This is a genomic window from Chitinophaga sp. 05T412, assembly GCF_056396465.1.
The window spans coordinates 230,686-288,356 of record NZ_JBFTLN010000016.1 but is presented as its reverse complement, the minus strand read 5'-3'; the positions used below and the strand labels follow the sequence as shown (position 1 = coordinate 288,356).

40 protein-coding genes (2 of these 40 only partly in view) are annotated in these 57,671 nt (G+C 45.8%); 11 read left to right on the top strand and 29 right to left on the bottom strand.

Annotation, left to right across the window (positions count from 1 at the left end; genetic code table 11):
- The 3 genes from AC1DFM_RS28830 to AC1DFM_RS28820 form a co-directional block, all read right to left on the bottom strand.
- A protein-coding gene (locus tag AC1DFM_RS28830) for a lactate utilization protein B (protein ID WP_477080242.1) crosses the window boundary here: on the bottom strand, positions 1-1,291 show its 5' portion. 89 nt of this gene lie to the left of the window's left edge; 1,291 of the gene's 1,380 nt are visible here — the first part of the coding sequence; it begins with the start codon at positions 1,289-1,291; the stop codon falls past the left edge of the window.
- On the bottom strand, positions 1,272-2,027 hold the full coding sequence (locus AC1DFM_RS28825; protein ID WP_477080241.1) for a (Fe-S)-binding protein: 756 nt from the start codon (positions 2,025-2,027) through the stop codon (positions 1,272-1,274). The genes AC1DFM_RS28830 and AC1DFM_RS28825 overlap by 20 nt, the downstream gene beginning before the upstream one ends.
- Before the next feature lie 491 nt (positions 2,028-2,518).
- Positions 2,519-4,762 carry a helix-turn-helix domain-containing protein gene (locus tag AC1DFM_RS28820; protein WP_477080240.1) on the bottom strand — a complete coding sequence of 748 codons (2,244 nt, stop codon included), beginning with the start codon at positions 4,760-4,762 and terminating at the stop codon, positions 2,519-2,521.
- A 114-nt stretch (positions 4,763-4,876) separates the two neighbouring features.
- Here AC1DFM_RS28820 and AC1DFM_RS28815 point away from each other — a divergent pair, with 114 nt between their 5' ends.
- Positions 4,877-5,830, top strand: coding sequence for a nitrilase family protein (locus tag AC1DFM_RS28815; RefSeq protein WP_477080239.1), 954 nt, complete (start codon positions 4,877-4,879; stop codon positions 5,828-5,830).
- Between the two features lie 203 nt (positions 5,831-6,033).
- Complete coding sequence (locus AC1DFM_RS28810) at positions 6,034-6,459, top strand: hypothetical protein (protein WP_477080238.1); 426 nt, start codon at positions 6,034-6,036, stop codon at positions 6,457-6,459.
- 133 nt (positions 6,460-6,592) lie between these two features.
- Here the strand turns inward: AC1DFM_RS28810 and AC1DFM_RS28805 are convergent, their stop codons facing one another.
- A complete protein-coding gene (locus AC1DFM_RS28805) occupies positions 6,593-6,784 on the bottom strand; it encodes a cold-shock protein (protein WP_477080237.1) in 192 nt (63 codons plus the stop codon).
- A 259-nt stretch (positions 6,785-7,043) separates the two neighbouring features.
- Between AC1DFM_RS28805 and AC1DFM_RS28800 the strand changes: the two genes are divergently transcribed.
- Positions 7,044-8,327 carry an MFS transporter gene (locus AC1DFM_RS28800; RefSeq protein ID WP_477080236.1) on the top strand — a complete coding sequence of 428 codons (1,284 nt, stop codon included), beginning with the start codon at positions 7,044-7,046 and terminating at the stop codon, positions 8,325-8,327.
- On the opposite strand, the gene rpiA is transcribed toward AC1DFM_RS28800, so the two are convergent.
- The 5 genes from rpiA to AC1DFM_RS28775 all read right to left on the bottom strand — a co-directional run bounded on the left by rpiA (position 8,293) and on the right by AC1DFM_RS28775 (position 14,017).
- A complete protein-coding gene (gene rpiA, locus AC1DFM_RS28795; protein ID WP_477080235.1) occupies positions 8,293-8,997 on the bottom strand; it encodes a ribose-5-phosphate isomerase RpiA in 705 nt (234 codons plus the stop codon). The two genes, AC1DFM_RS28800 and rpiA, sit on opposite strands and share 35 nt — an antisense overlap.
- A 137-nt stretch (positions 8,998-9,134) precedes the next feature.
- Positions 9,135-10,379: an NAD(P)/FAD-dependent oxidoreductase gene (locus tag AC1DFM_RS28790; RefSeq protein ID WP_477080234.1), complete on the bottom strand. Its 1,245-nt coding sequence runs from the start codon at positions 10,377-10,379 to the stop codon at positions 9,135-9,137.
- A 116-nt stretch (positions 10,380-10,495) separates the two neighbouring features.
- Positions 10,496-11,497, bottom strand: coding sequence for a 4-hydroxyproline epimerase (locus AC1DFM_RS28785; protein ID WP_477080233.1), 1,002 nt, complete (start codon positions 11,495-11,497; stop codon positions 10,496-10,498).
- Positions 11,498-11,507: 10 nt separating this feature from the next.
- Positions 11,508-13,097 carry an aldehyde dehydrogenase (NADP(+)) gene (locus AC1DFM_RS28780; RefSeq protein ID WP_477080232.1) on the bottom strand — a complete coding sequence of 530 codons (1,590 nt, stop codon included), beginning with the start codon at positions 13,095-13,097 and terminating at the stop codon, positions 11,508-11,510.
- Positions 13,094-14,017, bottom strand: coding sequence for a dihydrodipicolinate synthase family protein (locus tag AC1DFM_RS28775; protein ID WP_477080231.1), 924 nt, complete (start codon positions 14,015-14,017; stop codon positions 13,094-13,096). Before AC1DFM_RS28775 ends, AC1DFM_RS28780 begins: the two co-directional genes overlap by 4 nt.
- Positions 14,018-14,216: 199 nt before the next feature.
- On the opposite strand from AC1DFM_RS28775, the gene AC1DFM_RS28770 reads away from it, so the two are divergent.
- The 3 genes from AC1DFM_RS28770 to AC1DFM_RS28760 all read left to right on the top strand — a co-directional run bounded on the left by AC1DFM_RS28770 (position 14,217) and on the right by AC1DFM_RS28760 (position 19,051).
- On the top strand, positions 14,217-16,583 hold the full coding sequence (locus AC1DFM_RS28770) for a T9SS type B sorting domain-containing protein (RefSeq protein ID WP_477080230.1): 2,367 nt from the start codon (positions 14,217-14,219) through the stop codon (positions 16,581-16,583).
- Between the two features lie 86 nt (positions 16,584-16,669).
- Complete coding sequence (locus AC1DFM_RS28765; protein ID WP_477080229.1) at positions 16,670-18,265, top strand: M28 family metallopeptidase; 1,596 nt, start codon at positions 16,670-16,672, stop codon at positions 18,263-18,265.
- Between the two features lie 6 nt (positions 18,266-18,271).
- Complete coding sequence (locus AC1DFM_RS28760; RefSeq protein ID WP_477080228.1) at positions 18,272-19,051, top strand: M90 family metallopeptidase; 780 nt, start codon at positions 18,272-18,274, stop codon at positions 19,049-19,051.
- A 67-nt stretch (positions 19,052-19,118) separates the two neighbouring features.
- Here the strand turns inward: AC1DFM_RS28760 and AC1DFM_RS28755 are convergent, their stop codons facing one another.
- From AC1DFM_RS28755 to AC1DFM_RS28700, 12 genes are all read right to left on the bottom strand, one after another.
- Positions 19,119-19,580, bottom strand: coding sequence for a hypothetical protein (locus AC1DFM_RS28755; RefSeq protein WP_477080227.1), 462 nt, complete (start codon positions 19,578-19,580; stop codon positions 19,119-19,121).
- Between the two features lie 161 nt (positions 19,581-19,741).
- Positions 19,742-20,029, bottom strand: coding sequence for a DUF1493 family protein (locus tag AC1DFM_RS28750; RefSeq protein WP_477080226.1), 288 nt, complete (start codon positions 20,027-20,029; stop codon positions 19,742-19,744).
- A gap of 223 nt (positions 20,030-20,252) precedes the next feature.
- The gene (locus tag AC1DFM_RS28745) at positions 20,253-20,789 is read right to left on the bottom strand and encodes a hypothetical protein (protein WP_477080225.1); all 537 of its coding nucleotides are present in this window, start codon (positions 20,787-20,789) and stop codon (positions 20,253-20,255) included.
- A gap of 9 nt (positions 20,790-20,798) precedes the next feature.
- The gene (locus AC1DFM_RS28740; protein ID WP_477080224.1) at positions 20,799-21,377 is read right to left on the bottom strand and encodes a hypothetical protein; all 579 of its coding nucleotides are present in this window, start codon (positions 21,375-21,377) and stop codon (positions 20,799-20,801) included.
- Positions 21,349-21,750 (bottom strand): RHS repeat domain-containing protein, encoded by a 402-nt coding sequence (locus AC1DFM_RS28735; protein ID WP_477080317.1) that lies wholly within the window; start codon positions 21,748-21,750, stop codon positions 21,349-21,351. Before AC1DFM_RS28735 ends, AC1DFM_RS28740 begins: the two co-directional genes overlap by 29 nt.
- A gap of 15 nt (positions 21,751-21,765) precedes the next feature.
- Positions 21,766-22,443: a hypothetical protein gene (locus AC1DFM_RS28730; RefSeq protein ID WP_477080223.1), complete on the bottom strand. Its 678-nt coding sequence runs from the start codon at positions 22,441-22,443 to the stop codon at positions 21,766-21,768.
- A 225-nt stretch (positions 22,444-22,668) separates the two neighbouring features.
- On the bottom strand, positions 22,669-22,926 hold the full coding sequence (locus AC1DFM_RS28725) for a hypothetical protein (protein ID WP_477080222.1): 258 nt from the start codon (positions 22,924-22,926) through the stop codon (positions 22,669-22,671).
- A gap of 683 nt (positions 22,927-23,609) precedes the next feature.
- Positions 23,610-23,894, bottom strand: coding sequence for a hypothetical protein (locus AC1DFM_RS28720; RefSeq protein ID WP_477080221.1), 285 nt, complete (start codon positions 23,892-23,894; stop codon positions 23,610-23,612).
- Between the two features lie 5 nt (positions 23,895-23,899).
- Positions 23,900-28,288, bottom strand: coding sequence for a DUF6443 domain-containing protein (locus AC1DFM_RS28715; protein ID WP_477080220.1), 4,389 nt, complete (start codon positions 28,286-28,288; stop codon positions 23,900-23,902).
- Between the two features lie 23 nt (positions 28,289-28,311).
- Complete coding sequence (locus AC1DFM_RS28710; RefSeq protein ID WP_477080219.1) at positions 28,312-31,524, bottom strand: hypothetical protein; 3,213 nt, start codon at positions 31,522-31,524, stop codon at positions 28,312-28,314.
- A gap of 62 nt (positions 31,525-31,586) precedes the next feature.
- Positions 31,587-33,029 (bottom strand): hypothetical protein, encoded by a 1,443-nt coding sequence (locus tag AC1DFM_RS28705; protein ID WP_477080218.1) that lies wholly within the window; start codon positions 33,027-33,029, stop codon positions 31,587-31,589.
- A gap of 11 nt (positions 33,030-33,040) precedes the next feature.
- Complete coding sequence (locus AC1DFM_RS28700) at positions 33,041-34,096, bottom strand: hypothetical protein (RefSeq protein WP_477080217.1); 1,056 nt, start codon at positions 34,094-34,096, stop codon at positions 33,041-33,043.
- A 274-nt stretch (positions 34,097-34,370) separates the two neighbouring features.
- Between AC1DFM_RS28700 and AC1DFM_RS28695 the strand changes: the two genes are divergently transcribed.
- Entirely contained in the window at positions 34,371-34,715 is a 345-nt protein-coding gene (locus tag AC1DFM_RS28695) for a VOC family protein (RefSeq protein ID WP_477080216.1), read from the top strand.
- A 58-nt stretch (positions 34,716-34,773) separates the two neighbouring features.
- On the opposite strand, the gene AC1DFM_RS28690 is transcribed toward AC1DFM_RS28695, so the two are convergent.
- The 7 genes from AC1DFM_RS28690 to AC1DFM_RS28660 all read right to left on the bottom strand — a co-directional run bounded on the left by AC1DFM_RS28690 (position 34,774) and on the right by AC1DFM_RS28660 (position 47,574).
- A complete protein-coding gene (locus AC1DFM_RS28690; protein ID WP_477080215.1) occupies positions 34,774-38,127 on the bottom strand; it encodes a 3-keto-alpha-glucoside-1,2-lyase-like domain-containing protein in 3,354 nt (1,117 codons plus the stop codon).
- Between the two features lie 35 nt (positions 38,128-38,162).
- Entirely contained in the window at positions 38,163-39,440 is a 1,278-nt protein-coding gene (locus AC1DFM_RS28685) for a Gfo/Idh/MocA family oxidoreductase (protein ID WP_477080214.1), read from the bottom strand.
- A gap of 175 nt (positions 39,441-39,615) precedes the next feature.
- Positions 39,616-41,211: a RagB/SusD family nutrient uptake outer membrane protein gene (locus AC1DFM_RS28680; RefSeq protein WP_477080213.1), complete on the bottom strand. Its 1,596-nt coding sequence runs from the start codon at positions 41,209-41,211 to the stop codon at positions 39,616-39,618.
- Positions 41,212-41,228: 17 nt separating this feature from the next.
- Positions 41,229-44,504 carry a TonB-dependent receptor gene (locus AC1DFM_RS28675; RefSeq protein ID WP_477080212.1) on the bottom strand — a complete coding sequence of 1,092 codons (3,276 nt, stop codon included), beginning with the start codon at positions 44,502-44,504 and terminating at the stop codon, positions 41,229-41,231.
- A gap of 125 nt (positions 44,505-44,629) precedes the next feature.
- Complete coding sequence (locus tag AC1DFM_RS28670) at positions 44,630-45,748, bottom strand: FecR family protein (RefSeq protein WP_477080211.1); 1,119 nt, start codon at positions 45,746-45,748, stop codon at positions 44,630-44,632.
- A gap of 67 nt (positions 45,749-45,815) precedes the next feature.
- Entirely contained in the window at positions 45,816-46,430 is a 615-nt protein-coding gene (locus AC1DFM_RS28665; protein WP_477080210.1) for an RNA polymerase sigma factor, read from the bottom strand.
- Positions 46,431-46,707: 277 nt separating this feature from the next.
- Complete coding sequence (locus AC1DFM_RS28660; protein ID WP_477080209.1) at positions 46,708-47,574, bottom strand: ROK family protein; 867 nt, start codon at positions 47,572-47,574, stop codon at positions 46,708-46,710.
- A gap of 427 nt (positions 47,575-48,001) precedes the next feature.
- On the opposite strand from AC1DFM_RS28660, the gene AC1DFM_RS28655 reads away from it, so the two are divergent.
- Positions 48,002-49,912 carry an SPFH domain-containing protein gene (locus AC1DFM_RS28655; protein ID WP_477080208.1) on the top strand — a complete coding sequence of 637 codons (1,911 nt, stop codon included), beginning with the start codon at positions 48,002-48,004 and terminating at the stop codon, positions 49,910-49,912.
- Between the two features lie 529 nt (positions 49,913-50,441).
- Positions 50,442-50,852 carry a winged helix-turn-helix transcriptional regulator gene (locus AC1DFM_RS28650; RefSeq protein WP_477080207.1) on the top strand — a complete coding sequence of 137 codons (411 nt, stop codon included), beginning with the start codon at positions 50,442-50,444 and terminating at the stop codon, positions 50,850-50,852.
- A gap of 8 nt (positions 50,853-50,860) precedes the next feature.
- Here AC1DFM_RS28650 and AC1DFM_RS28645 read toward each other — a convergent pair whose 3' ends face one another.
- On the bottom strand, positions 50,861-51,748 hold the full coding sequence (locus AC1DFM_RS28645) for an NAD(P)-dependent oxidoreductase (protein ID WP_477080206.1): 888 nt from the start codon (positions 51,746-51,748) through the stop codon (positions 50,861-50,863).
- 115 nt (positions 51,749-51,863) lie between these two features.
- Here AC1DFM_RS28645 and AC1DFM_RS28640 point away from each other — a divergent pair, with 115 nt between their 5' ends.
- Positions 51,864-57,587, top strand: a complete 5,724-nt coding sequence (locus AC1DFM_RS28640; protein WP_477080205.1) for a carboxypeptidase-like regulatory domain-containing protein — start codon at positions 51,864-51,866, stop codon at positions 57,585-57,587.
- A 49-nt stretch (positions 57,588-57,636) separates the two neighbouring features.
- Positions 57,637-57,671, top strand: the start of a protein-coding gene (locus AC1DFM_RS28635) for an Mpo1 family 2-hydroxy fatty acid dioxygenase (RefSeq protein WP_477080204.1). 427 nt of this gene lie beyond the right edge of the window; 35 of the gene's 462 nt are visible here — the first part of the coding sequence; the start codon lies at positions 57,637-57,639; its stop codon lies beyond the right edge, outside the window.

Here is a 57,671-nt window from a genome sequence, read left to right as displayed (position 1 = left end):
TGCGGTTGTTCACCATCCCGGGAAATGCACGCATGACCCAACGCCCCATTTTTCCCGCCGCCTTATACGTGCGGGGAGCTGATAGTACGCCCGTCATGATTTTCATGCTGGCCGTTTTAGCAGGAGAAGTATATCCCTCCTTTACCAATACCTGCCGCCATTTATATAACTGCTGATGGATATCGATTTTCACCGGGCATACATTGGAACAGGAGCCACATAAAGTAGAAGCAAACGGCAAATCCTTATAGTCCTTCATATCCAGGTTAGGCGCGAGAATAGCGCCAATAGGCCCCGCAACAGCAGTATGATAACTGTGTCCGCCACTACGCCGGTATACCGGACAGGTGTTCATACAGGCGCCACAACGGATACATTTCAGTGAGTTACGGAAATCTTCCCGTCCCAGCTGTCTGCTGCGTCCATTATCTACCAGCACAATATGCAATTCCTGGCCTTTTCTGGGCGCCCGGAAATGACTGGAATAGGTAGTGATAGGCTGACCAGTAGCACTGCGCGCCAGCAGGCGCAGAAAAATGCCCAGGTGCTTACGCTCCGGAATAATTTTTTCAATGCCCATACAGGCAATATGCACATCTGCCAGGTGTGCGCCCATATCGGCATTTCCTTCGTTGGTACATACTACCATTTCACCGGTTTCTGCTACGGCAAAATTCACCCCGGTAATGGCCGCATTGGCCTGCAGAAACTCTTTGCGCAGGTGCAACCTGGCGGCAGCCGTCAGGAATTGAGGATCAGCATTACCGGCAGGCGTTCCCAGGTGCTCGTGAAAAAGCTCCCCTATTTCTTCTTTCTTTTTATGAATGCATGGTAATACGATATGACTGGGCGGCTCCTTTGCCAATTGCACAATTCTTTCTCCCAGGTCCGTATCAATTACGTCGATGCCGTTGGCTTCGAGATGTGGATTCAGGTGACATTCCTCTGTGAGCATGGACTTACTCTTCACCATCCGTTTTACACCATGCTTTTTCAGGATATCTGTTACAATGCGGTTATGCTCGGCGGCATCGGCGGCCCAATGTACAATAGCACCGTTTTGCTGTGCCTGTTGCTCAAATTGCAGGAGGTAATCATGCAAATTGCCCAAAGCATTGAATTTTATCTGAGAGGCGGTTTCCCTCAACAGTTCCCATTCGGGAATAGTCCATGCAATGCGGTCACGTTTGGCCCGCACCCACCATAACGTTTCATCGTGCCAGTTAACCCTGGCTTCATTTTCGTTAAACTTGTCCGCCAGCGTTGCGTGATCAGCTGTTTGCCTGTTCATGGATATTTTGATTGAGAATTTCAGCAATATGCATCACTTTTACGCCGGCGTGTTGGCGGCGTAAAATGCCTTCCATGTGCATCAGACAGCTCACATCTGTTCCAGTGATGACTTCCGCGCCATGTTTAACGTGGTCGGCTACACGGTCTTTGCCCATCTTTACGGATACCGCTTCTTCTGCCACGCAGAACGTACCCCCAAACCCACAGCATTCATCCTGCCGGTCAAGTGGTATCAGCTCCACCCCTTCTACCATGCGCAACAGCTTTTCCGGTTTGGAAAACGGCGCCGCCACCAGCTCACTCATCTGTGCCAGCGCCAGCCCTCGCTGACCATGGCAGCTCTGGTGCAGCCCCACCTTACAAGGGAAGCGGGCGGGCAACGACTCCACCTTCAGAATATCCGTCAGGAATTCCGTTAGTTCGTATATACGTTGACGTATATGCGTCGCCTTATCTTCCTTCTCCGGATCATGTAGATGGTCTTTGATATGCAGCACACAACTCCCGGAAGGGCCTACAATATAGTCGTAGTCCGCAAAGTTTTTAATAAACAGTGTATTACACTGGTGCGTCAGGTGTTCATAGCCCGAATTGGCCATAGGCTGCCCACAGCAGGTTTGCCCCTGCGGGAACTCCACTTCACAACCCAGTTTTTGCAGCAATTGCAGGGTAGCAATGCCTACCTGCGGGTAGAACTGGTCAATATAACATGGTATAAATAATCCTACTTTCACGGGTAAAGTAATTTAGTAGCTTTTAGCTGTTAGCAGAGAGACGGCGAAAAAAAGGCAGCAATCCCACCACTGCTTTGCCGAAGCTTATTGGTAATATGCAAATTTAGCTGGCAAGGCCACAGTAATCCTACCTCTTTTTTACCGGTTACTGACTTATTTTTCACTGACTCAAAATAAATAAACAGGAGAATATTTGCAACCCGCACTATCCTGCCGGGGAGCGTAAAGCAGAAGGCAGAAAGCAAAAAGCTATTGAAGTGTATGACCAGAGCGGATTTTGTCTTTGTCCAGGATTAAACTGATTACCCTGATTTTACTTTTTTTGATGAAAAAAGAGAAGGGAAGATAGATGAGCATGTGGTTCATCTATCTTCCCTTCTCTTTTCTATCTTTCAACATCTTAAAAACAAAAATCAGGGTAATCAGTTTAATCCTGGACAAAGACAAAATCCGCTCTGGTCATACACTTCAATAGCCTTCTGCCTTCTGCTTTACGCTCCATTCATKATCTGCTCCTCCTGCTTCTTCTTCAGGTACCATTGCACCACGCGGATTTCCGCGAAACTGGCAGCATCGCCTACCCTTTCTTTAATGGGGCCGGCGGCAGTAGCGCCCAATTCACCGATATGTTTGAGTATGAGGCGCATGGTTCTTTCCGTAACAAAGCGATGGATATCCATTTCGCCGGCTTCCACGCATTGCGCCAGATGGCTTTCTATGGTGCCAATGGCCAGTTGGCGGGCAGTGGCGATATCTGCAATTGATTTACCTGCGAGGAATAGCTCCAGGGTTCCCCTGCGGCTGGCGCCTTTTTCTACTTTTCCTTTTGCCGCTTTTTCTTTGGCAGCTGTGGCAGGAATAGCTGCAGCGGCGGCATCTGCATCCCTCAATTTGGTATAATCTTTCAGGCCGGTGGTAAAGTTCAGTTCTGCGTAAGACACTTCCCATACATGGCGTAGCTTATTCCAGCAGTCGGATTCCAGCGCCATGAGTTGCAGCAGGTATTTCTTTGATTTAGCCTTCTTTACTTCGGCAATATGCGCCTGTAAAGGCAGAATCAGGTCGTCGTGGATACTTTGGGTGAAATAGCCGATGGCTTTGTTGACGCGCTGTTCCAATTGCTCCATTTCACCGGTTTGCACGGCGGTATCCAGTAACTGGTGTAGCTGTACAATGAATTTAGCCGCTACCTCCTGCTGTTGCTCTACCTTGGCCGACAAGCTGCGACTCAATTTGATAGCCGCGTCAAAATCGGGTACTTTTTTATCCTGTATCCAAACGGCATGGCTACGAATAGTGGCCTGCATACGGTACCAGTCGAACAACTGCAACAGGGATGTGGCCTGGAATTTCTTCCGTTCCATTTCCAACAATACCACCAGTTCGTTGGCTTCATTTTCTTTTTCGGCAAATTCGATCACCTGCCGGTCTGTTTTGATACTGCCATGCCCTATGCGGGAATGCAGTACCAGTCCTTCGAGCGACGTACAGCGGCTGAGGGCCACATATACCTGACCGGGTGCAAACGCGTAGCCGGCGTCAATAATAGCACGTTCAAAGGTAAGCCCCTGGCTTTTATGAATGGTGATGGCCCAGGCGAGGCGGATGGGAAACTGGGTAAAGCTGCCTATTTCTTCTTCCTCAATACTATTTTCTTCCTGGTTATAGGAGTAGCGGATATTGCGCCAGGTTTCCTTGCCCAGCTTCAGCTCTTCGTGAGAGCCTGCCAGCACCAACACAATTTCCTCGTCGTTTATTTCCTTAACGGTGGCGAGTTTACCATTGTAGTACCGCCTGGGCTGTGCCAGGTCGTTTTTCAGGAACATCACCTGGGCGCCTATTTTCAGCTGCAACAGCAGCTCTGTAGGCAGGGCTTTATCGCTGAAATCGCCGTCTATCTTGCCTTCGAAACGATATACTTTTCCTGGCATGTCGGCCAGGCGCCGGGCATTAATTTCATCCGCTTTTCTGTTATGGGTAGTGAGTACGATATATTCTTCATCTTCTCCCTTAAAATTCGGCTGATAATGCTCATTCAGCAGCACGAGGTCGTCATGAAGTACATCGTTATTACGTACGCGGTTGAGTATATCTATAAAGTGTTGTTCATTTTGCCGGTAAATTTTCTTCAGCTCGATATAGAGCGGCGGCGCCTGTTCTATTACTTTAGCGGCGAAGAAGAATGTACTGGTATAGTATTCAGAAAGCATTTGCCATTCTGCATCCGGCACTACGGGCGGGAGCTGGTACAGATCACCGATAAACAATAACTGTACACCTCCGAAAGGCAGCAGCGGTTTATTACGGAAGTGGCGCAGAATCACGTCAATGGCGTCCAGCATATCACAGCGCACCATACTGACCTCATCGATGATGAGTAATTCCATTTCCTGCAACAGCACCTTTTTATCGTTTGTAAAACGAATATTGCGAAACAGGCCATGCTTATCTGTACCACTGATTTCATCCATTCCAAAGCCTCTTTTAGTGCCTGGGATAAAGGGTCCGAAAGGCAGCTGAARAAAAGAGTGCATGGTGACACCACCTGCGTTGATGGCAGCTACTCCTGTAGGCGCTACCACTACTGTATTTTTCTTTGTATGTTCTTTGATGTATTTCAGGAACGTAGTTTTCCCTGTACCGGCTTTACCGGTAAGGAAGATATGGCGGTGTGTGTGGTTTATGAAATCTGCCGCCAGGTGAAAGATGGTATTCGTATTATCCGGTTGGGGCATTGAGTTATAAATTGAAACTGCAAATATAAGAAAACGCATGCAGACATTCTTAACATCCTCATAACTAAATCACCTGTATATTCGTTTTAGTTTTTGCCAACAAAATTATTTTAAATGGAAACCATCAAAATAGCGACTGCCCAGTTTGAAAACAGGAGCAATGATAAGGCCTATAATCTCAGCGTTATCCGTAAATTATCTGCACAGGCTGCGGCAGACGGCGCGCAGGCGGTAGCATTTCACGAGTGTTCTGTAACAGGCTATACTTTTGCGCGGCATTTATCGAAAGAACAGATGCTGGCGTTATCTGAATTTATTCCGGATGGCCCGTCCATCAAAGCATTACAGGAAATTGCGGCTGAAAATAATATTGCTGTACTGGCGGGATTGTTTGAAAAAGATGCAGCTGATAACTTGTTTAAAGCTTATGTATGTGTAGATAAAAACGGGCTGGTAGCCAAATACCGGAAGCTGCATCCGTTTATCAACCCACATCTTACACCGGGTAATGAATATGTTGTATTTGATTTGCTGGGATGGAAATGTGGTATGCTGATCTGTTATGATAATAATGTCATAGAAAATGTACGTGCTACCGCCTTGCTGGGTGCTGAAATTATTTTCATGCCACATGTTACCATGTGCACTCCTTCTACCCGGCCAGGCGCAGGTTTCGTAGATCCAAAGTTATGGGAACTGCGCCATGCAGACCCTACTTCGCTGCGACTGGAATTTGATGGCATGAAAGGTCGTTCCTGGCTGATGAAGTGGTTACCGGCGCGTGCATACGACAATGCCGTCTATGCTGTTTTCTCCAACCCGATTGGTATGGATGACGATCAGTTAAAAAATGGTTGTTCTATGATCGTGGACCCATTCGGTGATGTAATCGCAGAATGCCGGAAACTGGATAATGATGTGGTAACGGCAACGCTTACACGAAATAAATTAACGGAAGCCGGAGGACATCGCTATCGCCTGGCACGCAGACCGGATTTATATGGAGAAGTGATTGCGGCGCCGCATACTTCTGTGCAGAAAGTGGTATGGCTACAAGATAAAGCATAGAGACTTGATAATTTATCGGCCTTGATCCGTTTTTGCTCAAACAGGCTACAGCAAAGGTTTATATGCTTATCTTCCAAAATAAATTAAAAAATATATTATGTATAAATGGTGCTTATATATTTGCATCGTCTGTCACCGACATTATCTGTCTCACTAGAAAAGCAGACGTTGTTTTTTAATCATCATTTATACCTATGACAAAAATGAAATTTTTGGCTGCTGTGGCATGCCTGGCTGTAACCTTTTCTGCCTGTAAGAAAAAAGACAAAAACGATGAGAGCGCGAACAATAAAGCAGCCCTCGTTGGCAAATGGAACATGATAGAGACCTATGCTCTTATCAACGGAGAGAAAACACCCGGTGAGGAGTATAAATTGGGCGAATATGAGCGCTTCACCGCTACTGACACCCTCTATAACGGCGATAAGACCACCGTACCCGGACATGAATTGTTTGTTTTTTACAAAGTAGTAGGTAGTAATGTTTATCTCTACAACGAAAAAAGCATGAATGATCGATCAGAAATCTGGCACATTGACGCTATCAACAACACAGACCTGACCATGTCAATAGAAGGAGAAGAAAATGGCGTAAAAGCGAAAATAGTAGTAAAGGCAAAAAAACAATAGCTACTTTAATTTATTATAATAAAAGCGCTCCGCAAGGGGCGTTTTTATTTTACTGTTATTGACGCAATACCACATAAAAAAAACCGCCCCTGCAAAGTAGGCGCGGTTTGTAACAAAACTATTATAAAATAAATTATGCCAGTCTTACGTTAACAGCGTTCGGACCTTTTCTGCCTTCTTCGATGTCGAATACTACGCGGTCATTTTCGCCGATGCTTTCTTTGATTCCAGAAACGTGAACAAAAATTTCTTGTCCTGAACCTTCGATTTTAATGAATCCAAAACCTTTAGCTTCATTAAAAAATTTTACTACACCTGTTTGCATTATATTTAATATTTAATTGTGAACGTGTTCTCGCCATTTATTTTACAGCAGGCGGCTACCTGGGCGACTAAAAGAGAAAGTGTAAGTAAAAGCTGAATGTGAGAGGTGATCTACCAACAGAATTGCAATACATTATCTTAAGAAGCGGTACGAAGATAGGGGATTTCCGGAATACAACCCTAATTTTTTTTAAAGTTTTTCTGGCGTCAGGGCTGGGTTAGCTCATAATTCCATATTAAAATATATTTTCGCATTATATATGAAACAGCCTGATGCCTGGCGAATAAAAGCCATATTAACCGGATCTGCGGGTAACCTGGTAGAATGGTACGACTGGTACATTTACGCCACTTTCTCCCTATATTTTGCGCCGGTATTTTTCCCGAAGGGCAATTATACGGCCCAATTACTCAATACAGCGGCCATTTTCGCGGTAGGCTTCCTGATGCGCCCCATTGGGGGCTGGCTATTTGGCCGGATAGCAGATAAGCAGGGCCGGAAAGCGTCTATGACGCTATCGGTGCTGCTGATGTCGCTGGGTTCGTTGCTGATTGCCTTTACACCTTCTTATGAACAGATTGGCGTTATCGCCCCTGCCCTGCTCCTGCTGGCCCGGCTGTTGCAAGGCCTGAGCGTGGGCGGTGAATACGGTACCTCTGCCACCTATCTAAGCGAAGTGGCGACGCCTGAATTGCGTGGTTTTTACTCCAGCTTTCAGTATGTAACGCTGATTGGCGGCCAACTGACCGCACTGGGCGTACAAATGCTGCTGCAGAAAGTGTTTCTGACCCAGCCCCAGCTACACGAGTGGGGTTGGCGTATTCCGTTTGTGATTGGCGCTGCCCTGGCGCTTTTCGCGCTGTACTTGCGCAGACATATGCAGGAAACGACTTCTTTCGAGCAAATAAAGAATGAAAAAGAGAAGGGATCGCTGAAATTGCTGTTCCGCCAGCATCCGAAAGCGGTGCTGACCGTTATAGGATTGACCATGGGCGGCACCCTGGCCTTTTATACCTATACCACCTACATGCAGAAATTCCTGGTGAATACGGTACACCTGAGCATTGAACATGCCACTACCATCACCTTTTTCCTGATGCTGATCTTTGCCTGTTTACAGCCACTATTTGGCTGGATCTCGGACATATATGGTCGTAAACCGCTGCTGATTGGGTTCGGCGTACTAGGTACCCTGTTTACCGTGCCCATTCTCACCGGTATCAGTCAAACCAGTTCAGAATGGACTGCCTTCTGGCTGATATTACTGGCCCTGCTCATTGTAAGCGGCTATACTTCCATCAATGCAGTAGTAAAAGCGGAAATGTTTCCCGCGGAAGTACGGGCATTGGGCGTTGGATTCCCTTATGCCATTACCGTGGCCATTTTTGGAGGAACAGCGGAGCCCATTGCCCTGTATTTTAAAAAGACAGGGCATGAACCGATGTATTACTGGTACGTGACCATCTGCATTTTTATCTCTTTGCTGGTGTATCTCGGCTCCCGCGATACTAAAAAGACGTCTTTGCTGGATAAGGATGCGTGATTTCCCGAACGGTGCCATCGTGGTGCCCAATGATCAATCTGCTGGCGTAGTCGAGAAACAGGCCATTTTCTACTACGCCGGGAATGTTGTTGAGTTGCGTATGTAGCGCCGGCGCATTGTGTATTTTCTGGTAATGGCAATCCAGTATATAATTTCCGTTATCTGTTATAAAACGGTTGTTGTCTTTCATCCGCAACACCGGATGCGCACCTAACGTCACCAGCTGTTTGAAGGTAAGCTCCCAGCCGAAGGTGGCTATTTCCACCGGCAACGGAAATTTGCCCAGGTGCTTCACCAGCTTCTGTTCATCAATAACTACCAGCATTTCTCTGGAGGCAGCAGCAATAATTTTTTCGCGCAATAGCGCTCCTCCGCCGCCTTTAATCAGCTGTAGATGCATATCTGCTTCGTCTGCACCATCAATGTCGATATCTATCTTTTCTATCTGATCAAAACCCACCAACGGAATGGCCTGTTCCACCGCGAGTTGGGCCGACTGCTGTGAAGTGGCTACAGCTTTAATTTCCAGGCCGGCCTTTACCATTTCGCCGATACGCATAATAGTATAATACGCCGTGCTGCCAGTACCTAACCCTACTGTCATTCCTGATTTAATATAGCTGGCCGCTTTTTCTCCGGCGGCTTTTTTTCCGATATCTGTTTGTTGCATGAATCAAATATAACGAAAAGCGGAAAGCAAAAAGCGGAAAGCAAAAAGCTATTGTAGCGAGTGATCAGTGCGTATAACATATCCGCTTGAGTCCATCCGCTACAATAGCTTTTTGCTTTTTGCTTTCCGCTTTCTGCTTATCTAAATCTTGCTGGCGAAAAAGCGTTTATATCGATGCTTGTCTTCTGCTGATTGGCCAGTTCTGTCAACAGCTTACCGGTAGCGGGTCCCAGGCTAAGGCCCATCATGGCATGACCGCCGCCGAGTAAAAAGTTCTGGAAGCCTGGCAGGTAACCGATGTATGGCAAACCATCTGGTGAACAGGGTCTGCATCCACTCCATACGGCTGTTTTTTCAGGCATTTTTATCGGGAGATTGGTAAAATAATGTTGTATAGAATCTACGATTCCTGCCACACGGTTCATATTCACGTTTTCGTTTACCGGTGCTACTTCCATGGTGCCACCATAGCGTAAGCGGTTGCCCATAGGCGTCATGGCTACTCTGGCTTCGCATAAAATAGCCGGGATATTCAGGTTTACGGCAGGTGATTCCAGCGTCACGGAATATCCTTTTCCTGGCATCATGGGTACGGATGCTCCCGCCAAACGTGCTACTGCAGGCGTCCAGGAGCCGGTGGCCAATACAAATAAATCGGCGGTATGTGTTTCGCTGCCGGTAACTACGGCAGTTACTTTTTGCCCATTGGTTTTGACCGCTGTTACTTCTTTATTCGGGAGAAATTGTACTTGTTTTCGTTGTAAATAAGCGATCAGTTGTCCCATGAGGTCATTGGGATAGAGGTGACCATCGCAACGATAATGTACGCCTCCCAGCACATCCATTTCCAACTGTGGTTCCAGCTGCTGCAAAGCGGTTTTATCCAGCACCACTGCATCCAGGCCCATATCGTTTGCCTGGTGTGCCATGTGCGCTTCTTCCTCTCCCACCGCGGCAGTTTTATAGTACATGATGATGCCTTTGCGTTCAAGGCCAAAGTGAAACCCTTCCTGCTGCGCAAGATCCGTATACAACGAGCGGCTAAAGAGGTTGATATCCCGCAGGGGTAATGCCGATGCCGCCACATGTTGTGCGTTGGCACTTTTCACAAATTTCAGTCCCCAGCTGATCAGCTGTTTGCTGAGCGCAGGTTTTACATAAAAAGGGCTCTTGCTGTTAAACATCCAGCGTATGCCCTGTGATACAATACCTGGCGCCGCCAATGGTACAAAGTGGCTGGGCACAATCATGCCCAGGTTGCCATAGGAACAGTTGTTGCTGAAATCTCCTTTATCAATAACGGTGACTTCCCAACCGCTTTCCTGCAGGTAGTAAGCACTGCTAAGGCCAATAATACCACCGCCTATGACGATTGCTTTCATATCTTCTATTAATTTGATCCCCCGGCGCTTTTATTCGCCGGGTTCCTTGTTCCCGATAATGTTTAACCGTAACCATCATCTAACGGCGCTGTATAAACGATATTTGGCTGCCGATGCTACAGGACCTGAAATCCATGTACATACGGATCATCGTCGTCCAGGATAATGGTGTTGTAGCCTGTGACCATGGCCCAGCCTTCAACGCCGGGTACAATTGCTGGTTTACCGGCCACCGTGGTTTCGGCTTCAATAGTACCAATGAATTGTGAGCCGATGATACTTTCATGGATGAAGCGATCGCCCTGTTTCAATTTTCCTTTGGCATGCCACTGCGCCATCCTTGCGGACGTGCCGGTACCACAGGGAGAACGGTCGATGGCTTTGTCGCCGTAAAACACGGCATTGCGTGCGGTTGCCTCCGGGTTGATGGTGGCGCCCGTCCACAGTAAATGACTCAGTCCTTTGATATGCTCATTTTCCGGATGTACGAAGGTATATTTTTCGTTGAGTCGTTTACGTAATTCACGGCTCCAGGAAATAAGCTGATCTGCTGTATAGTTTTCCAGTCCGGGAAAGTTCTCCTGCGGGTCCACGATGGCATAGAAGTTACCGCCATAGGCTACATCTACGCGCAAGGTACCCAGATCAGGACATTCCACTTCCAGATTTTCCGCTGCCAGGAAAGATTTTACGTTGGTGAGCTTTACAGATTTCACCTTCTTCCCTTCCTGTACATAATCTACCAATACCAGTCCTGCCGGTGTTTCCAACCGGAGTTTGCCTGGTACTTTAGGGGTTACCAGTCCCTGTTCTATAGCGATCGTCACAGTACCAATGGTACCATGACCGCACATAGGGAGACAGCCACTGGTTTCAATATACAATACGCCGATATCATTGGCTTCGTCTGTTGGTGGATACAGGATGCTGCCACTCATCATATCATGTCCTCTCGGTTCAAACATCAATCCTTTGCGAATCCAGTCGAACTCCCGCAGAAAATGCAGGCGTTTTTCCATCATGTTATTTCCGGTAAGAATAGGACCACCGCCTGCTACCAGTCTTACCGGGTTACCGCAGGTATGGGCATCTATGCAAAAAAAAGTTTTAGCAGCCATAGCATTCAAATTATTTTCTAACGGCGTCTTTTGTCAGCTGACCGTCTACACGGCGCCAGATGCCTAAGGGATTTTCATCTTTCAATGCTGCCGGGAGCAGGTCTGATGGCCAGTCCTGGTAGCATAGCGGTCTTACGAAACGTACAATCGCCGAAGCGCCTACGGAAGTGCTTCGTATATCCGTGGTAGCCGGGAAGGGTCCACCATGTTGCATCGCGTAGCACACTTCCACACCAGTAGGCACATTGTTCAGAATAATACGGCCCACTTTTTCAGATAATGCAGCAATAGCCGCCGAAAAGTGTGTCAGATCCGCTTCTTCCGCCATTACGGTACCGGTTAGCTGTCCGTGTAACTGTGCAATAACCGCCTGTAACTCGGCTTCATGCTCGCATACCACCAGCAGTGAGGTGGGACCAAATACTTCCTGTTGCAGTTCTGCGCTGGCCATAAAATGCTGACCGCTCACGCGATAAAGTGCGGGAGAACCTTTGGTGGCCGCCTTTTCCAGGTTGCCGGCAAACAGTGTTTCCACCCCTTTTCTGCGTGATAGCTGCTCCCTGTTTTCGTAATAGTGGTAGCAGATACCGGGATTGAGCATGGTGCCCGCCTGGATAGCAGACAACTCCTGTTGCAGGGTGTTGGCAAATTGCGTAGTGGCTTCGTCAGCCAGCGCGATGAGCAGACCGGGATTGGTGCAGAACTGACCAGTGCCCAGGGTGATGGACTGTGCATATTGTTTCGCCACAACCTCTGCCGACGCTGCCAGCTTAGCCGGCAACAGCAGTACAGGGTTGATACTACTCATTTCCGCATATACAGGAATGGGTTCCGGACGTTGGCCTACTGCATCAAAGATAGCAGTACCCACTTTAAACGAACCAGTAAAACCGATGGCTTTAATGCCGTGGTGTTTTACGAGTTGTTGCCCAATAGCAGCGCCTGCGCCGGAAAGACTGGAAAACACCCCATCCGGCAAACCACATTGCTGTGCGGCCTTTTGGATGGCCTGCGCCACCAGTTCATTGGTGCCGGGATGCGATTCATGTGCTTTCACAATGACCGGGTTGCCTGCGGCGAGGGCCGATGCCGTATCGCCACCCGCAGTGGAGAAGGCGAGCGGGAAATTACTGGCGGGGAATACGAGTACCGGCCCCAGAGGCACCAACATTTTTCGTATATCCGCTCTCGGTAGCGGTGTACGATCCGGTTGTGCGGGATCAATCACTGCTTCCACCCAGGAACCTTCCCGTAATACGTCCGCGAAGAGTTTCAGTTGAGAAATAGTACGTCCGCGTTCTCCGGTAATACGGCCCAAAGGCAGGCCGGATTCGGCGACTGCTCTTTCCAGCAATATATCACCCAGTGCCAGTATTTCAGCGGCGATGGTTTCCAGGAAAACCGCTCTTTCTTCCGGAGAAGAAAGGCGGTATACCTGAAAAGCAGCAGTCGCTTTATCCACCGCGAGATTTATCTCTGCGGTAGTAGCGATGGCAAATGTTTCCGGCAACGCGGCATTGCTAACGGGGTTGTATGCACGAAGTACATCTGTTCCCTCCGCAGTGTTGGCGAAGCCTATTATATTTTTTCCAGTAATCATCCAGGGAGATTTAAATATTCCGGCAGCACAGGGCGGGTGGCCAGGGCTTCCGCAATTACTTTTTCAGCATGTGCACGTTCTGCGCCGGTAGGCAACAGACGTGGTGCGCGCAGGTTGGTATTGCCGATGCCGGTAGCAGTAGCGGCCATTTTAATGTATTGTACCAGTTTAGGAACGATATCCAGTTCCAGCAATGGCATGAACCAGCGATAAATGGCGAGAGCTTCCGGAATGCGGCCAGCTTTTACCAGGCGGTAAATAGCAACGGTTTCACGGGGGAAAGCATCTACCAGTCCGGCTACCCATCCATTGGCACCCAGTACCAGGCATTCTAACGCCAAAGTATCTACGCCACCCAGTATACTGAAGCGGTCACCGAAGCGATTGATCATACGGGTTACATTGGTGGTATCGCGGGTGGATTCTTTTACCGCCTGGATGTTGGGGGCTTTGGCCAGCTCCGCAAACATGTCCATGGTCACGACAATTTTATAATCTATTGGGTTGTTATAGATCATAATGGGCAATGGCGTGCTGTTGGCTACCGCCAGGAAATAGGCCACCGTTTCTGCATCATCTGCTTTATAGCGCATAGGAGGCAACAGCATCAAACCAGCTGCACCCGCTTCTTCTGCTGCTTTTGCACAGCCGATAGCCGCGGTAGTGGTTTGCTCCGCAATATTCATCACAACGGGGATCTTACCACCCAGGAAAGCTACTGCATGTTTTACCAACGCATACTTTTCTTCATTCTGTAAACTACTGGCTTCGCCCAGTGAGCCGCCCAGAATAATACCATTAACGCCTGCATCTACCTGCGCCTGCAGATTTTTGTCGAACATCTCATAATCAATATGATCGTCGGCGGTGAAAGGGGTGAGCAAAGCGGGAAATACGCCTTGCCAGTTAATTTGTGCCATTTTCCTATCTTTTTTTATGCCAACAAAAATAGCTGGAGACCCGCTATGGCATGCTGCTGTAATTAATCAATTATACGCATATTTTAACCGAAAACAAGGCGCTTTACGTAGGAAACAAAAAATATCTGCATAGAATTTAATGTCCAGGTATGGGAAATTTTCTTTAATTTAAAAGATTCCCCCGTCAACCAGGTATCCCATGCTTCAGCTAAGATATTTCGTCTATTTGTTAACGTTACTGCTTTGTACGCAAACAGGCAGAAGCCAGTCCTGTACAGGAATTGGTCAAACGCCTTCCTCTGCATTTCCGGTGTGCGGCACCCAGGTTTTCAAGCAGGCTTCTGTGCCTGTTTGTGGCGCCACACCCATCCCCGGCCCCGGCTGTAGTAACGACGAAACGCATACCAACAAAAATCCTTACTGGTATAAATTTACCTGCTTTCAAACAGGAACACTTGGCTTTACTATTCAGCCGCATATATTGCAGGAGGACTATGACTGGCAACTATTTGACATTACCGGACGGAATCCCAATGATGTATTTACAGATGGCAGTTTGTTCGTTTGTATGAACTGGTCAGGAGAATTCGGTAATACCGGCGCTTCCGCTGCGGGCACTTCCAATGCAGTGTGTGGTGGCCCCGGACAACCGCTTTTCAACAAAATGCCCACGCTGCAGCAGGGGCATGAATACCTGTTGCTCATCAGCCATTTTTCAGATTCCCAGAGTGGATATGACTTGTCTTTTAGTGGAGGCACTGCTGTGATAACAGATCCGGGCGTCCCTCATTTGAAACAGTCCGCCTACAACTGTGGTCCTTTTTCTGCCGGCATTAAACTCAGCAAAAAAATACATTGCAACAGCATCTCCGGAGATGGCAGCGAATTTACCTTTAACGGCCCCGGCACCCCCGGCGTTAAACTGATCGGCATCACCGGAGCGGGCTGCAGTAGTGGGTTTGATACCGATTCTCTGCTACTGCAATTTGACAAACAATTGCCCGTAGGTACTTATAGTGTTATTTCGAAAAACGGTACGGATCACAACACCTTCCTGGATGCCTGTGGCAACCAGCTGCCGGTTGGCGAGTCTGTCAGCTTCCGGGTATTCCCTACCCTTCCGGTACCTATGGGTACCCTTAAAACACCTCCCTGCGGACCAGATGAACTGCAACTGACATTTGAGGCGGGCATCCGGTGTCAGTCGATTTCCCCGGATGGAAAAGATTTTGTGCTCAGCGGCCCCGACGCGGCTAAGATTATTGGCGCATCCGGCAATTGCAGCAGTGATGGACTCACCACTACCATCTCCCTAAAACTGGATAAAAGAATATTACAGGCAGGCAATTATACAGTAACCCTGGTAAAAGGGCCTGATGGCAATACCATTGAGAGCGAATGCCATGTACAAACACCGGCAGGCGGCACCCAATCCTTTACGATGGCGCCGCAACCCGCAGTGCTGCTGGCTACTATTACCGCCCCCGCCGTTTGTAGTCCAACGACCGTGAGAATAGGCGTGTCTACTCCCGTGCGCTGCAGCTCTATTGCGCCGGATGGCAGCGACTTTCATATCAATGGTCCAAGGCCTGTCAATATTGTAAAAGCCAGTGGTATCTGTAACAGCAACCAGCTGGCCGATAGTATTGATCTGCAACTATCCGCCCCTATTCAAACTGGCGGCGATTACCTCATCACAGTCCGCAATGGTACGGATGGTAATACCTTACTCAGCGAATGCTGGCAATCCGCAGCCATTAACCAACAAGCAGTTTTTCGTACAGCCGATACCGTTAATGCATCCTTTACCTACACCGTCGAACAGGTATGCAAGGTCAGCACCTTCCATTTGCAGCACTCAGGAAAAAACCAGGTGGACCAGTGGAAATGGAGCTTCGACGATGGAGAAACTTTTGACATACAAAATCCTGTAAAAGTGTATTCCACCATAGGGATGAAACACTTGCAGCTAACCGTTTCCAACGGCGTATGTTCAGATACCAAAAGTAAAGACACTCTCCTCAGAAATGAGGTAACAGCCCTGTTTGATGTAGATCCCGGTCCTTATTGCCCGCTGGACCTGGTTGTGCCACAGAATAAAAGTCTCGGCACCATTGTCTCCTGGATCTGGGACTATGGCAACGGCGCCCGCACCACCGGCGCTACCCCTGTCCGCATGCAATACATCCCCACCCAAAAAGAACAACAATATCTCATCCGGCTCATCGTGAAAAATGATACGAACTGCCAGGATACCGCAGATCATTACATTACTGCCGTATCCAGCTGTTATATAGATGTACCCACCGCCTTCTCTCCCAACAACGATGGGCAAAACGATTTTCTCTATCCGCTGAATGCCTATAAAGCAGTGGAGCTGCATTTCTCCGTCTACAACCGGAACGGCAACCTGTTATTTGAAACCACCGACTGGCGCCACAAATGGGATGGCACCGTAAATGGAAAACCGGCGGACATCGGCACCTATGTCTGGATGCTGGAATACACCGAAAAAGAAAGCGGCAAAAGAATATTCCGTAAAGGCACCACGGTGCTGCTCCGGTAATCCATTTTTTGGAATTCTACCGGAAGTCCCCTAATTTTTGCGCGGAATAAATTGTACATACATTGAAAGTACCCATTATATTAGCTATGGCAGCCACTTTAACGGGCAGCCAGGCCATTGCACAAGACTCCACCGCCATCAAAGCCATTAACGCAGGCAGTCTGGCGCAACATATCAGCGTACTCGCCTCCGACGCGTTTGAAGGCCGCAAACCCTTCACCCGCGGAGAAGACAGCACCATTCAATACCTGGCCGCACAGTTTAAACAACTGGGACTACAACCCGGGAATGGCAACAGCTATTTCCAGGAGGTACCTATGGTATCTATCTACTCCAAGCCCGCCAGCGATCTCGTCATCAAAGGTGACGGTGGCAGCGTATCCTTGTCGTATCTGGAAGACTTTGTCGCCGCCACCCGCCGCGTACAGGATCAGGTCAGCATCCGCAATACCCCGCTGGTATTCGCCGGCTACGGCATCGTGGCGCCGGAATACCAATGGAACGATTACAAAGGGCTGGATGTAAAAGGAAAAACGGTGATAGTGCTCATCAATGATCCCGGATTCGCCGACAGCACGCTGTTCAAAGGACGCACCATGACCTACTACGGCCGCTGGACGTATAAATTTGAAGAAGCCGCCAGACAAGGCGCTACGGGCGTAATCATCATCCATGAAACTGCCGCCGCCAGCTATCCATGGAAAGTAGTACGCAGCGGATGGTCCAACTCTAAACTCTATCTGCAAACGGCTGATAACAATCAACACCGCGCCGCACTGGAAGGCTGGATATCACAGGAAGCTGCCCGGAAAATATTCCAGCTGGCAGGCATCTCACCTGATATCATGCAAAAGGCCAGGACAAAAGATTTCAGGCCGGTAGACCTCCATTTACAAACATCTCTCGAAATAAATAATAGGATAAAAAAGTCAACCTCCCATAATGTGCTGGCCGTACTACCCGGCGCCAAACGGCCGCAGGAATGTGTTGTATATTCCGCCCACTGGGATCATTTTGGTATAGGCGAACCCGTTAAAGGCGACTCTATTTACAACGGCGCCGTTGACAATGCCACCGGCACCGCCGGCTTACTGGCACTGGCTACCGCCTTTACCCGTTTGCCGCAACAGCCCGCGCGTTCCGTGCTCTTCCTCTCCGTTACCGGCGAAGAACAAGGGCTGCTGGGTTCAGAATACTATGCCTCACATCCCACCTTTGCGATGAACAAAATAGTGGCCGATATTAACCTGGATGTACTCAATACTTTTGGTCGCACCAAAGATATTACCGTCATTGGTTACGGGCAATCTGAGTTAGATGAATACGCCCTGCGCGCAGCCCAACGGCAACAACGCACCACCATTCCCGAGGCTAATCCTGAAGGTGGCTGGTTTTTCCGCTCCGATCACTTCAACTTCGCCAAGAAAGGGGTACCAGGCCTGTATATCGGTCCAGGTACAGACGCCATCGGCCACGAAACCGGATGGGCCAAAGAACAGACGGCGGCGTATAACCGTTTACGTTACCACTCCCCCGCAGATGAATTCAACCCCGCCACCTGGAACATGGATGGCATGGTAGAAGACATTCGCCTGTTATTCGATGTAGGCTACCACCTCAGCCAGGAGAGCAGCTTCCCAAAATGGAAAAATGGATCAGAATTTAAAGCATATAGAAAATAAATAGCCATGGTGATATTCGGATTGATTATGATAGGACTCATCCTGTTTCTGTACTTCAAAAATATGTATAGTCGCAGGCAAAGCAAGAAAATAGCCGTACCAGAAGGATACCAGGCACTGTTGCAGGAACATGTGCGCTACTACCAACAACTAAGTGCGTCCGATAAAACGCGCTTCGAAGGCATGGTACAACGCTTTCTCAAAAGAACCAGCATAGAAGGCGTAGGTACCGAAGTAACCGCCCTGGACCGCGTACTCGTTGCCGCCAGCGGCATCATCCCTATCTTTGGATTCAAAGACTGGGAATATTTTAATCTTACTAACGTCATCCTTTACCCAGATACCTTCGATGAAAGCTATCAATATGAAGGAAATCGCCGTAATATTCTCGGCATGGTAGGCACCGGCGCACTCAACGGACAAATGATCCTCTCCCGCTCCGCCCTGCGCGAAGGCTTCTCCAATACCACGGATAAAAATAATACCGCCATTCATGAGTTCGTGCACCTGCTGGATAAAACAGATGGCAGCATAGATGGTTTCCCGAGCAAACTGCTGGACCACAGCTACGCCATTCCGTGGATGAAGCTGGTGCATCAGACCATACAGGAAATTTCAGAAGGGCATACGGATATTAATCCCTATGCTGCGATGAATGAAGCGGAATTCTTTGCGGTGATATCAGAGTACTTTTTTGAGCGGCCGGATTTGTTGGCGGAGAAACATCCGGAATTGTATGGCATGTTGACGAAGATATTTCAGCAGGACCCGGCTGGGAAAGTGTAGTGAGTAATCTATTTGCTGGATATGAGACCTTCTGTGGTCCTCATATCCGGCCATCAACCGCGGTGATTTACCTGGCGTTAGGAGTACTATTATTACCTCTATTCTGCACCAACCATTCCCATATTTTTAGCACCAGCATAAACACTCCATTTAGGCCTCCGGTAGCCATCAACAGGAAAAAAATGTTCAGTACATCTACGGCAGTGGCAACGCCTGTACGGGGAGTATTGTTATATAAAACAAACAGTACCATACTAAATGGCACGGCCAACACATCTAAAAGCAAAATAGTTAGTCGCACTAAAAACGTATTTGTCTGTAGTCTACTCACCACATACTCCATTGTACCAAAGGTCCAGATGCAATAGCCCACAAGGGTGATCCAATTTCCATTGCCGATTCCCAGGCTATCGGTTGCATATTGCACCGTAGAAAACCGCTCAATAACCCAACCGTAGCTGGATAGGTAGGCGAATACTACAGCGATGAGGTAAACGATAAATGTTATTATTCGAGGTATTGTTCTCATGTGGCGATAGTTATTCATTTAAAGTGTTATAAACGCAGATCTGGATGCTGATACCAAACTCAGCTGCCAGGTTAACCATTTCTGCGGGCATAAACAATTGCTGCAAAAACTGTGCATTGGATAAATCTATAGCAAAAGCCAGGTTAACATGAGATTCTAATTTACCCATTAATTACATCATCATCCAATCGGCCTGCGGCAATAGCTTTCATAAGATGCACTACTCTTAAACCCTTTATCTCATCAGGCATAACAAATATAGGTGGTTTAGGGTAAAAATACTTTGTAAAATAAAAGTTACTAATATCTACGTCATACCTTTTTCCAAATTGTACTATCAGGTCTTCACCATCGTCACCCGTTATGCCAAGATCATCTTCAAATGATGTTTCCAGTGTAATAGGTACTTCGAATTTTGCACATTGTCTTGTCCTAGAATAGGTTTTCATTTTAGGACTTACTTTTAAATCCGTAAACCTATTCTAGGACAAGACAAGCTGCTGGATAAGATTTCTGAAGAAGATCGCAATACCATTCTGTGCGTGGTGGATGCGTTCCTTAAAGAAGCACAACTCACTACTACCGCTAAAAAATTAAAAGCCTAAAACAGATAATCGCAAGCAAGGCTTGAGGATTATCTGTTTTAGGCTTTCTTATATTGTCATAGCTATCTCAATTATCTAAAGAGGCTGTTATTGGATTAGCCATCTCCAAAAACATATTCCGATTAATTTTATGATGCAATTCCAAAACCCCAACTTTCTTTCCTTGATAAAAAATCAGGAACCTTGAATAATCTAGTCTATTAGCATTCTTTGTTGTAAAGTCAAAGAAGCCTATAACCTCCCCGGGGGATCTTTCACTCACATTCTTACTTAAAATATTAGTAGTTCTATTCCCTGCTTGAGCTAAGTTTATTTGCCAATTTAATATTGAATCAATATTAAATCGGTTTTGCGCTATCGACTTAAACTCATAAACACGTAATACCATCCATGATGAAGTATCTTTTGCCCCCTTTATATTTTGGAATATAAAATTTTCATCCAAAAAAGCATGTCCCCCCTTATAGTCCAACCATTCATCAGGGAGCTGTGCTCTTATGCAAAAACCCGACTTATCATTATATAATTCTGTAGCAGTGTTTTCTTTTCTCGCAATGCAACCTGCTATTGCTATTAATATACTAATTAGAATACTTTTTTTCATAGGATTATCTTATTCTGTAGGCAATTTAGGAGTAGGACTGTTATTACCAAATCTTCGCATGTAATTCTGCTTTATAACACCATGATTATCGTTTGTCTTTATAAAGTCTCCCAAAGTTTTAAATTCCCTTGTCGGACTCGCAAATGGGCTTCCTGTATTATCATAAATTCGCTGCCCGCTCGACATCACACTATGGGAAGGTATATCAGAACCATATGTTCCTCCATGTGGCATACCCGCATTATGTCCAGCACCGTGATTGATTAAAAATGCCGTCCCCTCTGTAGAAGTTGCTTTAACCTCTTTACTATAATCCGTTGCAGGCTTAGCATCTATTGCGATAATATTTCCACTTGGAGCTCCTCTATCATTTTCACTTCTCTCTGGGTTTTCTGTTCTCCCAAATTCTGGGCTATTACTTAGATCCTTGGCAAAGGATGCATCCATTTTTGATACTGTATTAATTACATCATTCCTGGCTCCTAATACGGCAACCGCATCTGTCTTATCAATCTTAGATATACCAAGCTCTTTACCTTTAAAAATCTTGACTTGTGTACTAAGCCTCCATCTCTTTAAAGTTCGCATTTGCCTGTTTTACGATTGCATCAATTTGGGCTTTCTTAAGATTGGCGCTCTTCAAAACTTGTAAATAAATAACATTATCTTTCCCATCAGGATCAACGAACAAAATGGGATTATCCATTGCATAGCTATATGGGCTTAACATGTTATACTTCTCCACTTTAGGGTCCATTGTCCCCCACCTACCTATTTGCGCATCATACATTCTCGCCCCATAGTCATACCACTCCAACCCATTCCCATCACCAAACTCCTTATTCTGCAACTCTTTCCCATTATACTTCATTCTATTTTCCTGATAATTAGATCCCTTCAACGCATTGGAGCTAATCCCCACCATCGTCAACCCAAATGGATAATAACTTCCCGTCCACAGACTGTTTTAAATCACTCACTCACAGGCAATTATTTTTTTATCAAGGATTAGATAGCGCCAATGGAAATAAGAGTGGCTGCCAATCTCATAACAAGTTTTATTATTACCAACTAATTTCCCATTCTCAGCATACGTTTTCTCAAGTAAATTTAATATACCATTCTTAACGACTATTTGCTTCTTATGGGTTACTTGGGCATGAGGTGCAACCCAATCTGAAACTCGAATACTGGGTTTCACTTTCCAATCATTCTGTATTAGATATATTGTTTCGTTCCATTTTCTTAAAATAGAAACCTCTCTTAAATAAGAATTTTGATTATGGTTCCCTACTAAATAGCTAAGTGTTATTATTTTATCGGGAAGTATATATTCAAATACCCGCTCCTTAGATGTATCACCCTGTTCGATATAGCTTGTAGTCCAATAACTGCTAACCTTTTTATACTCCCTGTCAATCTTCATTTTCTTATTAATACAATAGCTGATTTTTCTTTTATTTTCATTTTCGGGAGATATCTTTACATATGGATAAGAGGGGTTAATTCCCATTTTTTTTATACCACTTAAGGAAAACATATCAATGTCTTCAAAACTTGCTTCTTCATTTGTCGAATAGTCCTTAGCATTTGTACTATATCTCCCAATAAAAAAAACAGCAAAAACAATCATTGCGATAAATACTTTTCTCATATCTCATAGATATTTATTGTTCATAATGTATTTTCCCAAAGGCATCCAAAGTAACATGATRCACAGTTTCGCTGACTTGTGAACTACCCACTTCATATGCTCTTGTCCAATTGCCTGTATTACTATAAGAACTAGAGAAATTCCCAAACTGATCATGTCCGCCTGGCCAATTTTCCCGTTTAAATGACAAAGATCCACTATTAAAGACTCCTGCACTCGATGCTGTTAAACTTGATTCCCAAATACTGTAGCATGAAGCTTCTTTGCTAGCGCCTTTAAGAGCTCAGCACCATTATTATAATTGCCGCCAACACCGCAAGCAAAAACCAAAACCTGAGCTGCGCTTGGCAGCAGACCAGGTGTACCTGCAAGTCTCCCAGCTATCCTAGCTAATGCAGATGAACCAGCTATATCTTTAGCCTGAAAATTCTGTTCCCCAATTGTAAAATATGCTTGGAATGGGCTATTAATACTTACCATCATTCCAATTACATTGAGCCATCATACCATCCGGATCAATAAATAACATCGGATTATTATAGCAGTAATTATAGGGGGGACCTGGGAGAATATTTCACATTTAGGGTCTATTTGTCGAAAACTCCTATTTGAGGATCCTGTATCCTCGCCCCATGGTCATACTACTCCAAGCCACTTCCATCCACGCACTCCTTACTCTGCAACTCCTTCCCGTTATACTTCATTCTATTCTCCGCATAATTAGACCCTTTCAATGCATTGGAACTTATCCCACCTATGTTGAGCCCAAACGGATAATAATGTGTCTCCTTCTACAACGGCCCCAGTCATTTGCGCAATTTCAACATCATCAAAGAAAAAATATTGCTGGTTTTCATTGCTAGCCCACACCAGAATAAAGACTCTTCTCATAATTTGGGAATATTAAGCGTATTCAAATTTTGATTGTCTTTTAAACGAATCATCAAACATCGACATAGAATACCGATCAGGGGCACAATTCAACTTAATATAAAAATGTATTGATGAGGGCCATACTGAATTATTTATCTCTATACAATGTAATATTTTAAAAAAAATATTGTGTGAATAAAAAAAGATCTGGTACAAGTGGACATCATAGAAATGAGCTGCAGACATTGCCTGCAGCCCATTTTATTTATCAATATACATTTAGCGCTTAACTATTAAGTATCTCCTTTTCTTCCAGCCGACAGCATTTTAACTATGTAGTTATAAATAGAAGCCCCAATATTCAAATAGATCCAATTTATAATTCCAAAGACAAACCCAACAAAGGGTACGGTTAGAATTGAAATGGCGAATCCAACTATTCCATAATAAGAATGTCCGTTAAACGATACTGGCAAAACATTTACCAATGAAAGAATTGCACCCAACAATGCAAATGGTATATAACCAAATAAATATGCTAAAAAAAGGGATTTAAACCTGTAATTAACTTTTTCCATAAGATTTATTCATTTATTACTTTAACAACTTCCAATTTTCCAATTTCAACACTGGGCTTCGGAGGATGAATCATACCCTTTACATACTCACCAACTGCGCCAAATATATGCCCAACAGTTTCAGCAACTTTCCCCAAATTGATACCTCCTTCAACACTCACTGGGCCTAATTTCCCCCCCGCACCCAACATCAATGAATTATCCAAACTTAACTTACCAGCTTCAGCTTTAGCTGAGCCCTCTGCCAAAGACAGATCCTGTGAAATATCCAGCGATTGTAGGTTTACAGCTACTTCACCTTTTCCAACCTCTCCTTTAACGCTTGCTTTACCATCTCCGACTCCAGCCTCTGCTTCCGCTTTAAGCAATGTTCCAGTAAACTTCAAGTCAGCATTCTGATTTAAAGATGCCTCTCCGTTCAATACCCCAACACTTGCTCCGACGGATACTGGTCCTACCTTTCCGCTAACTCCAGCTCCCCAAGCTTTGGCTTCAACTGAGGCTGTTCCATAAAGTATCTGTTTCATTGAAGCTACCATAGCGGTAAGCTCTCTGTTTACACTAGGATTCGAAAGAAACTTTACGCCTTCTTGCTTTAGGGCAGGGCCTGGACCAGCTGATACATCTATTGGTATCATTCCGTCCAGATCAATGAACCTAAGTGGATTGTMAAAAGAATAGCTATAAGGCGACCATCTACGCATTTTTTCTGACAAAGGGTCTAAAACTAGCCATCTTCCAATCTGTTGATCATACATTCTGGCACCATAATCGTACAGTTCAAGCCCTGAACCATCTCCAAATTCATTATTTTGCAGCTCCTTTCCATTATACTTTATCCTATTCTCCGCATAATTCGCCCCCTTCAACGCATTCGAACTAATCCCCGCCATTGTCAACCCAAACGGATAATAATGCGTTTCCTCTAGCACCGGTCCTGATGTTTGCCCCACTATTACATTATCAAAGAACACATCCTGTGGACTTTCATTGCTGGTATATACATATAAGAACCCACTCTTCTTAATAGGCATTTTATCCTGCACCAATGTCTGTAACTGATCCGGATCCGCTTTCACTTGCTTTACGCCACTGTTCTCATCAACTAAGTTAAACTGATCATCAAATAAAACAAAATTAAGATAAGCCTTGGGGCGGTCCGGTTTACCCTGATCAGGATCCTTTTCTTTCAGGCGCTTATAGTCATTATTGTAGAAGTTTGCATTAAATGAAGAGCTATTATTACCTGTACTAATACCGTGAGCTCCTTCAGAAAACGCGCTACCACTAAATGTCTGCACTAAGTCTGCAAGTATATTTTCTACAGGTGTACTACCGGATGTTTTATCCTTAGGACCTAAGGATTTATAAAAGGCTTTAGCTCCTATTTCTATAGTATCTCCGGCCATTACACGCAATACCAACGAGGGGCCTATTTTCTTTCCTCCGTTAGTGGCAGTTAACTTGGCCACTGACTGATTAGTGCTGCCATTCTCCTCTGCGGGGTAACCTACCGGTTTGGCTGCACGGGTATTGTCTAGATTACTGAATAACGCGCCTTCTGTAGCCGCTACTGGTGTTTCCATTGTGGCGGTATACATAGTACGGTCTGTTTGTTCGGTTAATACCAGCCGGGTATTCCCTATATGGTCTTTCACGAAATAGTCGTATGTCCAATTGACCGGTTGCCCCGTTTTAAATACTGTACGAATACGACCTTCCTCATGACTTGCAAATTTGAGGGTATCATTCTGATAAACCAGCCCGTTTGAATAGTCGGTAGTGATAACTTTGGACTGTCCACTTGTCAGATCAGTAACGATCTTTCTCACCTTTATTCCCCCAGCAGTGTACTGATACCGAATATTTCCCTTACCCGTAATACCGATATATATTGGTAGATTCAAGTGATTATAGGCAATAGAGTCGATCTTTTTATTGGCGTCTTTAATAAKATTACCAACTGTATCGTAACGATAGTCATCTCCGATAGGATTTCCGTCTTTAAAATCGCCAAGCGCACTGATTACACCACTACTATCATATACGCTACGTAACTTATTGCTGTTGGGAATATAGCTGTAAACAAGTTTGTCAATTGGTTTGCTGGTAGTGCCCTCCAGTCCCCATTGACTCATTTTGCCAATATTACCATTCGCGTCATAAGTGATGGCATCAACAGAGAAATCGACCTTATCTTTTGTCCATGGACTATTGGATGGATTCTGTTGCCTGAATTCCGCCTTAGTCAAACGATTAGCGCGATCATAACTATAGCCATAGGCACGTTTTATCTGATCATTCCAGCCTCGCCAACTGACGCCAGAAATATTACCATTAAAAACAGTATCCTTAAATCCATAATCGTAATTCATCTCCTGCCCGAAATAAGCACTACTCCCATTACTCACATACTGTCTATTAATTCCCCTCATCCAACCACGAATATTATAATCATAAACCAGTGATTCCATCGGAACTCCGGCCCCATTTATGCCCAGGCGTTTGGTTTTAAGCCGCCCCAGCTCATCATATTCATTTACAGCAATCGTTCTCAACAAGAGATCTGTATCATTGAATTTCTTTTTTATTGAATCTAATCTGCCAGCTGCGTCATAAGACATCATCGTCAGCGTAGTCACCCGAGGGATTGTACCACTACGAATGTTAGTCTGACGGAGATAGGAACTTAATAATTTACCACTAAAATCATATTGATTGGTAAGTGTATCCCGTCCTCCAGTAGCATTGTCGCTAATAGACTGTATCAGACGACTTTTGTCATCGTAATAATTGGTGGTAATTAGCCATTGATCTGTATCTAAAATGCGGACTTTAGTGCCGGTGACCAGTCCTTTGGTCATAGAATTAATCTCAAATAGTTCTTTATAGGGATTGCTACCTGCGTTCAGTTTAGACGAATCTCCTTTAGCCGGGGATTGCACACCGGTGAAACTATAACCATCGTAAAAGGTAAAGGTGATAGGAGTTAGATCTGCTGCTGCGATATTAGGTAACGGATTGGACACCTGTACTGCCCCTCTCCCATTATTCAATGCTGTGTTAATCAGCATTTCCACCTCTTTCCCATTACCGGTATCAAACCCATCTGTCAGTGTGATACTATTGGTGGCTTCGTACTTATCACGACCATATAAACCTGTTACCAGGTCTGATTCTCCCGGAAACGTATATACGGTGGAATCAGTAGTATTAAGTACTCCATTCATGCTCTGCTGAAGTACTGACCTGGTAATTGCTTTCTTGTATAACGCCGTTTCAACGGGTCTGTTTAAAACATCATAGAATGTTACCAGCCAGGTATTGGCTAATTTCAAATTACCATCTTGCATAAATACCAACCGATTGCGGACATCATACACCATTTCGGTAACCGCAGCACCAGGTACTTTCTTTGTTATCATCCGGTTACGGCCATCATAGCTATATTGAAAGCAAAGTCCTGCTGCAACATTGCTTAGATTCCAGCTCCCCACTATAATTTCCACAGCCAATGGCGGGATTACAAAAGAAAGATTATTCAGATCATCATAAACATAGTAAGTGCATAACCACCCCATATGTGCCGACCCGGGAAGCTTATCTGACTGCACTTTCTTCAGGATCACCAATCCGTATTTATCCTTATACTCCACTACCTGATTCCCCCCTTCATCTGTAAGAGTATTCTTGTATAACATTCCCTCAGCATACACTTTTGTGCTGGTAGGGATTCCTCCTTCTGAAGGGATATCCCAGATGCGCACTGAATCACTTAAGGTATTCACCAGGTATTGCTGCCGCACGGGATGATTCCCTCCTGTTTTAGACCAGCTACTGCCTTGAGCATATGTGTTAAGCACCCGGTTTAAGGGAGATGCTTCATAGTCTACCTGGCTGTAATAAATCTTCTCTCCTGCCTCAGACCGACTAAACGTAGTATCCTGGTAAAATGCCTGTTGAGCAGCAAACGGATCCACTTTAAATTTACCGTCATTTGTATTACCCGTCTTGGGTACATAGGGAAGATACTTATATGCTTCTCTGCCAAATTCATCGTAAACAACCGGTGCTACCACATCCCTTCCACCAGCGCTGGCGCCTTTACTCACGGTCTGCAATGGACGTCCAAGTCCATCAAAATATTGAGTAGACTGCTTTACTTCACTGACAGAGCGACCCGCAGCCTTTACGAAAGAAGTATCTGTTGTAGGCAAAGAAGGCTCCCAGGTACGGATATAGTTGATGGAAGAAATGTTATAGGCAGGAGGAACTGCCGCTGGCGTTGCAGTTACCCGGAATGTAGCCGCCGGAACATTTTGTGCATTTAGTTTAACTACACCACACAATAAAATAACGCCAAGAATGAATTTAAATACATTTATAATTTTCATAAGTCAAGGGTATCGTGGATGAATTATTGCGTAATTGGCTGCAAATATTGGTAGTCAAAGTGTTTCAGAATCTTTCCGTTGAGATCCTTAATATCCTTCAGCCTTCCATAAATATCATATTCATAATAAATAGTCTTTCCAGCTGAATCGGTTTCACTCGTCATGCCTATCAATGGGGAATAAGTATAAGTTTTAACAAGTGCATTACTGTTCATAAGACCAGTTCTTATGTTATTCAATTCACTACGTAATAGCTGATCCGTTGTTGGTGCTTTTAAAATGTCTTTGTTAGTAATAAAGGATTGAACAGTATTGTAATCGCTACCCATTACACTTGCAACCAGGTAATTCTCATTATATCCCCATAGATAACTATAATGAATATCATTTTCATTGGATGCCTCCAGCAAATTACCTTTGTTGCCATACCTATAAAACCTTGCTTTAACCTCAAGGGGGTTCTCACCATTCTTTTCTTTTACTACAGCAGGTAACGTAAGGTTATTACTATTAAATAAGGCAAATTCATTCTTATTCATCTTTACTAGTTTATCTGCTTTATAAATATCACGTTCAATTACAGGAACTATATTATTCCTCTTCACCATAGTATCATAAACATTGTTTCCTTGAAAATCATGCGGATACATCAACTTTGTTTTAATTCCGTTTCCTTTACTATCAGCAGAATAAATTTCAGTAGGTTGAACATGCGTATAGTTATTATAATTATATTTGAAACTCTTTTGCAATGAATCTGTTGCAACGTCTGAATAGAAAATCTGAATAGAGCTGTCTAACCTAACCCATCCGGACACGTACCGAAAAACATTGAAGAAAAATTCAGCGGGGAAATAATACTCAAAGCCCCCAACATTCTCCGGCATGGCATAAGCAAGTTTAAAACTGGGTATAATTTCCTCATGTTCGCTTACGTATCTTGGTGTATCATCATCAGTAGGATTAAAATTAGTTCTGTAATAATTAATCTTTTTCTCAACAGGATACCATTTATTGGCCAATGAATCATATTTTTCACTAGAGGTTTCCAAATTTAATCCCCGACACCAATCAAGCCTTGAATTATTCTTAATATCTCCTAATATTTCCTTTTCATCAACAGAAAATCTATTTCTAACTCTTCCCCATATTCTTGCTGAGTCTTTTGTAATAGTTACATATTTATAGCCCACTGCCTGCTCCGATGCATCACTCCCTAATTCTGGAAGTGCGCTTGCTGACAAAACAAAATAATTACAAACCACTGGCACTACATTGACAATTTTTCTGGTCCTAAATTCATTTTTCGAATACGAATGCCTATGAAAGTAAACCGCACTTGAAATATTTGTATCTGGTAAATTGTAATTGTAATATGTATTAATTGTGTTTCCTGAAATGTCAAGATCTGTAACTTTGGCTATACGAACACCTCCAACAGGAACATCCTCCCAAACATGATAAATACTGTCCACATCAGCCGACGCACGAATCGATTTATTGTTTGTTGTCGTACTCGTAATTTCGACGTTATACGTTCCTTTAGAAAATGCATATGGAGTTTGTCCACTTTGCTGAAAACTGATCATATCCCCGTTGGGCGCAGTAACAGTAGCCACATTTTTTCCTATTCCACCATCTGAAAGTATGTAGTTAAAGAGCCCTTTGTAGTATAAATTATCAACGTAAAATGTCTGACTACCAAAACGACCACTAGTTCGAAAGAAAAATAAAGTCTTATTTATTATCTCTGTACGTGTTACCTGTTCCCTCGAAACATGTGGCTCATATACAAATAAAGTGGAACCTCCCGTTGGATACTTGATGCCCGTCAACATCCAAAGATCTCTTTTCTCTTTGCGGCTTTCCCTATCCGCACCTCTGCCATCTGTGTAATAACTCTTCGGTAACAACGTTGAATTATTAGTTACGGAGTTATAATATCCCCAATCATCCTGAGCAAATGAGAGCCGATTAGGCATATTATATGTCTCGTTATATGAAAAAACATATGCCCCCTTTCCTTCCTCATAAACTGATAATAATTTTAATCTTGAGTTTAACCCCTTATCCTCTATTGACAAATTATTATAGTCTGTCCTACTTCTAAAATAGCCATGTTGAAAAGTTATTTTTTTAATGCTTTTTTGGTTATTTAATACTTCAATACTTGCAAGTCTGTTACCATATTGCATATTATCAAGTGCGAGGTCCTCACGCTTTACTGTATCATAAACAAAATTCACGACTATGTCACTGCTATCTACGGTAATATGAATTAAGCGTTGTTGGTTTACCTGATTAATGGTAGTACATAGTCTATCTTTACTGGCTAACGATTCGCACTGACTACCAGGGACTCCGGCAGGTGATATATATCTTGTTTCGCTTGTGCCCACTGGATATTTCAATTCTACTCGCTCATAAGCGAATTTTATTTCGTGCCCATTACTTGTTAATATCCTGGTAAGCATCCTGGTAATGCTACCTTCGCCGCCCACACGACGAGAGTCTCTATCTCCAAAAGCGCACCTTTCATCTATGCCAGACTGTTCRTCAACCTCAAATTCAAAAATATTACCTTGTGCATCTACTATTTTATATGGTCGTTCTATTCTTAAATTGGTGTAAGGAATTGGAATTATGCGAGTCAGATCATTAGAGTATATAAATTTTCCTGTATAATTGGCGAAATTATAATAGTAAATATCTTGCTCTGTATCATAATTATGATCGATGATCCGCATAGCCATGTCATAGCTACTTGTCCCACCAGGCGTTGTTATTGTCCTGTCATTCGGATCAAACTTGCTGATATCCGCTGGAATAAATCTATTTGGTAGCATATCTGCTCTACCTCTAACACTAGAAGCAACAGTACCACCAGCGTTTAAGACCCATCCAAGTCCAACATCCGTAGCAACCTCACCGACCTTAATCCCAGAGGCATTATAACTTAACTTAATTGGTAACGTGAAATCGGGGAGACGAATCTCATAAATAGGAATTGTTAAATCAAGTGTTCCACTAAAAAGGCTTACTGGTACATCTCCGTACACGCCAAGTTTTGCTGCGTTAGGTGATGGTGAGCTAATTAATGGATTATATATTGGTAGGTCCGGATCGCTTTTTTGCGCATAGGCTAACTTTCCAACCAAAAGAAGACTACAAACCAATAGCTTCACCAAATTGGAGCGGGATCTACTTAGGTCAACTATAAAAATAAACTTACTCATAAAATTATTCTCTACCTATAAAATATAGAATGATAAAAAATTAGATCAAATAACCAAGTGTTCTAAAAATTATACCCCAACCTCACCTTCACCGGATCAGTTCTCGGGACATGCGAACTATACAAAAAGTCAAACAGCACCATCATATTCCCTTTCAGCTTACTGTTGATTTTGTACTTCTTACTAATCCCTATCAATCCACTTTGCGTCCATTGCTGCCCAATGCCTTCTGGCAACCCTGCTGACACCGGCTGATAGTTCTGCTCATAGCCTCCATTTATAAAGAAAGTGCCTTTGAGTTTCCAGTCAATGAAAGAACGGATACCCATACCCTGACTGGAAAACCGGATATTATCGAACCCAGTGCCCATGCCCAGCTTGTACGAAAGTCCAAGCCCCACACTGCCGTTTTTATGGAATTTATAGGCAGCTTGTCCTGCAAGATCTCCGGTAGTAGGAAAGAATTTAGTACTGCGCTGAAACTGGATATTACTTCCAAACTCTACTCGTTGTAAGAAGCTCTTAGTCTTCATTTCTTTAGGTTTGAAATCTGGCATTTCAGCGGCGTTATCCAAATCAGGGAACTTGCTTTTCAGCTCATCGAATTTGCTGCGGGCTTCTGCCATTTGCTGACTCACTGCGGCACTGGCATTGGGGCCGCTGCCGATGCGTTGCTGAATCATTTGCTCCACCTGGCTACGGGTTTGTAGTCCTTCAAGGCTTTGTGCAGAGGCGGTAGCGCCCTGGATATTAAAAAGACTGGCCAGTTGAGAATGTTGCTGCATGAAATTATTATAGGCAGGCAATTTCTTAATCACCTCCATGGCCTTTTGCTCCGCCTTTTTCTTATCCTTAAAAACCTCCTTGTATTCTTTGAGCTGCTGGGCGTAGTAGTAGGCTTCTTTATTCATCTTCTGCAGGTCTTTCGTAAAACCGGTATACTGGCTCAATTGCTCTTTCAGCAATTGTTTACGTTCCCGGATATACGCTTTTATCTGCTCAGCCTGTGCGAGTTTATCTTTGAGGTTGTCTACCGACTTTAAAGAACCATTGAGTTTATCTGTGATCCCCTTTGACTGCGCTAACAATCCTTTCGATTCTTTCAGAAAGGCAAGGGAATTACCCAAGCTATCCAGATATTGTCCACCGCCTACCCGGGATAAAGCCCCAGAATATTTACCCAGTTTGCCTTTCATGCGCGACTTTAAGCTCCCCAACGAATCGATGGAATGCGCAAAGAGATTATTCGCTTTTAGAGAATCCAGTTTTCCTAAACGGCGCTTTAATCTTTCCTCTTGCTTCATAAACCGGCTCAACGCCTGTTCACTGCGCCTGGATACCTGTCGTTGCATTTTATCGGACTTCTGCTTTACCTGCRAAAGATATTTCCCCGGTATAGGAGTCACTTTCTTAACCAGGCTATCTTTTTTTATGAGGCTATCCTGCGCCTGTAGGGTAACAGCGCTAACAAAAAAGTACAGGATAAGGAAACAGCTACATTTCATGAAAGGGTCGATTACAATGAAGGCGCTGCCACTTTGGATTTGATCTCCTTCATCTCACTTGTAAGAGTGTTTATTTTCTTATTCATTTCGATGATATAGAGCATCTGCTCCTCTATCTTCTGCAACAACTTTTGGTTGATTTCTGCCAGATCAATACCCTCCTTTGCAACTTCCGCTGCAGAAGGAATTTCAGGCAGACGCTTATTCGCCTGGATAAAATCTTCCACTTCCTGTAAGGTGGGGAGTTTATAATCAGCTGCAAAGACGAAATCAGCCCATGGGGTTACCTGTGTTACTTTTATCCTTCTGGCTCCAATAGTTCCTGCCACGGCGAGTTTATAAGGACCTGGGGCGGTGGTGCCGATACCTATATTGCCATTGGCTTTTACCATCAACAAATTGGAATCTCCATTATTGACAGCTAGTACGTTGTTGTTTACAAAGCGTCCGGCCGACTTGGTTCGCCCAGTTAAAATAACAGCCCCATAATTAGCATCCGATGCCAGAGGTACTACGTCGTCTGTTTCTCCAATGATATAAAGGCCCAGTGCACGCCCCGGCATATATGCCCTTCCTGTAAGACTTGGGGAAAAAAAGCCGGCAGTACCAGTAGCATTACCGATGGAAACATTACCGTCCGTACTTAACATACCTGATTGTGAAAATCTTGCCAGCAAACTTTTGTTATCTCCTACTACATGCAGCCTGGCAACGGGTGCAGTTTCTCCTATCCCTATGGCGCCAGTCTCTATGATTCTCATTGCTTCTGATAAACTGTCACCTTTGACAAAGAATTTCATAGCAGACCGTCTTCCTGAGGCCAAATAACGTTCTACCTCTAATGCTCCTACATCAGTACCCAATACATTAAACCGGAGGGAACCCACTGTTCCCATATAATCCCCACGAGTGATTTTTATATGGGACGGTGTATTGGATGAAATTTCCAATTTCTCTGTTGGAGTTGTAGTACCAATACCGGCATTTCCAGTAGCATCAAATCTGTTCTGAGCACTTACGCTCAATGATGTCAGGAACAAAAGGGACAATAAAAATGTGTACTTCATATAGATTACTTATTAAACTTTATCAGGGCTATCAATACGTGCTTGCAATAGTACGAACATCAAAAATCGACTCATTACTATGGGATAAAAAACTACAGTTATCTTGTTATAAATAAAAAGGTTAACACTGCCACAAAGGAAATAATTTATTTCAAAACAATGACTACAACTTTAGTTGTAATCGTCAGTATTTTTGTATAAATAAATGGGAATTACAAGCCCACTTTGATCTAACAACAAAACAACAATCAAACAATCCTCATTCATTAAAACAATGCCTACACTCCAACTCCTCGTCATCAAAACATCTACTCCGGATCAACTCGCGGAATTCTATACCCTCCTCGGCTTCGAATTCCATCATCACCGCCATGGCACCGGCCCATACCACTATGCCAGCATTAACAGCAATATAACCCTGGAAATCTATCCCCTACCCAAAGGCACAACGGAAGCCGATCATACGACCCGTTTAGGCTTCACCGTAGACGATCTCGATAACTTAATGCAGCAGCTACCACCCACTTGTATCATTAATGAGGCCACCACTACTGAATGGGGCTATACTGCACTGATACAGGATTCAGATGGAAGAAAAATCGAACTGGTACAGGCATAAAAAAAACCGTTCTTACCATGTGGTAAGAACGGTCCCTAAAAAATATCTCACAAAACGATTACAGTACTTTCACTCTCATATATCTGAAACGTACTTTTGAACCGTGTCCGAGGAAACCGATATGACCGGTTTCATTCTTCAGACCCGGATGCTCTTTATGATCGATAGTGCCGTTTTTGCTGGCTTCTGCGATGTCGCCATCGAGAATCACGGTACCATTCAGGATCACTTTCACGCGGTTACCATTTACGATGGCTTCTTCTACGTTCCACTCTCCTACTGGTTTCAGGAAACCACGTTTAGCCGGGATTACACCATATACAGAACCATGGTATTGATACTCGTGCAGGCTTTTGTATACGTCTGCTTCGTTATCCAGGATTTGTAATTCCATACCCATGTAAGCGGCATCACCTTCCAGTGGCGCGCGTACACCCAAACCGTTGTTGGCACCGGGGGTGAGCTGGAATTCAAAACGGAAAGAGAAGTTTTTGTATTCATCTTTCGTATAGAGGTTACCGTGACCACCGTTAGATGGGTCGATGATAATGTCACCGTTGTCGATCACATAATCTTTGGTATTACCTATCCACTCGTGCATGTTGGTACCATCGAACAGCAGTTTATAGCCTGCTTTCTTCTCTTCGTCGCTTAATACATATGGCTTAGGACGAGGCAGTTCTTTCACGTACAGGTCGCGGTACGCAACATAGGTACCATGCGCCTGCAGCTCTATCTGCTCTTCCGGGAAGATCGGCAAACCACGATCCCAGTAGTTTTCCAGAATGGTGTTATCGGTTACCAGTTCGCCGTTGAGGTATACGGTTACGCGGTCGCCTTTCATGATGATACGGAAGTGGTTCCATTCGCCGATGGCGTTATCTGCCAGTTTCAGTGGCTTGCTTTCGTGTTTCTGGTTGTTGTATAAACCACCGGAACCTACCTGTGCACCTACATCAGTGCGGGAGGTATCCCAGATCTGTACCTGGGGACTGCCACGGAGATAGATACCGGCATCACCTTGTGGGGTGATTTTCCAGTCTACCAGCATTTCGAAGTCGGCATATTTTTTATCGGTGCAGAGGTTGTCGCCGCTGCCATTGAATACTAATAAGCCATCTTTCACAGACCAGCCTTTGCGCATGTTGTCGTCAGCTTTGGCTTGTGCTTTTGCGAGGGTTTTAGCATCCATTTTTCCGCGGGCGATAGGATTTTCCACGAGTCCTTTCCAGCCGCTGAGGTCTTTTCCATTGAAGATGGAAACGAAGCCATCGCCGGCAGGCATTTCCGCGAGGTATTTACGGATCGACTGACGCTGATAATCTGCATCCGGGTTTTTCAGTACGACAGCTGTTTTTTCCAGCAGTGCACGAACGGTAGCGCCATTGTAGCTTTTATCAGCCAGGGCGATGTTCATGACAGCGTTGGCAGCAGCCTGTTGTACCGGAGCGTTGTCCAGGTAGTTACCGGCAAACAGCAGTGCGGAGATTGTTTTGCATTGCTCTACGCCTTGCAGGATCTTTTGTTGCAGTGCAGGTGTGCCGGCTAATTCCATCGCGCCACGCAGCATGAGCAGTTGCTGTTCTGCCGGGAAGGCGGATCTGCGGGTCAGTGCTACATAGCCTGTCAGGGCTTCTTCGCGGTAAGCGCTGTTGTTGTTATCTCGGGCGATTTGTAATAAAGCGGGAGCAGCAGCTGGTGTTTTCCAGGCCGACAAAGCCGCAACGGCTGCTTTTTTCGTAGCAGCGTCGCCGTTATTGAAGGCGGATAATACCGGCGCTAATGCGGAGTTCTCTCCGATGCCAGCCAGTACAGGCAGATAGCGGGAAGCGCCGGCTTGTTTCATTTGCGCCTGAACATCGGCGCTGGTAGCACCGGCATTGATGAGCGCTTCCTGAAGGTTGCTGATATCTGTAGCATTGCTGCTGTTGTTCAGTAAGGTAAACAGTGCAGGAAGGTTGTTTTTGGTAGCTACATCTTTCAGTGCGCTGATAGCGGCGCTGCGGGTGGTAGCGTCGGTGCTGGCAGTCAGCGGCAATACATCCCCTACGCGGTTGTCTGCTTTACGTGCAGCCAGTACCGTGAGTAAGGCGGTTTGAGCAGCAGCAGGCATGGTAGCCAGTGCTGCACCGGATTGTGCAGCTACTTCTTCACCCGGCATAATCAGCAGGGCATTCTTTACGGCTTCTACAGTAGCGGCGTCACCGGTTTTCATGGTTTGCAGCAAGGCTGGCAATGCAGCAGCTGCACCGGTTTGACCAGCAGCTTTGATAGCAGCGAGTTTTACGCCCGCATCTTTGCTGCCCAGTAATTTCTGGAGAGCAGGTAAAGCAGCGGCTACTTTATTATCTCCCAACATACCAATAACAGCGGCTTTATTGGCGTTATCAGGACCAATCAGTTTCTTCAACCAGCCAGCGTTGCCGGCAAGACCGTTCTGGCCCGCAAATTTCAAGGCAGCATCACGGTATTCGCGATTTTTATCATCAGCGGCAGCTAACAGCAGCGGCATATTCTTTTCGCCACGGATAGCGGTGAGCAGTTGCAGCGCGGCGGTACGGGTATGTACTTGTCCGTCCGTTTTAGCTTGTTTCAGTATGTTGTCTGCAATTTTCTCCGCAGCAGCTTTATCTGCCAGGTGGCCGGCATAATAAAGATAGGAGGAGGTGGCATCGGTTACATCGTATGCATAACCGCTTTTAGCGGCAGCAGCAGCGAGTACTGGTGCAGAAGCAGGAGCACCAATCTGTGCCAGGGCATAGAGCGCTACTTTTGCAAGTTTTTTATCGGCATCGGTAGCGAGTGGCGCGATGGCGGCAGCAGCGGCGGTATAAYGGGCATCACCCAACGCTTCCGTGAGTGTGATGCGGTTGAAACCGGTAGCAGCAGGTAATGCCTGTAATAACGCCTGTTGTGCAGCAGGGGTGTTAATTTTCACCAGTGCGCGGGCAGCAGGATCACAGAGGCGATTATCTGTTAAGCAGGATTGCAGGGTACTTACCGCTGCATCATCTCCAACAGTTTGCAGCTGGGTGATCAGGAATACTTTATTTTCCGGATCATTCGCTTTAGGCAGTGATTTGCAAAGGGCTGCCACCGCTTGTTTGCGGGCAGCTTCTTTGCCGGGTTGTGTTACATAGAATGCATATCCTGCAATGGCATACTCTAATTGCGTGTTATCGCCTTTTCCGGGCGCTGCCAGCATACCGGCAATCGCAGTTAACCCATCTTCCCCCAGCGCTTCAATCGCCTGCATATTGGCATTAAACTGCGCCGGATGAGGAGATGGCATCAATGCCAGCACATCGGCTACTTTAGTATGGAAAGCACGCTGATCTGTTGGGCCCTGTGCGGACACCAGGCTACTCCCGCCAATCAGTAGTGCAATGAGTAAGTGTAGTATCTTTTTCATAATTCAGTTACTTGTTTGTTCTGATTCCGGCTGTTTTAGATAGTCCATGGTCCGCGCATCGGCTGATAGATAAGGGCATTGGCGCCGGCATCATCTATAAACTCCTGTTTTACGGGATCAAATTTCAGGGAGCGGTTCAAACGCAGCGCAATCTTACCCATGTTCACGAGGGTAGCAGAGCGGTGACCATTTTCTTCATTCAGCGCAAATTTGCGACGGTTCTTAACAGCGTCTACGAAATCTGTTTGCTGTGGCGCCGGATCAGGGAAGGCGGCCAGTTTCTTTTCCAGGTCTTGTATGTCTGAGCGGAAGCCAGGATACAGCTTACCTTTGGGTCCTTCTATATAAGCAGCTTTTTCATCTGCACCATCGCCATCCAGGATGATCTGACAACCATCTGCATAGGTGTAGGTAATTCTTCTCCAGGTACCTACGGCATCCGGATGTTGTTGTGGTGCATCTACTTCTACACTTACCGGGCTGGTATCATCTTTACCCAGGAAGTACTGGATAGGATCAAGATAATGCTGACCCATATCTCCCAAACCACCACCATCATAATCCCAGTAACCACGGAAGGTTTGGTGTACACGATGCGGATTGTACGGGCGATAAGGCGCAGGGCCTAACCACATATCATAGTCCAGTTCTTTAGGCACTGGCATGGCTTCCAGGTTGGTTTTACCCACCCAGTAAAATTTCCAGTCGAAGCCGGTATGCTTGCTCACGGTCACTTTCAGTGGCCATCCCAGCAGACCGCTGTCTACCAGTTTCTTGATGGGCTTCACCGTAGTGCCCATTCCATAAAATCTGTCTTCAAAGCGGAACCAGGTATTCAGGCGGAAAATTCTGCCATGCTGTTGTACAGCTTCCACCAGGCGTTTACCTTCACCGATGGTAGCGGTCATTGGTTTTTCACACCAGATATCTTTGCCGGCACGCGCTGCATCAGCAGCAATGATACCATGCCAGTGCGGAGGTGTGGCAATGTGTACAATATCTACTTCAGGTAAGGTAATCACCTCACGGTAGTCAGCAAAAGTTTTCACGCCTTTGCTTTTTTCACCCAGCTGGTCCATGGCCAGTTTCAGGTGACTGCGATCTACGTCGCAAAGTGCTACTACCCTGGTGCCCGCGTAGCCAAAGTGGCCACGTCCCATGCCACCGGTGCCTATTACGGCTTTGGTCAGCTGGTCACTCGGCGCCAGATAACCGCGGCCCAGCACATGCCTGGGCACAATAGTAAATGCAGCAAGCGCTCCCAGGGAATTTTTGAGAAATGCCCGCCTTGAATCGCTGTTTTGTTTCGCCATATTTCAGTTTAATTAGAATGCCGGATTGTTAAATATGTTTTGGTCTGATAGTATTGGTTCACTGTATAATAATAAATTCACCGTCTTATTTGATTCTGGCTCTTCGAATGGTAAGATATAATCTAACCTTATGAATTGCAAGCGCCAGTGGGTAATTTGTGATAAGCGGTAAAAATTAATACCCTGCATTTTGTTTCATATCCGGGTTCGATAACGTTTCTTTTTCCGGTATCGGCCACAGATAATCCCGATCCATATAAGAACGATCCTGTACTTTCACGGCCACACCCGTTTGTGGATTAGTAGCACCCAATACTTCGCCGTTCATCACCTCTTTTACAATGCCCCATCTGCGGATATCAAAATAACGTTGCCCTTCAAACGCCAACTCCGACTGCCTTTCCCGGCGAACTAACTGACGCAGCAATGCCGCGCTGTTATACCGTTGCAGGTCGACTACGGGCATGCCTGCACGCGTACGGATATCATTTAAATGTTGCGCGATAGCCGGATTTTTCCAGTCGTCCAGTTCAATGAGCGATTCTACATAGATTAATAATACCTCACTGTAACGGATAATCATAAAGTCCAAAGAACCGCCCCTGCCCTGCCTGTCGCGCGGATCAAGGTATTTCCGTATCCAGTAACCGGTGGCGGTTGATTTCTGCACGCCTATTTTATCGGTGTTGCCAGTCGCATTATCAAAAGGCGATAAAATATAGTTGGCATCCAGGTACTGTTCTCCCGGATACAGGATAGACGCCAGGAACCGGGGATCGCGATTGTTGTTGTAATTTGGATTTTTTCGGTAGATAGCTACAGAATCTGGTCCCAGTTCCGCGAGCGTTTTCCCTTGTTTCGTTTCAAAGTTATCTACTACCTGCGCCGTAGGAGATACATAGGTTTCACCGCCAATACCATAAGGCGCAAAAGTGACCCAGGCATTATTGCAACCATCTGCCTTAAAAAAGATCCGTTCTTTATTCAGTTCTCCCACGTAACTAAATAACTCCGCGTAGTTATTCACGCCCTGTTTTTCGCTGCGATATAATTTATATACACCGGAGCTGATTACTTTGGCGGCTGCATCACGTGCTACATCATAGTGATGATAAAATAAGGCCAGTCGCGCAATCAGTGCGTTACAGGTGCCGGCAGACACCCGCCAGGTTTCATCGCTGGCATATTCCTGGGGCAAATGTTCCGCACAATCTTTCAGCTCACTGATGATGAAGTCATACACTTTTTGCGCCGGATCTCTTTTCAAATGATTATTCGAGGGGGTCAGCGAAGCGGTCACAATAGGTATATCGCCGAAGAACAGCATAATTTCCATGTGATAAAACGCTCTGAGCGCGCGGGCTTCATACTTCATGCGACTACGGAGGTCATCGTCCATGTAACATTTGTCTACGTTTTCCAGAAAGCGACAAGCCCGGCGGATATCTATATAATCATCTCTCCAGATCCACTCTGCTACATCCCAGGTAGGATTTTGTAAGCCGCGCGTATAAATGTCATAGTTACCGCGGAAGTCGCCGCGGCACACGGCTTCATCGCTGAGGCCCGACCAGAACATCACGTTGCGGCCAGTGGAACCGGCAGGGATACCGGCGTAAATAGAGCCCAGCGCGCCATATGCATGTGCTTCTGTTTTCCACCACTCGGCATCGGTTACACCGGATGGATTATCATGGGTAAGAAATTTTTTGCAGGCTGGCAACGATAATAAACTCAGGGCCAGCAGGATCATCTTACTATATTTCTTCATAACGAAAAGTTTAATGGTTATAACTGTATGCTCACCCCGGCAGTGTATACTTTCATGATACCGTATGTCCACTGGTTACCCTGACTTTCCGGATCTACCAGCTTCATGGAAGTAAACACAAATGGATTTTGCGCATTCACATATACCCGGGCACCGTTAACGCCTATACGTTTTAAACGGGCACTGGTGAAATTATAGCCCAGTTGGATATATTTCATGCGCACATACGCGCCGTTCTGTATCCAGAAATCTGACGATAATTTATTGATGCTGGGGGAAGTAGTCAGGCGCGGAAAGCGGGCATTGGTGCGCTCCGGCGTCCAGTAATTGTTGCCATAATATTGAGAAGGCACGCCTCCATCGGACGACATATCCAGCGGATACGCCAGCATACCACCCAGCACGGCGTCGTTGGCGCTTACGCCTTGCAGCAACATTTCTAATTCCCACTTTTTATAGGTAATACGGAAATTCGCGAAGAAATCGGCTTTGGGAGTGGGATTACCCATCACGGTTTGATCGTTACCATCAATGATCTTGTCGCCATTCAGATCTACGTAGCGGATATCTCCGGGTTTCTCGTTGGCAATGATAGGTACCAGTGGCGTGCCATCGGCTTTAAAATCAGATGCCTGTAGTAATCCGTTTGTTTTGTAGCCGTATAAGCTATTCAGCGCATATCCTTCTTTATTAATACTGTTACCACTGATGTAAGGTCCTCCTAATAAAGAAAGCAGTGTATTGTTGTTATAAGAAATACCGGGGCGTATAGATAAGTTGATATCTTTTCCAATACGGCTATTATAATTCAGCGATAGCTCCAGGCCTTTGTTACGCAGCTTGCCGGCATTGATATACATTTTCCCCATCCCTCCCACATACGATACCGGTGGTTGCAGGAGAATACCATTGGTAGCTTTATTATAGTAATCAAACGTGAGTTCCAGTTTGCTTTGAAACAAACTTAAGTCTATACCCAGATCCAGCATATCAACGGTTTCCCAGGTGATGTCCGGGTTACCAAAAACAGTTTCAGTACCATCTCCGGTATTGATCATACTCTGATACAGGTATAGCGCGTTCATGTTCTCATTACCCAGTCTGCCATAGGAAGCACGCAGCTTCAGGTTATTGATGGCGTGCATGGACTGCATAAAATTTTCCTTATGCACATTCCAACCCAGTGCAACAGAAGGGAACGTACCATACTTATGACCCGGGCCAAAGCGGGAGGAGCCGTCTGTGCGCATCGCTCCTTCCAGTAAGTATTTATCTTTATAAGAATAATTCACCTTTCCATATATCGACAACAACGAGTTGACTGCCCAGTAATCGCTGTTATTTTCCTCCTGTGAATAACCGCCCATAATATAGAAATGGTGATCTTTCAGATCGTAGGTATAGTCTGCAGTAACACCGGCGTAGTAGTAAGTCGTTCTAGCCATGCTGGCGGTACGTTGTACACCCCAGGTTTGCACCAGTTTGCCCGTGTAGTAGTCGAAAAAGTAATAATTGTCGCGTGTGGTGCGGGTAACATCACTGTTCAGCCGGAAGCTAAACTGACCACGGAGATTCAGTCCTGGTAGCACTTCCCATTTCGGTTGCAGGTTAATGCTCGACTGTCCGTACTCATTAGCGGAACGTCCGCCATGTTCCGCATAGGCCACCGGGTTCACGATGTCCACGTAGCGGCCATAAATAACCGGCGCCCCATCTTTCTGCGGATATTTGGGCAAAATGGTAGGCGGTACGCGGAAGATGTCTTCCAGTATCCTGTTGCCATCATTACCATTAGGGCGGTTAGGGTAGAAAGTATTTCTTTTGATGGCCAGCATATCCATGTACACCAGGAACTTTTTATTCAGGGTAATGGAAGTATTAGCACGGATATTATATTTATTGGAATGATTCAGGGGAATCATGCCTTGCTGATTCTGGTAGTTGGCCGTTAACGCAAAGCGCGCCAAGCTGTTACCACCGCTAACTCCCAGCGAGTGACTGGTAATCGGTGCAGCGCGATTGATAATTTGTTTTTGCCAGTCGGTATTCGGATACTTAACCGGATCATCACCGGCTTCGGTATGCTTAATATCCTCATCTGAATAAAAAGGCTGGTTGCCGGCATTCACCTGTGCTTCATTATACATGCGCATGTACTGTGGCGCTTCCACCAGTTTGGGCATGGTAGATGGCGACTGTACGCCATAATAACCATCATAGGTAACGGCTACCCTGCCGGCCACGCCTCTTTTAGTGGTCACAAGGATAACGCCGTTGGCAGCACGGGCGCCGTACACTGCAGCAGCGGCAGCGTCTTTCAGGATGGTCACACTTTCTACGGTAATGGGATCTATATAATCCATGTCCATGGGTACGCCATCTACCAACACCAATGGGTTGGAATTATTCATGGTACTGATGCCACGGATTTTAATCACTGCCGCGTCGCCACCGGGCAAGCCGGAACTCTGGCTCACCTGTATCCCGGTAACACCACCCTGCAACGCCTGCGATAATGCGGTAATGGGTTTACCATTGGTTTGCTGTGCAATGTTTACCGAAGCAATAGAACTGGCGATGTGCTTTTTCTGTTGCTCCGATAGCCCTACTACCACTACTTCATCCAGGGCGGATACATTTTCTTTCAGGGAAATATTGAGCGCATTCAAACTGCGGATAACGGTATATTCCTGGGGCAGATAACCCATTTGTGTAAAAACAAGGACGGCGCTCTTCTTCGTTTTCAGGGTAAAGTATCCATCGGCATCTGAGGTAGTACCGATGCTGTTATTGTCTTTTACGCGGATGGTCACGCCGGGCAATGCCTGCGGTGGTTCATGCATATCGTATACGCGTCCCCGTATTACATAGGCGCTATCTTCCAGTAACGACGGCGGCCCCGTGGGATGATCACTTTTACTTTTCTCTTTAGGGATAATAGCTACCTGGTTACGTACAATGCGATAGCTGAGATTGGTGTTGAGCAGGGCTTTGTCCAGTACTTCATTGATTTTTTTGTCCTGCAAATCCAGGGTAACGGGTTGTTCCCGGTTCACCAGTTCATCTTTATAAAAGATGCGCCACGTGCTTTGCGACTGGATTTGGGTAAATAGCTGCGGTAAAGTTCCCTGGTGCAATTTCACCGTGAGGTGATTGTCCTGCGACCGGCCCTTAGCGGAGATACCCAGCATACCGGCGAATAACAAAATTACAGTTAGCTTCATTGTTCTCACTAATTTAGCGGCAAAAGCTTTGCCTGGCGGAATGCGCCATTGTGCATAGATTTTTTTCATAACTTCACTACGTTTTTTTTCATTAAACAAAAAGACAAGCCTGTCCCCCTACGTTTCGCGGGGGGTAGTGCTACCGGAAGATGTTCCACCATCTTCCGGTTTTTTTTTGGTGATATGTATGGTTATTAATCTTTCTCTTTCAGTACAAAGCCTGATCCCTGGCGCTCATAGCGCAGGGAGTTGGCAGCGCAGATAATATCAAGTACGTTTTCAAGGTTTTCGTCAAGATCAAGGTCGCCGGAAAAGGTTTCCAGTCCGGGTTGTAAGGAAGCAAGGTCCAACTGTATATTATAGTATCGCGTTAATTTTTTCAGGATATCTTTCAGTGGTGTATGAAGATTCAGCAGGCGGCCATCTTTCCAGGCCGTATAGGCATGTACGTTTACGGGGCTTACTTCCAGTGCATTGTCTTCTATGAGTCCCATTTCAGCAGGCTGCAGTTGTCTGGAGTGCTTACCAAAGAGGCCGTGTTGCAGGTGGAGGCGCACGCTTCCGGATACCAGCACTACACTTTGCCGGCTATCATCCGGGTAGGCGGACACATTGAAAGTGGTCCCCAATACTTCTGTAGCTACCCCGGAAGCATATACGTAAAAGGGAGCAGCAGCGTTGGGGGCTATGTCGAAGAAGCCCTCTCCTTCCAGGTATACTTCTCTTTTATGTTGCTTAAAGGTAGCGGGATAAACCAGGCGGGAGCCTGCGTTGAGAAATACAACGGTACCATCTTCCAGTTGTACGCGGGAGCGGCGGCCATAGGGCACTATCAGCGTATTATATTCTTCCGCCGGCGTCACGGTATTATTGGCGTTGATGGTAACGCTACTGCCGGCATACACCAGTGAAGAGTTTTTTCCCTGTACCACCACCGATTTATTTTGTCCCAGTATGAGGCGGGTATCCGTGCTGGTGGCTGTTGGCCGGTATTGCTGTGCAAATTGCACCAAAGCGGAATGTTCTCGCGGCCATAGCCACCAGGCGCCCACAGCCAGTAATACCAATATGGCAGCGGCTACTTTTGTAAACAGGTGGAGGTAGCGGAAACGCGGTGGTACCAGTTGCCCTGCGATGTTTTCCCATAGAGACGCTTTGTCGGTGGGGTCCCAGGATTCCTGCCCTGCATTTACAATCATGCGCTGTACGGCAGCGGCCAGCTCCTGTTGTGCAGGATCGGCCGGTTGTGCGGACGAAGGCTCATCATTCCCTAATAAATCTTCCAGTTTCGGTTGTTCATCTCCAGGCTTCATGCAAGGTATTTCCAATAAAGAGTAGCAAATGGTTCCGGCATAGACTCCGAAATGCAAATATTTTTATTTATTTTTTTTGCGAGAGCCAGTGCATCAATAAAATCAGCAGTGGCAGGACCGGCATTTTTTCCATATTGGTGCGTAGTTGCCGGAAAGCCCTGTAGGCGAGGGTGCGGCAGGTGGGTACGCTGATTTTCATAATGCCGGCCACCTCTTCGTACGACAGGCTGCAATTAAATTTCAGGAATAGCACTTCCTTTTGTCGGGCAGGCAGAGCATTTAATTCCTGCGCCAGTATGCGTAACATTTGTTGCTGTTGTTCTGCAGCGATGATTTGCGTTTCTGTATCGGGTTCGTAAGTGATGGAAAAAAAATCTTCCACTTCCATCGCGCGGCTCATGGTCACCGTTTTTTTGACAGCCGTATGTATTTTCCGGCGGAAAGACCGGAGCAGATAGTAGCGGATATTTACTTTAGGAGACAGATTACGCCGGTAATGGTACAGGTCTGTAAACAAATCCTGTATACAATCCTTGATAGTGGCGGTATCCTGAATATAACGAAGTCCGTAGCGGTAAAGCATCTCCGCAAACTGCTCATATAACTCCCTGTAGGCTTCCTGATCACCATTGATGATGTTGTCCCACAAGGTATTATTGGTAGCAGTTGACGCGTCGTTCAAACAGTAAATATTTAGAAGTGGTTGATGCTCCAAGATAAATCAAAAAGCGGAAAGCAGAAAGCAATTTTAACGGATGATCGGAGCGAGTTTTTATCTGTGAGCAGGATTAAAGGGATTACACTGATTAAATATTTTATTTATTTAATAAATATAGGAAGATGGGCGAAAATCGTAGCACAAATACTACAGTCTTCGCCCATCTTCCTATATCAAAAAATAAAATCATTATAATCCCCTTAATCCTGCTCACAGACAAAACCCGCGCTGATCTCCGCGTTTACTCGTGCCACAGGCTGGCAGCGCCGATCAGTGCGGCGGCTTCTCCAAGGGTGGCAGTAACTACCGGAACATGAATGTGGTGTTGTTGCAGGGTAGCAATTAATAACGGAAAGAAAAGGTCAGCCGCGTTGGCGATGTTACCGCCAATCACAATTACTTCCGGTTGTTCCGTTTGTGCGAAATCTGCCAGTACGGTGCCGAGGTTCACAGCAAATTCATTGAATAGTCCTTGTATACTATCGTCAACGCCTATACGAGCAACTAAGGCGCGTACATCCGGAACGTCCTGGCCGCTTACTTCCTGGTAGCGTTTCACAAACCAGCGGGTAGAGAGATAATCTTCTGCCATGCCATCTTTGAAGGGGCTGCACCAGCGGTCAGCGTCTTTGGCTTTACCATCGCGGTATACGGCAGAACCGAGGCCGGTGCCGAGTGTGAGTCCGATAACGCGTTCATAGTTTCTGCCGGCGCCGCTGAATACTTCGCCCTGCAGAAAACAGCCAGCGTCGTTAATGAAGCGGATTTGCGCAGGCGCAATGCCTAATTTATCCGCCAGGAGATTTTTTACGTTCAGCTTATACAGGGCATCGTACTTGTGTTGCCCTTTCATTAAGCTGATCCCCTGTTCATAGTCGAACGGGCCAGGCATACCAATACCAATATGTTGAACGCCTGCCGGCGCTTTGCTGAATACCTCGCTGATAACGGCTGCCCAGGAAGCAATGATATCTTCGGCTTCCCCATGGGAGTCAATACGGGTACGGTTCCAGGAACCTTCTATAACAGATCTTGTACCCAGATCAACTAAGGCTGCGGTAATATGAGAGCCGCCAATATCGATTCCTAACGCCGTGGAATTCTTCATATAAAACTTAAGCTAGAATGTTTGCTAAATCGTTTAACCTAAACAAATGTAAAACAATATTTGGTTGATTTGCTCAGAAAAATCGTTTTAGCAACGTGAAAAATGGTTAAACTAGGCCCAATATAGGCTGTTTTTCGAAAAATCAAAAAAACAGGCAACTCTTTTCAAAAGAAAAGTTGTCGAAAATATTTTGACAGATGAAAAATATTCTTCACTTTTACATCATAATTCAATTCTACAATGGAATCTGATAATTGCTCCGGCAACGCTATTCTGATCGCATATATTCTTACAAACTTCAACACTTCTCCCCCAAGTTTATAAAATACGACTGCCCAGCCTTTGATCTGTTCTGACAACATCGTCAGCAACAAAGCCGTGCACCGTACCCAACTTTTTACCTAAACATTTCTTAACACAACCCACAATGCAAAACACTGTTCTCAATTGGGCGCTGCTCATTGGCGTGCCCCTGCTATGCCTGTTATTGTACAAGGTAATTCTTCGTATATGCTTCGGCGTAGTGATTGTACCGGAAGACCGTATCGGCCTGGTAACAAAGAAATTCGTACTCCTCGGAAAACAGGAACTTCCCGAAGGCCGCATCCTGGCCACCAACGGCGAAGCAGGCTTCCAGGCACAAACCCTGGCCCCCGGCGTATACTTCTGGAAATGGATCTGGCAGTATAGCGTAGCCTTCCAACCCTTCACTATCATCCCTACCGGTAAAATAGGACTGGTACTGGCCAAAGATGGTGCAGAACTGGAAACCGGTTCCATCCTGGCCCGTAAAGTACCCTGCGATTCCTTCCAGGACGCCCCCTCATTCCTGCAGAATGGTGGCCGCAAAGGACGACAAACCGCTATCATCACACCCGGATCATATCGTATCAATACGTTCCTCTTTGAAGTGGAAGTGACCGATATGCTGTCGATCCCCGATAACGCCGTAGGTATCATTACCACGCTCGAAGGTAAAGCCATTGAAACCGGCTCCATTGCGGGTAAAACCATCGAAAACCATAACAACTTCCAGGATGTGGATGCCTTCCTCGAAAAAGGCGGCTATAAAGGATTACAGGAACAAGTCATCCTTGCCGGTTCCTACTTTATCAACCCCTGGTTTGCGAAACTGGAACTGGTAAAGATGACGGAAATCGCCATCGGACATGTCGGCGTAGTCATCTCCTTCGTAGGTAACGATGGCGTTGATATCAGTGGCGCAGAATTTAAACATGGTAACATCGTCGCCAAAGGCACCAAAGGTGTATGGGCAGAACCTTTAGGACCCGGTAAATATCCCGTGAACCCTTACATCATGAAGGTAGAACTGGTACCTACCACCAACCTGGTACTGAACTGGGCTTCCGCCAGAAGCGAAGCGCATCAGCTGGATAAGAACCTCTCTACCATCACCGTGAGAAGCCGCGACGGTTTTACGTTCAACCTCGATGTGTCCCAGATCATTCATATTCCGACCAACGAAGCACCGAAAGTAATTGCCCGCTTCGGAAATATGAGCAACCTCGTAACACAGGTACTGGAACCTACCATCGGTAACTACTTCCGTAACTCGGCCCAGGGCTCGGATGTGATCAGCTTCCTGACCAGTCGTAAGGAAAGACAAAACTCTGCGAAAGAACATATCGGACATGTACTCGATCAGTATAACGTATTCGGTGTAGACACCCTGATTGGTGACATCGTACCACCGGAAACACTGATGAAAACATTGACCGATCGTAAAATAGCGGAAGAACAAAAAATCACTTACGATACCGAAAGACTGGCACAGGAAACGCGCCAATCGCTCGAAAAAGAAACGGCCATTGCAGAAATGCAGAAAGAAATCGTAAAAGCAGATCAGGGTGTTTGGATCGCAGAAAGACATGCGGATGCCTCTGTGAAAAAAGCTACAGGTGATGCCAACAGCGTACGTTTGCAAGCAACTGCAGAAAGTGACCGGATGAAATTACTGGCAGCGGGTGAAGCAGAAAAAGTAAGACTGCTCGCCAAAGCGGAAGCAGAACGTACCGAATGGATCGCGAAAGCAGACGCAGAAAAAATTGCCCTCACCGGTAAAGCGGAAGCGGAAAAAATCCTGGCCATTGGTCAGTCCAGTGCGGAATCTTACAAACTGGCCGTAGAAGCCATGGGTGGCGACAACTTTACCCAACTGAAAGTAATGGAAGCGATCGGTGCACAAAATATCCGCATCATGCCGGATGTGCTGATCGGCGGTGGCGACGGCGCCAACGGCCCTATCAGTGGACTGCTCGGATTGAAACTACTGGAAGATGTGGCTAAAAAACAAGCAGCCGATAAACAACCGGAATAATAAACAACCCGATCAGGCTTCGCCAGCCTGATCCGGGTTAAATCAACCGTACTATTTATCCCTTTCGCCATTCTAATTTTCATTCATGATGTTACCCCAATTACCATTTAACCTATCAAAATTCATTCATGTAGTTACCCCAAATGTTATTGATCTCTTTTTCGCCGTTCTAATTTTCGTTCATGTTGTGCCCCCAATTACCATTTAACCTAATCATTATTCATTCATGTGGTTACCCCAATTATTATTGATCTCTTTTTCGCCGTTCTAATTTTCGTTCATGTTGTGACCTCAATTACTATTTATCCCTTGCCATACCATTTCGTCCATGGTGTTATCCCTATACCTCCGAACAAATGGAGACGCGCCGAATCCGGGAGCGCGGTAATGAAAATCATTACCGCCTTCCGGCATTCGGTATTTACACCGGGAGGAAAGCGTTATCCTCCGGATAACGCTTTCCTCCCGGTTAACAGAAGTGCTATAGCATTGCCGCTTTCTGCTTATCTTTGTCTCTGAAAGAAAACATATGCGAAAAGAAAATTCCTCTAATGCCATCAATGAACAACAGCTGCGCGGCGACTGCGGTACCGCCTATACCCTGTCGTTGATTGGCGGCCGCTGGAAACCCAGCATACTGTGGCGTTTACTCGATGGCAAACTACGTTATAGCGAATTGAAAAAATCCATCACCGGTATTTCTGAACGGGTGTTGGTGTTGCAGTTGAGAGAACTGGAAAACGATCAGCTGATTAAAAGGATTGTATATCCGGAAGTACCGCCACGGGTGGAATATGAGCTAACCCCACTGGGCTTGAGCATGGAAAATATGTTACAGCATATTTCCGACTGGGGTGTCATGCACCGGGAAAAATCCATGGCCCGCTCCACTGTTAACAAAAGAACTACTACAGAGCGCGCCATGGCTGATAAAGGTTAAGCTACCTGTTATTTCGTAATACCTGCATCTTCCAATGCTCCCATCGCCAGAGAAATCCAGTCGGCATCATGAATATCTTTCGCCAGGATGGTCGTTAACCTCGACTGTGCCAAATTAGCTATCGGCATCGGGGTATATGATTTCCGCGCTGTTTGCAATACCAGGTCCATGTCTTTCAAACCCAATGCAGCACTAAATGCAGGGTCACCTGTAAACTTCCGGTTCAGTATTGTTTCTCCGTAATTTTTAAAGATAGGGCCCGTAAACAGCGTGCTTGTCAGCATATCATGTGCAACCCGTGGATCTACGTTGTTCTTCTCTGCCAGCGCATAAGCCTCCGCCATCAACTCGATAGCGCCTGCGATCATAAAATTGCCCATCAGCTTCAATACATTGGCACTGCCTGCATCAGGTCCAAGGTCAAAAATATTCTTCGCAAATCCTGCCTCTAATAATGGCTTAACACGTTCTTTGGCTGTCGCCTCCCCTGAAATCACCACATTGGCTACTTTCGCCGCCACAGCTTCCGGACGGCCAAATATGGGCGCCGTTACCCATGCTGCACCCTGCTGCTGAAAATGCGCAGATAACTCCCTCGAAATATCAGGAGACACGGTACTCATGGACACGTGTATACCATTAGTACCCAAAGCGGTCAGCAACGCATCAGTAGCGATGGCCCTCACGGCCACATCATCTGCCACCAGACTAAATACCACCCCTCCTTTCACCGCAGTTTCCTCCGGGCTATTCACCAACACGGCCCCTAATTGTTCCAAAGGCAACGCTTTCTCACGGGTACGATTATATATTCTTACGGTATATCCTGCTTTCAGCAGGTTTTCTGCAATTGGGTAACCGAGATTGCCGGTACCAATAAATCCTATGGTTTCCATCGTTATTGAGATTAATGTTCAAATTTACTTGTTCTAAAGAGAACACAAAATGGGGAGCACAAAAATTAGGGGTAGTGTTCCATTTTTCCGTAAATTTCTTATATAATCCTATATCTTGAAAAGAATTCTTGTCTTTCTGTTCTGCCTGCATAGCATTGTTACCCAGGCCCAGCAACCGCTTTCAGCAAGTACCACACATAGTGCCTTACACTATGTATACAGACTGGTACATTCCGAAACACTGAAAATATACCGACAGGCAAAAAAGGATGATGTGTGGCCAGATGAAGCCTATCTGCAATCATTGATAACCACTTACCCGCATGGCCAGGACTTTCCGTCCAACCTCCCACCGGACAACTATCTGGATGTATATGCCAATGGCAATAATCTCATTTACTCTTTTCATCCGGTGCGAAATGTAGGTCTCAAAGTGATCACCAATAACTACGATTTGGCCCTGCTGGTACATGATCTCAATGGGAAACCTTTGTCCGGCGCCATTGTCACCATCAACAAACGCGTGGTACCCTGGAATGAAGCTACCCAAAGCTATCGCTTGCACCGCTATAAAAAAAGTGGGACTATCGTGGTGCATTACCATGGTGTCATGAACATTTTTGATATCCCGACAGAAAAAGCCTGGCACCGGAAAGCCTGGTGGAAGAAGATTTTTTCACGTCCCCACCAGTACAAACCTAACTACGACTTTTATAATCACACTCCCTCAGAAGCCCGGTACAAAGGATTCATGACTTTCAACAAAGCGAAATACAAGCCCAATGATACACTGCGACTCAAAGCATTTATTACCACCGCTGGAAATAAACCGGTAAATGAACCGCTGTTACTGCGCTTATCCGATTCCCGGGGAAATTTGGATACCATCCTTGGTACCGTACGTCCCTACCGGCCCGGTGGCTATGACACAACAGTAGTGCTGAATGAAGAACTGGACCTTGAACTGGACGACCAATACCTGTTCACGCTGGAAACCTTGTCCGGCAAAAAATATATGCTGAAAGATAATGACGGCGACCTGGACGATCGGGAATTTGCTGCCAAACGCCCGGTATTGATGCGGGGTTACTTCGTACACGAGGAATACGAACTGAAATCTACTCACTTTACCTCCCGCACTGATGCCAAGGAACATACCCGTGGCATGCCACTCTCTCTTTACTTAAAAGCTACCGATGAAAACGACCTACCGGTAATGGATGGACGTGTAAGCATCACCGTTACACCCAATAATACCAGTCAATACCATGCCAACACGGTATTTATGCCGGATACCCTCTGGCAGTATGAAACGGCATTGGAAACTACCGGTGAAACCAAAGTGGTGCTCCCGGATAGTATTTTMCCTGCCGCATCCTTTAGTTATAACATTGAATCCCACTTCCTGAACAGCAACAATGAAAGCCGCCAACACAGCAACTCCGTGCAATACAAATACAATCAGGCGCAAATCAGCTTTACGCCACACAATGATAGTCTCACCATTACCTATAGCCTGGCCGGGAAACCCGTCCCCCAACAAGCACGGCTGATTTTAAAAAACAGTGCATCCGATACCGTATCTACCGCTGCTATTCAACTACCAGCGATCCTTCCGGTGCTGCCMTTTGTAAAAAGCTATGAAATCATCACCGATAGTGTCCGTCAATCCTTCGAAATCAACCAACGAAAAAGTAGTTTACAATGTAACGCTTCCCGCACCCCGGACTCGGTATTTGTGACCATTAATAACCCGGAAAATTTATATTACTGGTATAGCATTTTTGATGGCAACAAACTGATTACACAAGGTTATAGCCGGCAGTTCTCCTGGAAGGCGGCCACCCGCTCGTCCCAGTGCTATTTTGTTTCGGTGCAGTATGTATGGAACGATGAGGTAGTAAATGATCAGTTCATGATACCTTACCTCGACAAACAGCTACAGGTAATCATCAACAATCCCGTTGCAGTATACCCGGGGCAAACGTCACGTATAGGCGTCACCGTTGTTGATGGAGATGGCCGGCCGGTAAAAGATGCAGATGTTACAGCATATGCCATGACTGCAAAATTTGAAACAGCAAAACTACCTGATTTGCCCTATACCGGACAACGGTTTCGCATGCGGAAGGCCTACAACCGCCACAGACTGGAGTATCCCAATATTCAATCCGATGAGTTGCCGATGACCTGGGAAAGATGGAAAAAAGAAATGGTGCTGGATAGCATTACCTATTATCAGTTTCTCCATCCTGACGGTATCTATTACAACCGGGAACCAACCGCCACCGGCTTCACCGAACTGGCTCCTTTTGTAGTGGCCAATGGTATCATTCAGCATATTGCCTATATTAAAATAGATGAACAACCTGTTTACTTTGATAACACGGATCTTACCCCCAACTACTGTTTTGAGGTAAATCCCGGTAGGCATAAAATGGAATTACGCACTGCTCAAAACAGCATTATCATAGACAGCATCGATGTTAAAAAGGGCATGAAAAACTATATCAGTATTGCCAGCAATGCTACTGATCCACATATACGGATCGCTAAAATGCGGCCGCAATTAACGCCCGAAGAGCTGCTGCTACGACGCAGGTATGTGATTCCTTTCCAGGTAGACTCCAGAAATGAACTGACCTATATTAACCAGAACGAAAAAATATTCCAGTTCACGCATGACAGCCGTTACGGCGAACCAATACTGCTGGCAGGACCGCTGTTAAACACCAACGCAGATTATATCATCAAAGGAGGTTTTGCACAGTCTTTCCTGCCTGAAGCAGGCTATACTTTTAATATTCAACACGGACTGATAAAACAAAGGGAAACAAAAGGTCTGTATATTGGCTCGAATGGGACTTCCTCCCGCTTATACGATCATATACTGACAGAAAAAACGATCGATCGTTTATGGCAGGCATGGCTAAATGAGCAATCTATCCCACAGGATTTTCTGACCACCGAAACCGGCAACCACCGAACGGGTAAGCTCCTGATTGCTCCAGATACCGCACAGCAGGCAAAAAAAATCCGCCAGTTATTCCTGTACCGCTACGATGATCCAGCCTTCGTCAATATTTACACTAAAACAACCACCCGGATAAACCAGCTGGAACCCGGCTATTACCGGCTGTTGGTGTTATTACACGGCGACCGGTATTACATAAAGGATAGCATTTTCATCAAAGAAAACGGCACTACTTTCTATCGGTTACAAGCCACTAAAATGGTGACAAGTGATGCTACCAGCCTGGCTTTGGCAAAAGCAATCCTCGATTGGAAAGACCACCGGAATACGCCGCTGGAGCCTGCGGCTGCGAGCGACTTCACGCTGCCATTCAATAACCAATACATGGATACCACCACCTTTCATCACCCCGTATCAGGACGGGTAGTGGATAAAGATGGTCACGCGCTGCCCGGTGTAACGGTGAAGCTGAAAGGTTCCAACTATGGCACTGTCACCAATGCCCAGGGACGCTTCCGCATATTTACATCCCCTGCTGGTTCTCTTGTCTTCCAGTACATAGGGTTCGACGAGCAGACGATACGGGTGAATTACCGGGATTATATGGAGGTGAAACTGCGGGAGCGCAACCAGGCCCTTCAGGAAGTAGTAGTAACGGGTTATAGTACTACCCATAAAGCGAGTTTGACTTATAGTGTATCCAACGTCTACTCCAATTCATTGCAAGGCACCGTCGCCGGCGTTGTAATCAGAGGCGAAGCAACGAACAGTGCTGCACCGCCACTCATTCTTATTGATGGGATTCCATTTGACGGGGACCTAAAAGGCGTGGACCCCAAAAGCATCAAAGACATGACGATACTCAAAGCCGATGTCGCCAGCGCCATTTACGGCTCCAGGGCCGCCAGTGGGGTCGTTATCATTACCAGCACCAAATCTGCTACTACCGACATGCCCACTGGTAGTAACTCCCTGCGCAGCCATTTCCGGGACGATGCCTTCTGGCAACCACGGTTACGTACCAACGAAAAAGGGGAAGCATCGTTTAACGTCACCTTCCCGGATGATATCACCAGTTGGAAAACCTTTGCCATTGCCTATACAGACAAAGGGCAAAACGGCACCGCCACCGCACAAATCAAATCTTACCTGCCACTCAGCGCAACCCTGTCCCTCCCTGCGTTTGCAGTAGCCGGCGACAGTATCAATATCATCGGAAAAATAATGAACTACAAGAAAGACAGCACTACCGTGAACCGCAGCTTTTCCGCTTATCATCAATCCGTACAAAACAATGCGGTATATGTGTTGAACAGCCATATTGATACCTTCCCCATCCGGGTGCAGGCGCGCGACAGTGTGCCGCTGCTATATTCCATCAGCGGCGCTAACAATTATTTCGATGGAGAATACCGCGCCATTCCGGTATTTGAACAAGGGGTAAAAGAAACCAAAGGACTGTTTCTATCACTGGGCACCGATACCAGCTTCTCGCTGCCGGCCTTTGCAGATACCGGCACACTGCATCTCTACGCCGGTACCGGCGTGTTACCAGTATTGTTCGATGAAATAGCCTACCTGCAACGCTATGAATACAATTGCAATGAACAAATGGCATCCAAACTGATCGGATTACTGCTGGAAAAACAAGCCCGCAAATTCCTCGATCAACCATTTACACATCAAAAGGAAATATGGGACCTGCTCCACGACCTGGGAAAAAACAAAAACCAGGAAGGCGGCTGGGGCTGGTGGAATAAAAGTCCTACCGTTTACTGGGTGACTCAACACGTGACCACTGCACTGCTAATGGCAGAAAAAGAAGGGTTCCAGATTAATATGAACAAGAACGCGCTGATAAACTACTATGTATTTGAACTTAATTCCGTCAACAACTCCGATAAAATATCTTTATTGGAAATGCTGCAGTCGCTGGAGGCGAAAGTAGATTACGCCAGCTACCTCGATACGCTAAAAGTGCCGCGCAACAACGAATACGACCAATTCCGCCTGTTATACCTGAAACAACGTACTGGCAGGAAGGTGAATATGGATTCATTGATAGCCAAACAACAAACCACGATATTGGGGAACCATTACTGGGGTACTGACGGCTATCATCTTTTCAATAACAGCGTACAACTCACGCTGCTGGCTTACAAAATATTGCGAGCACAAGGTGGGCAAACAACGCAGCTGCGTAACATCCGCAACTGGTTCATGGAAAACAGGCACAGTGGCAACTGGCGCAACACCTACGAATCCGCTGCCATCCTGGCCACCATCATGCCGGATGTTTTGCAGGCCGGCGAGCAGACAACACCCAATTTAAGCATCAACGGCCAACGCATTGACAGCTTCCCTTACAGCAGCAGTATCCCCGCAGGTAAGCCGGTGCAGATCAATAAGCAGGGCGGCGCCAACGTATACTTCACCGCCTGGCAGCAGCACTGGAATCCAAAGCCGGAGAAAGTAACCAATCAATTCGCCGTCAGCAGCCGTTTTCTGCAGCTGGATAGCAGTGTTTCTTATCTCACTGCCGGGCGTACTGTGGTGATGGAAGTGAAAGTAGATGTACAAGCAGATGCAGACTACGTGATGCTGGAAATCCCTATTCCTGCCGGCTGTTCCTACGATAATAAAAACAGCGCCTGGACAAATCAGGAAATCCACCGGGAGTACTTCAAAAATAAGGTAAGCATCTTCAGTAATTATCTCACTAAAGGCATACATACCTTTACCATTTCATTGATGCCGCGCTATACGGGTTACTATCACCTCAATCCGGCAAAAGCAGAAATGATGTACTTCCCCGTGTTCTATGGACGGGAGTCCATGAAAAAGGTGATGATCAATGGGAAATAACTGCATTATTTAACGTATTTTAATAGTACAACGAAAAACTGCTTCCACGATGAAAACTATTCAACAATGGCTGGATGATTACGG

Bases quoted from the DNA above. Each gene is read 5' to 3' on its own strand.
- AC1DFM_RS28815 (WP_477080239.1), top strand. From the start codon at position 4,877: ATGGAAACCATCAAAATAGCGACTGCCCAGTTTGAAAACAGGAGCAAT.
- AC1DFM_RS28810 (WP_477080238.1), top strand. From the start codon at position 6,034: ATGAAATTTTTGGCTGCTGTGGCATGCCTGGCTGTAACCTTTTCTGCC.
- AC1DFM_RS28805 (WP_477080237.1), bottom strand. From the start codon at position 6,784: ATGCAAACAGGTGTAGTAAAATTTTTTAATGAAGCTAAAGGTTTTGGA.
- AC1DFM_RS28800 (WP_477080236.1), top strand. From the start codon at position 7,044: ATGAAACAGCCTGATGCCTGGCGAATAAAAGCCATATTAACCGGATCT.
- rpiA (WP_477080235.1), bottom strand. From the start codon at position 8,997: ATGCAACAAACAGATATCGGAAAAAAAGCCGCCGGAGAAAAAGCGGCC.
- AC1DFM_RS28790 (WP_477080234.1), bottom strand. From the start codon at position 10,379: ATGAAAGCAATCGTCATAGGCGGTGGTATTATTGGCCTTAGCAGTGCT.
- AC1DFM_RS28785 (WP_477080233.1), bottom strand. From the start codon at position 11,497: ATGGCTGCTAAAACTTTTTTTTGCATAGATGCCCATACCTGCGGTAAC.
- AC1DFM_RS28780 (WP_477080232.1), bottom strand. From the start codon at position 13,097: ATGATTACTGGAAAAAATATAATAGGCTTCGCCAACACTGCGGAGGGA.
- AC1DFM_RS28775 (WP_477080231.1), bottom strand. From the start codon at position 14,017: ATGGCACAAATTAACTGGCAAGGCGTATTTCCCGCTTTGCTCACCCCT.
- AC1DFM_RS28770 (WP_477080230.1), top strand. From the start codon at position 14,217: ATGCTTCAGCTAAGATATTTCGTCTATTTGTTAACGTTACTGCTTTGT.
- AC1DFM_RS28765 (WP_477080229.1), top strand. From the start codon at position 16,670: ATGGCAGCCACTTTAACGGGCAGCCAGGCCATTGCACAAGACTCCACC.
- AC1DFM_RS28760 (WP_477080228.1), top strand. From the start codon at position 18,272: ATGGTGATATTCGGATTGATTATGATAGGACTCATCCTGTTTCTGTAC.
- AC1DFM_RS28755 (WP_477080227.1), bottom strand. From the start codon at position 19,580: ATGAGAACAATACCTCGAATAATAACATTTATCGTTTACCTCATCGCT.
- AC1DFM_RS28750 (WP_477080226.1), bottom strand. From the start codon at position 20,029: ATGAAAACCTATTCTAGGACAAGACAATGTGCAAAATTCGAAGTACCT.
- AC1DFM_RS28745 (WP_477080225.1), bottom strand. From the start codon at position 20,789: ATGAAAAAAAGTATTCTAATTAGTATATTAATAGCAATAGCAGGTTGC.
- AC1DFM_RS28740 (WP_477080224.1), bottom strand. From the start codon at position 21,377: ATGCGAACTTTAAAGAGATGGAGGCTTAGTACACAAGTCAAGATTTTT.
- AC1DFM_RS28730 (WP_477080223.1), bottom strand. From the start codon at position 22,443: ATGAGAAAAGTATTTATCGCAATGATTGTTTTTGCTGTTTTTTTTATT.
- AC1DFM_RS28725 (WP_477080222.1), bottom strand. From the start codon at position 22,926: ATGATGGTAAGTATTAATAGCCCATTCCAAGCATATTTTACAATTGGG.
- AC1DFM_RS28720 (WP_477080221.1), bottom strand. From the start codon at position 23,894: ATGGAAAAAGTTAATTACAGGTTTAAATCCCTTTTTTTAGCATATTTA.
- AC1DFM_RS28700 (WP_477080217.1), bottom strand. From the start codon at position 34,096: ATGAAGTACACATTTTTATTGTCCCTTTTGTTCCTGACATCATTGAGC.
- AC1DFM_RS28695 (WP_477080216.1), top strand. From the start codon at position 34,371: ATGCCTACACTCCAACTCCTCGTCATCAAAACATCTACTCCGGATCAA.
- AC1DFM_RS28685 (WP_477080214.1), bottom strand. From the start codon at position 39,440: ATGGCGAAACAAAACAGCGATTCAAGGCGGGCATTTCTCAAAAATTCC.
- AC1DFM_RS28680 (WP_477080213.1), bottom strand. From the start codon at position 41,211: ATGAAGAAATATAGTAAGATGATCCTGCTGGCCCTGAGTTTATTATCG.
- AC1DFM_RS28675 (WP_477080212.1), bottom strand. From the start codon at position 44,504: ATGAAAAAAATCTATGCACAATGGCGCATTCCGCCAGGCAAAGCTTTT.
- AC1DFM_RS28670 (WP_477080211.1), bottom strand. From the start codon at position 45,748: ATGAAGCCTGGAGATGAACAACCGAAACTGGAAGATTTATTAGGGAAT.
- AC1DFM_RS28660 (WP_477080209.1), bottom strand. From the start codon at position 47,574: ATGAAGAATTCCACGGCGTTAGGAATCGATATTGGCGGCTCTCATATT.
- AC1DFM_RS28655 (WP_477080208.1), top strand. From the start codon at position 48,002: ATGCAAAACACTGTTCTCAATTGGGCGCTGCTCATTGGCGTGCCCCTG.
- AC1DFM_RS28650 (WP_477080207.1), top strand. From the start codon at position 50,442: ATGCGAAAAGAAAATTCCTCTAATGCCATCAATGAACAACAGCTGCGC.
- AC1DFM_RS28645 (WP_477080206.1), bottom strand. From the start codon at position 51,748: ATGGAAACCATAGGATTTATTGGTACCGGCAATCTCGGTTACCCAATT.